The organism is Sinorhizobium numidicum (assembly GCF_029892045.1).
Classification (GTDB): Bacteria; Pseudomonadota; Alphaproteobacteria; order Rhizobiales; family Rhizobiaceae; genus Sinorhizobium; species Sinorhizobium numidicum.
On record NZ_CP120368.1, the window covers coordinates 3,142,117 to 3,198,846 of the forward strand.

Annotated in this window: 49 protein-coding genes, 1 other RNA gene and 2 pseudogenes (2 of these 52 cut by a window edge); 19 read left to right on the forward strand and 33 right to left on the reverse strand. The window is 61.8% G+C overall.

The annotated features are described in order from the left end of the window. From serA to tolQ, 13 genes are all read right to left on the reverse strand, one after another. On the reverse strand, positions 1-1,141 hold the 5' portion of the coding sequence (gene serA / locus PYH37_RS26415; RefSeq protein WP_280734419.1) for a phosphoglycerate dehydrogenase. It extends 455 nt beyond the left edge of the window; 1,141 of the gene's 1,596 nt are visible here — the first part of the coding sequence; it begins with the start codon at positions 1,139-1,141; its stop codon lies off the left edge, out of view. Between the two features lie 82 nt (positions 1,142-1,223). Further along, positions 1,224-2,402: a phosphoserine transaminase gene (locus PYH37_RS26420; RefSeq protein WP_280734421.1), complete on the reverse strand. Its 1,179-nt coding sequence runs from the start codon at positions 2,400-2,402 to the stop codon at positions 1,224-1,226. A 163-nt stretch (positions 2,403-2,565) separates the two neighbouring features. Next, positions 2,566-3,405: an outer membrane protein gene (locus tag PYH37_RS26425; RefSeq protein WP_280734423.1), complete on the reverse strand. Its 840-nt coding sequence runs from the start codon at positions 3,403-3,405 to the stop codon at positions 2,566-2,568. A gap of 560 nt (positions 3,406-3,965) precedes the next feature. After that, entirely contained in the window at positions 3,966-4,793 is an 828-nt protein-coding gene (locus PYH37_RS26430; protein ID WP_280734424.1) for an outer membrane protein, read from the reverse strand. Positions 4,794-5,079: 286 nt separating this feature from the next. Continuing rightward, positions 5,080-6,432 (reverse strand): phosphoglucosamine mutase, encoded by a 1,353-nt coding sequence (gene glmM, locus PYH37_RS26435; protein ID WP_280734425.1) that lies wholly within the window; start codon positions 6,430-6,432, stop codon positions 5,080-5,082. Between the two features lie 361 nt (positions 6,433-6,793). Continuing rightward, the gene (gene ftsH / locus PYH37_RS26440; protein ID WP_280734426.1) at positions 6,794-8,731 is read right to left on the reverse strand and encodes an ATP-dependent zinc metalloprotease FtsH; all 1,938 of its coding nucleotides are present in this window, start codon (positions 8,729-8,731) and stop codon (positions 6,794-6,796) included. Positions 8,732-8,831: 100 nt separating this feature from the next. Next, positions 8,832-10,178, reverse strand: a complete 1,347-nt coding sequence (gene tilS / locus PYH37_RS26445; protein ID WP_280734427.1) for a tRNA lysidine(34) synthetase TilS — start codon at positions 10,176-10,178, stop codon at positions 8,832-8,834. A gap of 11 nt (positions 10,179-10,189) precedes the next feature. After that, the gene (gene ybgF, locus PYH37_RS26450) at positions 10,190-11,206 is read right to left on the reverse strand and encodes a tol-pal system protein YbgF (protein ID WP_280734428.1); all 1,017 of its coding nucleotides are present in this window, start codon (positions 11,204-11,206) and stop codon (positions 10,190-10,192) included. Between the two features lie 194 nt (positions 11,207-11,400). Beyond that, positions 11,401-11,931, reverse strand: a complete 531-nt coding sequence (gene pal, locus PYH37_RS26455; protein WP_280734429.1) for a peptidoglycan-associated lipoprotein Pal — start codon at positions 11,929-11,931, stop codon at positions 11,401-11,403. Between the two features lie 184 nt (positions 11,932-12,115). Further along, entirely contained in the window at positions 12,116-13,426 is a 1,311-nt protein-coding gene (gene tolB / locus PYH37_RS26460) for a Tol-Pal system beta propeller repeat protein TolB (RefSeq protein WP_280734430.1), read from the reverse strand. 24 nt (positions 13,427-13,450) lie between these two features. Next, positions 13,451-14,521: a hypothetical protein gene (locus PYH37_RS26465; RefSeq protein WP_280734431.1), complete on the reverse strand. Its 1,071-nt coding sequence runs from the start codon at positions 14,519-14,521 to the stop codon at positions 13,451-13,453. An 8-nt stretch (positions 14,522-14,529) separates the two neighbouring features. Then, positions 14,530-14,982: a protein TolR gene (gene tolR / locus PYH37_RS26470; RefSeq protein WP_280734432.1), complete on the reverse strand. Its 453-nt coding sequence runs from the start codon at positions 14,980-14,982 to the stop codon at positions 14,530-14,532. A 23-nt stretch (positions 14,983-15,005) separates the two neighbouring features. Next, positions 15,006-15,725, reverse strand: a complete 720-nt coding sequence (gene tolQ / locus PYH37_RS26475; protein ID WP_280734433.1) for a protein TolQ — start codon at positions 15,723-15,725, stop codon at positions 15,006-15,008. A 291-nt stretch (positions 15,726-16,016) separates the two neighbouring features. Here tolQ and PYH37_RS26480 point away from each other — a divergent pair, with 291 nt between their 5' ends. Further along, positions 16,017-16,307, forward strand: a complete 291-nt coding sequence (locus PYH37_RS26480) for a hypothetical protein (RefSeq protein ID WP_280734434.1) — start codon at positions 16,017-16,019, stop codon at positions 16,305-16,307. Positions 16,308-16,322: 15 nt separating this feature from the next. Beyond that, complete coding sequence (gene ligD / locus PYH37_RS26485) at positions 16,323-18,920, forward strand: DNA ligase D (protein ID WP_280734435.1); 2,598 nt, start codon at positions 16,323-16,325, stop codon at positions 18,918-18,920. Positions 18,921-18,944: 24 nt separating this feature from the next. Here the strand turns inward: ligD and ybgC are convergent, their stop codons facing one another. After that, positions 18,945-19,400 carry a tol-pal system-associated acyl-CoA thioesterase gene (gene ybgC / locus PYH37_RS26490; protein WP_280734436.1) on the reverse strand — a complete coding sequence of 152 codons (456 nt, stop codon included), beginning with the start codon at positions 19,398-19,400 and terminating at the stop codon, positions 18,945-18,947. Positions 19,401-19,528: 128 nt separating this feature from the next. Here ybgC and PYH37_RS26495 point away from each other — a divergent pair, with 128 nt between their 5' ends. The 3 genes from PYH37_RS26495 to PYH37_RS26505 are packed head-to-tail and all read left to right on the forward strand — an operon-like array spanning position 19,529 to position 22,514. Further along, positions 19,529-20,749: an NAD-dependent epimerase/dehydratase family protein gene (locus tag PYH37_RS26495; RefSeq protein WP_280734437.1), complete on the forward strand. Its 1,221-nt coding sequence runs from the start codon at positions 19,529-19,531 to the stop codon at positions 20,747-20,749. After that, complete coding sequence (locus PYH37_RS26500) at positions 20,746-21,624, forward strand: glycosyltransferase (protein WP_280734438.1); 879 nt, start codon at positions 20,746-20,748, stop codon at positions 21,622-21,624. Before PYH37_RS26495 ends, PYH37_RS26500 begins: the two co-directional genes overlap by 4 nt. Next, positions 21,621-22,514 (forward strand): NAD-dependent epimerase/dehydratase family protein, encoded by an 894-nt coding sequence (locus PYH37_RS26505; protein WP_280734439.1) that lies wholly within the window; start codon positions 21,621-21,623, stop codon positions 22,512-22,514. Before PYH37_RS26500 ends, PYH37_RS26505 begins: the two co-directional genes overlap by 4 nt. Before the next feature lie 228 nt (positions 22,515-22,742). Here PYH37_RS26505 and PYH37_RS26510 read toward each other — a convergent pair whose 3' ends face one another. From PYH37_RS26510 to ruvC, 4 genes are all read right to left on the reverse strand, one after another. After that, positions 22,743-23,645 (reverse strand): metallophosphoesterase, encoded by a 903-nt coding sequence (locus PYH37_RS26510; RefSeq protein ID WP_280734440.1) that lies wholly within the window; start codon positions 23,643-23,645, stop codon positions 22,743-22,745. Beyond that, complete coding sequence (gene ruvB, locus PYH37_RS26515; RefSeq protein WP_280734441.1) at positions 23,646-24,686, reverse strand: Holliday junction branch migration DNA helicase RuvB; 1,041 nt, start codon at positions 24,684-24,686, stop codon at positions 23,646-23,648. It lies immediately after the preceding gene. A 176-nt stretch (positions 24,687-24,862) separates the two neighbouring features. Further along, a complete protein-coding gene (gene ruvA, locus PYH37_RS26520) occupies positions 24,863-25,480 on the reverse strand; it encodes a Holliday junction branch migration protein RuvA (RefSeq protein WP_280734442.1) in 618 nt (205 codons plus the stop codon). Positions 25,481-25,540: 60 nt separating this feature from the next. Continuing rightward, positions 25,541-26,053: a crossover junction endodeoxyribonuclease RuvC gene (gene ruvC, locus PYH37_RS26525; RefSeq protein WP_280734443.1), complete on the reverse strand. Its 513-nt coding sequence runs from the start codon at positions 26,051-26,053 to the stop codon at positions 25,541-25,543. A 168-nt stretch (positions 26,054-26,221) separates the two neighbouring features. Here ruvC and PYH37_RS26530 point away from each other — a divergent pair, with 168 nt between their 5' ends. Continuing rightward, positions 26,222-27,223, forward strand: coding sequence for an LLM class flavin-dependent oxidoreductase (locus tag PYH37_RS26530; protein ID WP_280734444.1), 1,002 nt, complete (start codon positions 26,222-26,224; stop codon positions 27,221-27,223). Positions 27,224-27,294: 71 nt separating this feature from the next. Here PYH37_RS26530 and PYH37_RS26535 read toward each other — a convergent pair whose 3' ends face one another. From PYH37_RS26535 to PYH37_RS26560, 6 genes are all read right to left on the reverse strand, one after another. Next, positions 27,295-28,041, reverse strand: a complete 747-nt coding sequence (locus tag PYH37_RS26535) for a YebC/PmpR family DNA-binding transcriptional regulator (RefSeq protein WP_280734445.1) — start codon at positions 28,039-28,041, stop codon at positions 27,295-27,297. Between the two features lie 129 nt (positions 28,042-28,170). Continuing rightward, the gene (locus tag PYH37_RS26540) at positions 28,171-29,007 is read right to left on the reverse strand and encodes an MBL fold metallo-hydrolase (RefSeq protein WP_280734446.1); all 837 of its coding nucleotides are present in this window, start codon (positions 29,005-29,007) and stop codon (positions 28,171-28,173) included. Between the two features lie 280 nt (positions 29,008-29,287). Continuing rightward, the gene (locus tag PYH37_RS26545; protein WP_280734447.1) at positions 29,288-32,464 is read right to left on the reverse strand and encodes an efflux RND transporter permease subunit; all 3,177 of its coding nucleotides are present in this window, start codon (positions 32,462-32,464) and stop codon (positions 29,288-29,290) included. Continuing rightward, positions 32,461-33,618: an efflux RND transporter periplasmic adaptor subunit gene (locus PYH37_RS26550; RefSeq protein ID WP_280734448.1), complete on the reverse strand. Its 1,158-nt coding sequence runs from the start codon at positions 33,616-33,618 to the stop codon at positions 32,461-32,463. The genes PYH37_RS26545 and PYH37_RS26550 overlap by 4 nt, the downstream gene beginning before the upstream one ends. A gap of 307 nt (positions 33,619-33,925) precedes the next feature. Then, positions 33,926-34,750 carry a TIGR00282 family metallophosphoesterase gene (locus PYH37_RS26555; RefSeq protein ID WP_280734449.1) on the reverse strand — a complete coding sequence of 275 codons (825 nt, stop codon included), beginning with the start codon at positions 34,748-34,750 and terminating at the stop codon, positions 33,926-33,928. A gap of 126 nt (positions 34,751-34,876) precedes the next feature. Continuing rightward, complete coding sequence (locus tag PYH37_RS26560) at positions 34,877-35,449, reverse strand: 5-formyltetrahydrofolate cyclo-ligase (RefSeq protein WP_280734451.1); 573 nt, start codon at positions 35,447-35,449, stop codon at positions 34,877-34,879. A 316-nt stretch (positions 35,450-35,765) separates the two neighbouring features. Here PYH37_RS26560 and PYH37_RS26565 point away from each other — a divergent pair, with 316 nt between their 5' ends. After that, positions 35,766-35,975 carry a helix-turn-helix domain-containing protein gene (locus tag PYH37_RS26565; RefSeq protein ID WP_280734452.1) on the forward strand — a complete coding sequence of 70 codons (210 nt, stop codon included), beginning with the start codon at positions 35,766-35,768 and terminating at the stop codon, positions 35,973-35,975. On the opposite strand, the gene PYH37_RS26570 is transcribed toward PYH37_RS26565, so the two are convergent. Continuing rightward, the gene (locus tag PYH37_RS26570; RefSeq protein ID WP_280734453.1) at positions 35,970-36,479 is read right to left on the reverse strand and encodes a hypothetical protein; all 510 of its coding nucleotides are present in this window, start codon (positions 36,477-36,479) and stop codon (positions 35,970-35,972) included. The two genes, PYH37_RS26565 and PYH37_RS26570, sit on opposite strands and share 6 nt — an antisense overlap. Here PYH37_RS26570 and PYH37_RS26575 point away from each other — a divergent pair. Further along, a pseudogene (locus tag PYH37_RS26575) lies at positions 36,360-37,106 on the forward strand (LysR family transcriptional regulator); the annotation flags it as partial. The gene PYH37_RS26570 and the pseudogene PYH37_RS26575 sit on opposite strands and share 120 nt — an antisense overlap. A 96-nt stretch (positions 37,107-37,202) precedes the next feature. Here PYH37_RS26575 and ssrS read toward each other — a convergent pair. The 3 genes from ssrS to PYH37_RS26590 form a co-directional block, all read right to left on the reverse strand. Beyond that, a non-coding RNA gene (gene ssrS / locus PYH37_RS26580) (6S RNA) lies at positions 37,203-37,361 on the reverse strand. 106 nt (positions 37,362-37,467) lie between these two features. After that, positions 37,468-37,845 (reverse strand): cell division protein ZapA, encoded by a 378-nt coding sequence (locus tag PYH37_RS26585; protein WP_280734454.1) that lies wholly within the window; start codon positions 37,843-37,845, stop codon positions 37,468-37,470. Positions 37,846-37,857: 12 nt separating this feature from the next. Continuing rightward, the gene (locus tag PYH37_RS26590; RefSeq protein WP_280734456.1) at positions 37,858-38,127 is read right to left on the reverse strand and encodes a DUF4164 domain-containing protein; all 270 of its coding nucleotides are present in this window, start codon (positions 38,125-38,127) and stop codon (positions 37,858-37,860) included. A 425-nt stretch (positions 38,128-38,552) separates the two neighbouring features. Here PYH37_RS26590 and tkt point away from each other — a divergent pair, with 425 nt between their 5' ends. The 6 genes from tkt to PYH37_RS26620 all read left to right on the forward strand — a co-directional run bounded on the left by tkt (position 38,553) and on the right by PYH37_RS26620 (position 45,774). Then, positions 38,553-40,535 carry a transketolase gene (tkt, locus tag PYH37_RS26595; RefSeq protein WP_280734457.1) on the forward strand — a complete coding sequence of 661 codons (1,983 nt, stop codon included), beginning with the start codon at positions 38,553-38,555 and terminating at the stop codon, positions 40,533-40,535. A gap of 67 nt (positions 40,536-40,602) precedes the next feature. Further along, positions 40,603-41,613: a type I glyceraldehyde-3-phosphate dehydrogenase gene (gene gap, locus PYH37_RS26600; RefSeq protein ID WP_280734458.1), complete on the forward strand. Its 1,011-nt coding sequence runs from the start codon at positions 40,603-40,605 to the stop codon at positions 41,611-41,613. Positions 41,614-41,618: 5 nt separating this feature from the next. Next, positions 41,619-42,206 (forward strand): putative glycolipid-binding domain-containing protein, encoded by a 588-nt coding sequence (locus PYH37_RS26605; RefSeq protein ID WP_280734460.1) that lies wholly within the window; start codon positions 41,619-41,621, stop codon positions 42,204-42,206. Continuing rightward, positions 42,206-43,405, forward strand: a complete 1,200-nt coding sequence (locus PYH37_RS26610) for a phosphoglycerate kinase (protein ID WP_280734461.1) — start codon at positions 42,206-42,208, stop codon at positions 43,403-43,405. Before PYH37_RS26605 ends, PYH37_RS26610 begins: the two co-directional genes overlap by 1 nt. A gap of 238 nt (positions 43,406-43,643) precedes the next feature. Further along, positions 43,644-44,669, forward strand: a complete 1,026-nt coding sequence (locus tag PYH37_RS26615) for a class I fructose-bisphosphate aldolase (protein ID WP_280734462.1) — start codon at positions 43,644-43,646, stop codon at positions 44,667-44,669. A gap of 187 nt (positions 44,670-44,856) precedes the next feature. Next, positions 44,857-45,774: a PhzF family phenazine biosynthesis protein gene (locus tag PYH37_RS26620; protein ID WP_280734463.1), complete on the forward strand. Its 918-nt coding sequence runs from the start codon at positions 44,857-44,859 to the stop codon at positions 45,772-45,774. Between the two features lie 25 nt (positions 45,775-45,799). On the opposite strand, the gene PYH37_RS26625 is transcribed toward PYH37_RS26620, so the two are convergent. Both PYH37_RS26625 and PYH37_RS26630 read right to left on the reverse strand, forming a co-directional pair. Continuing rightward, on the reverse strand, positions 45,800-47,683 hold the full coding sequence (locus tag PYH37_RS26625) for an adenylate/guanylate cyclase domain-containing protein (RefSeq protein WP_280734464.1): 1,884 nt from the start codon (positions 47,681-47,683) through the stop codon (positions 45,800-45,802). Between the two features lie 173 nt (positions 47,684-47,856). After that, positions 47,857-48,015 carry a hypothetical protein gene (locus PYH37_RS26630; protein ID WP_280734465.1) on the reverse strand — a complete coding sequence of 53 codons (159 nt, stop codon included), beginning with the start codon at positions 48,013-48,015 and terminating at the stop codon, positions 47,857-47,859. A 177-nt stretch (positions 48,016-48,192) separates the two neighbouring features. On the opposite strand from PYH37_RS26630, the gene PYH37_RS26635 reads away from it, so the two are divergent. The 3 genes from PYH37_RS26635 to rcdA all read left to right on the forward strand — a co-directional run bounded on the left by PYH37_RS26635 (position 48,193) and on the right by rcdA (position 50,566). After that, positions 48,193-49,500, forward strand: coding sequence for an MFS transporter (locus PYH37_RS26635; RefSeq protein WP_280734466.1), 1,308 nt, complete (start codon positions 48,193-48,195; stop codon positions 49,498-49,500). Beyond that, positions 49,481-49,669 carry a DUF1192 domain-containing protein gene (locus PYH37_RS26640; RefSeq protein WP_280734467.1) on the forward strand — a complete coding sequence of 63 codons (189 nt, stop codon included), beginning with the start codon at positions 49,481-49,483 and terminating at the stop codon, positions 49,667-49,669. The genes PYH37_RS26635 and PYH37_RS26640 overlap by 20 nt, the downstream gene beginning before the upstream one ends. Positions 49,670-50,047: 378 nt before the next feature. Beyond that, positions 50,048-50,566 (forward strand): protease adaptor protein RcdA, encoded by a 519-nt coding sequence (gene rcdA, locus PYH37_RS26645; protein ID WP_280734468.1) that lies wholly within the window; start codon positions 50,048-50,050, stop codon positions 50,564-50,566. Positions 50,567-50,812: 246 nt separating this feature from the next. Here rcdA and rpmE read toward each other — a convergent pair whose 3' ends face one another. Beyond that, positions 50,813-51,034: a 50S ribosomal protein L31 gene (gene rpmE, locus PYH37_RS26650; RefSeq protein ID WP_136508113.1), complete on the reverse strand. Its 222-nt coding sequence runs from the start codon at positions 51,032-51,034 to the stop codon at positions 50,813-50,815. 304 nt (positions 51,035-51,338) lie between these two features. Here rpmE and PYH37_RS26655 point away from each other — a divergent pair, with 304 nt between their 5' ends. Together PYH37_RS26655 and PYH37_RS26660 are read left to right on the forward strand one after the other, a co-directional pair. Then, positions 51,339-53,141 (forward strand): ABC transporter transmembrane domain-containing protein, encoded by a 1,803-nt coding sequence (locus tag PYH37_RS26655; protein ID WP_280734469.1) that lies wholly within the window; start codon positions 51,339-51,341, stop codon positions 53,139-53,141. Positions 53,142-53,377: 236 nt separating this feature from the next. Then, positions 53,378-54,370 (forward strand): Bug family tripartite tricarboxylate transporter substrate binding protein, encoded by a 993-nt coding sequence (locus tag PYH37_RS26660; protein WP_280734470.1) that lies wholly within the window; start codon positions 53,378-53,380, stop codon positions 54,368-54,370. A gap of 57 nt (positions 54,371-54,427) precedes the next feature. On the opposite strand, the pseudogene PYH37_RS26665 reads toward PYH37_RS26660, so the two are convergent. Together PYH37_RS26665 and PYH37_RS26670 are read right to left on the reverse strand one after the other, a co-directional pair. After that, positions 54,428-56,073, reverse strand: a pseudogene (locus tag PYH37_RS26665) (FAD-binding dehydrogenase). A 75-nt stretch (positions 56,074-56,148) separates the two neighbouring features. Further along, positions 56,149-56,730, reverse strand: the 3' portion of a protein-coding gene (locus PYH37_RS26670; RefSeq protein ID WP_280734471.1) for a peptidoglycan -binding protein. It continues 450 nt past the right edge of the window; the window shows 582 of its 1,032 coding nt (coding positions 451-1,032); its start codon lies off the right edge, out of view; the stop codon is at positions 56,149-56,151.

Here is a 56,730-nt window from a genome sequence, read left to right on the forward strand (position 1 = left end):
CCTGCGGGCGGATGAGACCGGCGAGCACCGCGCTCGTCAGTGCCTTGGTGTTCATCGCCGCCGTAGAGCCGTCATAGAGGATCTCGATTTCCTTGATCGCGCTTTCGGTCACCTGCCCGACAAAGGCGCCGAGGACGTCGGCGAGCCGGATGAAAGGCTTGAGGATCGGCGCCTCCTCGGCCGTGATCGATGGCATGTTGATGGCGTTGCTGACCGCACCCTTGACGAGATAGTCCGACATCTGCTCGGCGACCTGCAACGCCACGTTCTCCTGCGCCTCGGTGGTGGAAGCGCCGAGATGCGGGGTGCAGACGACGTTTGGCAGCCCGAAGAGCGGGCTCTCGGTGGCGGGTTCCACCTCGAAGACGTCGAAGCCGGCCCCGGCGACGTGACCTGACTTCAGCGCCTCGGCAAGCGCCTTTTCATCGACGAGCCCGCCGCGGGCGCAATTGATGATGCGGACGCCGGGCTTGGTCTTCGCAATCGCTTCCGCGTTCAGGATGTTGCGCGTCCTGTCCGTGAGCGGCACGTGCAGGGTGATGAAGTCCGCCTGTGCGAGCAGTTCGTCGAGCTCGACCTTGACGACGCCCATTTCCTCGGCCCGCTCTTTCGAGAGGAACGGATCGTAAGCGACCACATGCATCTTGAGGCCGATGGCGCGCGCGCAGACGATCGATCCGATATTGCCGGCGCCAATGACGCCGAGCACCTTGCCGGTGATCTCGACCCCCATGAATTTCGACTTTTCCCACTTGCCGGCCTGGGTGGACCCATCAGCGGCGGGAAGCTGACGCGCGACGGCGAACATCAGCGCAATGGCGTGCTCGGCCGTGGTGATCGAATTGCCGAAGGGCGTGTTCATCACAATGATGCCGCGGCGCGAGGCTGCCGGAATATCGACATTGTCGACGCCGATGCCGGCGCGGCCGACCACCTTGAGATTGGTGGCGGCGGCAATCAGCTTCTCCGTCACCTTGGTGGCGGAGCGGATGGCGAGCCCATCATAATTGCCGATGATCTCGGCGAGGTTTTCCTTGTCCTTGCCAAGCTTCGGCTGGAAATCCACTTCGACGCCGCGGTCGCGAAAGATCTGGACGGCGGTTTCCGACAGTTCGTCGGATACGAGAACGCGAGGTGCCATGAAGGCCTCCTTGAGGATCAGGTCTGAACGGAACAATGGGTTGGCTTCGCCCCCTAAGAAGAGCGAAGCGCATCGCACGGGATCAGGCGGCGGCCTGCGAAAGCGAGGCCTTCTGAGTTTCGAAGGCCCAGGTCAGCCACGGCATCAGCGCTTCCATGTCGGAAGTCTCGATCGTGGCGCCGGCCCAGATACGAAGGCCCGACGGCGCGTCGCGATAGTGGCCGACGTCGAAGGCGACGCCTTCCTTTTCGAGGAGCGTGACCACGCCCTTGGCAAAGGCGGCCTGAGCATCCGCGTCGAGTGCCGCCACCTCGCGATCGGCGATCTTCAGGCAGACGGAGGTATTGGAGCGGGTTTCCGGCTTGACTGCCAGGTTAGCGATCCAATCATTGGCGGCGACGAAACGATGGATGACGTCGGCGTTTGCGTCCGCGCGCGCCATGAGGCCCTTGAGTCCGCCCACCGACTTGGCCCAGAAAAGCGCGTCGATATAATCCTCGACGCAGAGCATGGAGGGCGTATTGATCGTCTCGCCGGTGAAGATGCCTTCGATCAGCTTGCCGCCCTTGGTCATGCGGAAGATCTTCGGCAGCGGCCAAGCCGGGACGTAGGTCTCCAGCCGCTCCACCGCGCGAGGGCTGAGGATCAACACGCCATGGGCACCCTCGCCGCCCAGAACCTTCTGCCAGGAGAAGGTGACGACGTCGAGCTTGGCGAAGTCGAGAGCCTGCGCGAAAGCAGCCGAGGTTGCATCGCAGATCGTCAATCCCTTGCGGTCCGCAGGGATGAAATCGGCATTCGGAACGCGAACGCCGGATGTGGTGCCGTTCCAGGTAAAAACGACATCGCGGTCGAAGTCGACTTTGGCGAGATCCGGCAATTCGCCGTAGGGAGCTTCGAACTTGCGGGCATCGGCGAGCTTCAGTTGCTTGACGACATCGGTGACCCAGCCGGCGCCGAAGCTTTCCCAAGCCAGCACGTCGACGCCGCGCGCGCCGAGAAGCGACCAGAGCGCCATTTCGACGGCACCGGTGTCGGAAGCGGGCACGATGCCGATGCGGTAGTCCGCCGGCACTTCGAGAATTTCACGGGTAAGATCGATGGCCTGCTTCAGCTTCGCCTTGCCGACCTTGGCGCGGTGCGAACGACCGAGCGGTGCATCGGAGAGAGCGTCGAGCGTCCAGCCGGGGCGCTTCGAGCAGGGGCCAGAAGAAAAATGAGTATTTGCCGGGCGCAGGGCCGGCTTGGCAGGCTTCGTCATAATGCTATCCTCTCAGATAGAAGCCCCTCGTTGGGGAGGGGTGTCCCGCCGCTGGGAATATTGTGGGCCGGAGAGGAAGTCAAGCGGCTCGCGTCGCTTTTAAAAAAATTTATGGCGCTGCGGGTACATCTGCCGAAGCCATAAGAGCGGGGCGGACCGATCTTTACCAGAGAGCGAAACGCAGACCGGCGCGAATTTCATGACGGGAAAGGCCGTCATCGTGCCCCTTGGCGCCGCTCGCGCCCGCCAGCGCCTCCGCCCCGAAACCGAACATGTCGCCGCCCGCAATGTGCGAGTAGCGGTAGCTGAGATCGAGTTTCAGCCGATCCGTCACGTCATAGGACACGCCGGCCATCAGCGCGTAGGTAAAGCGCCAGCTGTCCCGCCCTTCATAGGACGTTGCACCCGCCGCGCCAGAGCAGGCGCCGCCGCCCGCCACGCAGACTGAAGTTTCGCGAACCGTGTTCCAATTGATATTGGTCGCACCGATGCCGGCGCCGAGATAGGGCGTAAAGCCGGCAAGCGTCGCCAGATCGACATAACCGTTCGCCATCAGCCCAAGCGCCGAAAAATTAGCGCTGTGGGAAGAAGCGCAGGATGTTCCGGCCCCTTCGCCCGCACATGGAACCGCTGACAGCGACGAACCGTCGAAGCGGCCCTCGAAATATTCGGCCGTCAGATCGGCGCGAAAAACATCGGTAAATTGATGGCCGATGCCGATAGTCCCGGAAACGGGCTTGTCGAATCGGGCGCTATCGAAGGGAACGTTGCTGTAGTTGCCGGTTCCGCCGTCAAAAGTGCGATAGAAGGGATCGCCCTCGTCCCGCCAGCCCGCATAACCGATGTCGCCACGCAGATAGAGTTGGCCGCTGTCATTTGCCTCAGGCGAAATGGTTATCTCCGGCGCGTCGAGCAGATTTTCGTCATCAGCGGCCTGGGCGAGGCAGGGCAAGAACAGGCCGGCGCCCAGGACGATGCCGCAAATCCCGTTTCGCCAATTCATGTCCCGCGCCCTCGCCAGTCGTCAACGCCATCCGAAAGTCATGGTGGCAAGCTCGCGTTAACTATTGGCAGGGACAAGTTAACCGTCGGTTAAGCATATTGATTGGGAAAAATTTAATGAATCCGGCACGGGGTGCTGAACCGCCGTTCGCCGAGAATGACTTTTCGGAGGGTCTAGCAAGCCAGGCATGACCTCTCGGCCCATCATCGGCCACCGCCCGACATACGAGCATCCATATCCTTCGCGTAGGCATGAATGTCTGTGCGGCGAGACAGCGCTCGCACGAGCAGACCATTTTGGCCGACGATCGCCCTTGCCTCGGCGTACTTGCGTCCAGTGATTGCCTCAACCTCAGAGAAGGTCATTCCGATGTCAACATCGCTGCCAGGAAGGAATTTTTGGGCCGGAGCGTCGTCCGCGTCTGGCAAGGAAATCCTCGATGCCGGGGCAGTATGGGCGAGGGTGACGAATGAATAAATTATGCAGAAAGCGAGCTTTGCGCGTCTGACAAGACGCGCAAAGCTGTATGGCGGCCTCACGAAGCGTACAGCTCGTAGCCTTTACTTATAGACGATCTGCTCCGGCGGCGGCGCATAGGGCGCTTCGCAGACGTTGCCGAAGGAATAGCGTAGGCCGGCCCGTGCCTCGTGCACATAGATGTCCTTGTCATAGGCCGGACCACCGCCGAGATTATAGCCGAACATGTTGCCGCCGTTGATATGGCGGAAGCGGTATCCGACGTCAGCCTTGAGATTGCAGGTCAGGTCCACGGCGGTACCGGCCATCAGCGCATAGGTGAAGCGCCACTCGCTTCTACCGCGATGCTCGACCGTCGGATCGCAGTTCGTGGGATCGGTGACGTCGCAGCTCGTATTGCGCAGCGTGCCCCATTTCACGCGCGTGCCGCCGATACCGGCACCGACATAGGGTGTGAAGGCGCCGTAAGTGCCGATATCTACGTAGGCGTTGGCGAGCAGGCTCCAGGCTGACATCGACGCAACGTCGTTCGAGACGCAATTGACGGCGACACCGCAGCCGCCGCTGGTCGAGCCGTTGAAATCGGCCTTGCCGAGATAGTCGAGCGTGACGTCGGTGCGCAGGTAGTTGGTGATCTGGTAGCCGACACCGCCGCCGAGGACATAGGAGTCGTCCACATCGGCCCTGTCGAAGTCAACCAGGTTGCTGTTGGAGCCCTGGAAATAGTGCGCGCCGCGCAGGTCATTCCAGGCGTATCCGACATCGCCCCGCAAATACCAGCCGCTGGTCTGGACAACCTCCACCGGCTGCTCGACGAACGGCGCCTCGGCGGGCGCCTGATAGACATCCGCTGCGTAAACTGACGTGCCGCTGAGCAGAATTGCAGCCACGCCACCTAAAATCTTCTTCATGCCCCACCCCAATACATTAGAATATCCTTGCTCGGCTGACTCGCATACGGAGCGGTCAGACCAGATGCTTGGAGTGCACAATGCAGGGGAAAGGTTAAGCCGCGATTAACTACAAAAATTTACTCTGAATGTTAATACTTCTGAGTATTCGCCCATGGGCAGACTTGAGGGGGCGCGGAAGAGTATGAAGCGCGCGCCAGCCGGTTCAATAGATTGAGGCGCGGAGTGCGGGCGGAAGCCGCACATGTCGCGCCTCATCGGTTCTCTATTGGAGTAACAACTTTGATCAGGCGGCGCTGCGCACGCTGCCGATCACATTGACCAGTTGGTCGACGATGCGCTCGACTTGACGGCGGTCGTCGCCTTCCGCCATCACCCGGATCAATGGCTCGGTGCCGGAAGGACGGATCAGGAGACGGCCGCTCTTGGCAAGCTCCGCCTCGGCGTCGGCGATCGCCTGCTGCACGGTCGGATGCTCGAGGGGTTTGCCCGCCGAAATGCGTACATTCTTCAAGACTTGCGGCACCGCCTCGAAGCGATGGCAAACCTCGCTAACCGTTTTGCCCTGCCGCTTGACCACGGCAAGGATCTGCAATGCCGCCACCAGGCCGTCGCCCGTCGTGCCGAAGTCGGAGAGCACGATATGGCCCGACTGCTCGCCGCCGACGTTCAAACCATCCTGGCGCATCTGTTCGACGACATAGCGGTCGCCGACCTTGGTGCGGTGCAGCCCGATCCCGCGCTGCTGCAGGTAGCGCTCGAGGCCGAGATTCGACATCACGGTTGCCGCGATGCCGCCCCCCTTCAGCATGCCGTCGGCCGCCCAGCTATCGGCGATCACCGCCATGAGCTGATCTCCGTCGACCACCGTGCCGTTTTCATCGACGATCAGAACCCGATCGGCGTCCCCGTCGAGCGCGATGCCGATATCCGCCCTCACCTCGTGAACCTTCTTCTGCAAGGCGGCCGGGTGTGTCGAGCCGCATTCGAGGTTGATGTTGACGCCGTTCGGTTCGGTGCCGACGGTTACCACCTCGGCGCCGAGTTCCCAAAGGGCAGACGGGGCGACCTTGTAGGCGGCACCGTTGGCGCAATCGATGGCGATCCTCAGCCCCTTCAGCGTGACATCGCGCGGAAGCGTCCGCTTCGCCTGTTCGATATAGCGGTAGATGTCGCCGTCGACGCGCTTGGCACGGCCGATATCCTCGGGTTTGGCGAGCTGCCCAGACATGTCCTGATCGATGAGCCCCTCGATCTTCTCCTCGATGTCGTCGGAGAGCTTGTAGCCATCAGGGCCGAACAGCTTGATGCCGTTGTCACGGAAAGGATTGTGCGAGGCGGAGATCATCACGCCGATATCCGCACGCAGCGACCGCGTCAGCATGGCAACGCCCGGCGTCGGGATGGGGCCAAGCAGGAAAACATCGAGGCCGGCGGCCGTGAAGCCCGCAACCATGGCGTTCTCGAGCATATAGCCCGAAAGGCGCGTGTCCTTGCCGATCACCACGCGGTGGCGATGCGCGCCATTCCTGAAAATCGTTCCGACAGCAATGCCGACCCGCATGGCGAGGTCCGGCGTCATGGGAAAAATATTGGACTGCCCGCGAATGCCGTCGGTGCCGAAATATTTACGCTTCATAAGAACTCCATCGTCCTGCTTCGGCAGGATCTCTTTTGCCGGACGCATATGTCTGCGCGTTGCGCGACTGGTTTTCATGTTTCCGGGACCTCGCCTGCCGGCATAGCTCCAGAGCGGAATGAGGAAAAGTGTGAAGCGGTTTCCGCCCGCATTCCGCCCCAGGTTTATTAAAATATCCGCCCCAATCGAATCGAGAAATCGAGCGTGTTTTGCGCCATCTTTGGCACAAAGCGCAACAATCATATCATCAGAAATCATTACAGCGCGTTACCAAGCACGCAAGAATAGCTGATAACCGAAGCAAACAAAAAAGCCGCCGCTCTCAGGAGCGGCGGCTTCGATATTTGCAACTTGTTGCAAGCTATTGCGGCTGCGGCTCGAAGCCTCCTTCGGGCTCTTCGCCCTTGCTGCCGACGTCCTTCTTGGTCCCGGCGGAAGGAACGGCCGATCCGCGGTGCGGCGGCGTGTCGTCGCCGAGATCGCGCGCGGGCTTCTCGCCGCGAATGAGCGCCTTGATCTCGTCGCCGGTCAGCGTCTCGTATTCGAGCAGGCCTTCGGCAAGCGCCACGAATTCGTGGTTCTTTTCCGTCAGGATCCGGCGCGCCGTCTCGTAGGCGTCGTCGATCAGCCGGCGGATCTCGTTGTCGATCTTCTGAGCCGTCGCTTCCGAGACGTTCTTCTGCTGGGCAACGGAGTGACCCAGGAAGACCTCCTGCTGGTTTTCGCCATAGGAGACCTGTCCGAGCTGATCGGAGAAGCCCCACTGCGTCACCATCGCCCGGGCGAGCTTCGTCGCCTGCTCGATGTCAGATGAGGCGCCTGAAGTGATGTTCTCCTTGCCGAAGGTCAGCTCCTCGGCAACGCGTCCGCCCATCATGATGGCAAGGCGCGAGATCATCCACTTGTAGCTCATCGAATAGCGGTCGCCCTCGGGCAACTGCATGACCATGCCGAGCGCGCGGCCGCGGGGAATGATCGTCGCCTTGTGCAGCGGATCGGCGGAAGGAACATTGAGCGCGAGGATCGCGTGGCCCGCTTCATGATAGGCGGTCAGCTTCTTCTCTGCTTCCGTCATGGCGGACGAGCGGCGCTCCGCGCCCATCATGATCTTGTCCTTGGCGTCCTCGAATTCCTGCATGGTGACGAGACGCTTGTTGCGTCGCGCCGCCATCAGCGCGGCCTCGTTGACGAGGTTCATGAGATCGGCGCCGGAGAAGCCCGGCGTGCCGCGCGCCAGCACCTTGAGATCGACATTCGGCGCCAGCGGCACGTTGCGGACATGCACCTTCAGGATGCGTTCGCGGCCGTTGATGTCCGGGTTGGGCACGACGACCTGGCGGTCGAAGCGGCCCGGACGCAGGAGCGCCGGATCGAGCACGTCGGGGCGGTTCGTCGCGGCAATCAGGATGATGCCCTCATTGGCTTCGAAGCCGTCCATTTCGACGAGCAACTGGTTCAGCGTCTGTTCGCGCTCGTCATTGCCGCCGCCAAGGCCGGCGCCCCGGTGACGACCGACGGCGTCGATCTCATCGATGAAGATGATGCACGGCGCATTCTTCTTCGCCTGCTCGAACATGTCGCGTACACGCGACGCGCCGACGCCGACGAACATTTCGACGAAGTCGGAACCGGAAATGGTGAAGAAGGGTACGTTCGCCTCGCCCGCGACCGAGCGGGCCAGCAACGTCTTACCGGTGCCGGGCGGGCCGACGAGCAGCACGCCGCGCGGAATGCGTCCGCCGAGGCGCTGAAACTTCTGCGGATCGCGCAGGAATTCGACGATTTCCTCGAGGTCCTGCTTGGCCTCGTCGACGCCGGCGACGTCATCAAAGGTCACGCGGCCGTGGGCTTCTGTCAGAAGCTTGGCCTTGGACTTGCCAAAGCCCATCGCGCCGCGGGAGCCGCCTTGCATCTGCCGCATGAAGAACAGCCAGACGCCGAGGATCAGCAGCATCGGCAACAGCGTTCCAATATAGCTCAGGAAGCCCGAAGAACCATCGGTTTCGGGACGGACGGTAACCGTCACATCCTTGGCTTCCAGCCGCTCGGTCAAGGCCGTATCGACGGAAGGCGCATAGGTCTGGAAGGTCGCGCCGCTTTCGGAGTAGCTGCCGATCACCTTCGAACCGGTAATCACCACTTCCTTGACACGGCTGGCATCAACGTCCTTCAGGAACTGCGAGAAGGGAATTTCGCGCGAACCGGTGCGCTCGGTCGGCTGCTGAAACATGCTGAACAGCGCGATCAGGAGAAGCGCTATGATTGCCCAAAGGGCAAAATTACGAAAATTAGGGTTCATCGAACTCCCCGGAACCTGTGGCAGCCCGCGCGTTCGTCGGGCTACAGTCTTGTTCCTTAACATAGGGTTCCGCCGCCGCCTTGCCAAGGCAAACCGCCGGCTACCCCTCCATTTCTGTCAAAACATCGTGAACCGGCGGAGCAGGATATCGATCACGCCCGAACAACGCGGCGACCGCATCAGCCATGATCCTGTCGAAACCCGGCAAAAAGGTGTCGTAAAGGGCGATGCGGCACTCGACTTTCGCCGGAATGCTGTCTGGGCCAATGCTGTGTGGGCCGAGGCTCTCCGCTGGCCTGACACGCGGTGCCACTTGCGAGGCCCGTTTGGCAACCCCTTTCGGTACGCCTGCGTCAATAAGTCTCTGCTCACATAGCGCGCCCCTCATCTCCGGCGTAACGGTCAATGCGGGGCCCTCGCTTGTTACATTGAAGCGCCCGTCCCAGAGTGCGTGCCCGCCTCGAGCAATGGCGAGGACCGGTAGGTCACGCGGCTCTCGGTAGAGATAAAGGCCACTCCTGCGCCGGTCGAACACCACGCGTGCCGCCGTCATGCGGCCCGGCTCACCCGTTTTCAGAAAGGCCGAAAGGCGCTCGATCGTTGCGCGCGCCGGCAGGTGCTCGCGCCCGCCGAGCACGGCGGCGACCGACAGGAGCGCGCGGCGCCAGTCCCTATCGTCCATCTTGCCGGCCTGCGTGGCGGCGACCTCCGCCACCAAGGCTCGGTGCACCTGTATATGCCTGCCGATCAGCGCGGCTGCCCGCGCTGAGGAGGCGGCCCGCTGCAATCCGCTACCTGGAAGCACCGGGGCTTGGTCGGATACTGCCAGCCGCGCACGCACGCGGACGCGTTCGAACTGCGGATTGGCATTGCTCGGATCGTCGAGCCAGCCGACGCCGCGCGCCTGAAGAAAGCTTCGTATTTCCGCGCGGCTCAGATGGAGGAATGGTCTCAAGACCCAGATCCGGCGCTCAAAAAGCACCATGTCCGCCATGCCTGCCGCGCCCTGCCCCTCGCCGGTATCGCGTGTGCCCCGCATGGCGATCGTCTCGCGCTGATCATCGCGTGTATGTCCGGTGGCGATGCAATCGGCGCCCAATTCTGCGGCGGCTTCGGCCAGCAGTTCGTAGCGCTTCTCGCGCGCAGCCGCCTGAATACCGGTCAGGGGTTTGTCGCCGTGCCAACGGCGAATGCTGTGGGCAATGCCAAGCTGTGCGCAGAACGCCGCGACATCTTCGGCCTCCTTGGCAGAGTCCGGTCTCAGCGCGTGATCGACGGTGCAGGCGGCGAGCGAAAATCCGCTCTGACCTTCGCTCTCGATCACCGAATGCAGAGCGAGCAGCAGCCCCTTGGAATCGCTTCCGCCGGAGACGGCGACAAGAATCCGGCAAGGTTTGACGAAGAATTTGAGAAAACGTTTGGCCGTTTCGATGACGGCGTCAGGCATGTGGGCGGGCCTCAGCAGCCAAAACGGCTCTGCTCGCTCGTAACCTTCGCCTTCACGGCGGGCGATGCCTTGGGATAGCGTTTGTTCACCTCGCGCAATGTCGCGCAGGCAGTTTCCTTGTTGTCGAGGGCACCGAGCGACATACCGAGCTTCAACAGCATTTCCGGTGCTTTCGGCGACTTGCCGTGAGCCTGATGCGCGTTCAGAAAAGTCTTTGCGGCATCGCTGTATTTGCCTTGCGAATACTGTGCCTCACCCATCCAGAAGCTCGCGTCAGCCGCCTTATCGCCATTCGGGAAAGCTTCGAGATAGCCGCGGAACTCCTGCTCGGCCGTGCCGTAGTCGCCCGAGAGCACGTGTCCGTAGCCCGACTGGTAAAGATCGCCGGGATTGTCGAGAGAAGCCGTTTGCTGCTCGCTTCCCGGATTGCCATTGAGCCCGTCGCCCTGATTCACCGCGCCTGTATCCACGCCCGGCAGCGTGGCATTGACCCCCGGCGCCTCCGCTGTCGCCGAGACGGGGTTCCCGCTTTCGTCGAAAATGATCTGGCCGAGCGTCGTCGGCGGCGCGGCGCCTGTCGAATCTGGATTGGCGGGGGCCATGTCGCTGTCAGCGTCCGGAGCGGACATGGTCTGGCTATCCGTCACCTCTGGGGTGACGGACGCCTGATCGCTGGATTTCGGCGTTTCAAGTGCGCCGCTCTTCTTTGAGGAGGACTTGCCGCTTTCGAGATCCTGAAAACGGAATTCGTTGTCCTCCTGAAACTTCCTGATCTGTTCCTGCATCTGCAGCAGTTGGAAGCTCATTTCCTCGATACGCCCGTTGAGCGAGCGGATCTGTTCCTCGAGTTGGCCGACCCGTGCAATATCGGGTGATTGCACATTCACCACCGGCAGGTCACGTTTGCTGGCGGCATCGGTATGAGCCGCGCGGGCAAAGAGCCCGGAAAGTGGCATGGCATTCGCCGTTGAGCCGAGGGCCGAAAAGGCCACCAGGCTAACCAGTCCTGCCACGACAAATTGTTTCATTTCATTTGTCCTGTTCGAATACCGATTTCCCATCCCTACAATCGCGGTCCGCAATACATTCGCCGATTCCATGGGTGAGAGCCGCACAGTTTTCCAATTGCCGTGAAAAAGCAACGGAGTTCGGCCAAAGTGTGGTGAAAAAGAAAAGGCGGCCCGTGGCCGCCCCTTCAAATTCATTTTCAGCGACCGAATGATCAGCTTCCGGCGCCGCCAAGAACGGTGACGGCACGGCGGTTCTGCGACCAGCAGGAGATATCGTCGCAGACGGCGACCGGCTTTTCCTTGCCGTAGGAGATCGTGCGCATGCGGTTTGCGGGAACGCCGCGGCTGACGAGATAGTCGCGGGTCGCCGCAGCGCGGCGGGCACCGAGCGCCAGATTGTACTCGCGCGTACCGCGCTCGTCGGCATGGCCTTCGACCGTGATCGCATAATTCGGGTATCTCGCCAGCCATTGGGCCTGACGGTCGAGCGTTGCCTGGGCGTCGGCGCGAATGGAGGTCGAGTCCGTGTCGAAGAAGATGCGGTCGCCGACATTTACGGTGAAGTCCTGCTGCGAGCCCGGCGTTGCTGCACCTGCGCCCAGGCCGAGCCCGGCGGCATCGTTCGGCAGGTTCTTCTTCGAGGCGCAGCCAGCAAGGGCAAGCGTCATGAAGAGAGCGATCATGACCGGATTGCGGGCGATGGTCTGCATGCGGCTTGCTGCCGGGGTGTCAATTCGGCTCATGGGCCGGGTCTCCTTGAGAAGTGTCTGAATTCACGGTTGCCAGACTGTAACCGGAAGCGGTTAATTGCTTTTCAACAGATATGGTTAACAAATCGACAATCTGCGTACGGCGCCTGCTACACCAGCACTTTGCGGCGAGAAAGCGGCACATTCGCCACATTCCTCGGCGCAAAAGCTTTCGCCACTACTCCATCAGTGGCGACCAGGCGGGATCGGATGCAAAGCCTTGCGTCTGGATCAGTTGCTCGTTGTAGCCCGTCAGGTCGATGGAATAGAGCTGCGGACCGCCGGCGCCGGCGTTCTGGCGGAAGAACATCAGCACGCGGCCGTTCGGCGCCCAGGTGGGACCCTCATTGTGGAAGCCGGTGGTGAGGATGCGCTCGCCCGAACCGTCCGTTTTCATGACCCCGATCGAGAACTTGCCGCCCGACTGCTTGGTGAAAGCGATGAGATCGCCGCGCGGAGACCAGACCGGCGTCGAATAGGAGCCATCGCCGAAGGAAATGCGCGTCTGGCCGGAACCGTCGGCGCCCATGACATAGAGCTGCTGCTTGCCGCCGCGGTCGCTTTCGAAGACGATTCGGCTGCCGTCGGGCGAATAGGACGGCGACGTATCGATGGCCGCCGTGTTGGTCAGCCGTGTCGTGGTCCGCGAGCGCAGATCCATCGTGTAGATATTGGCGTTGCCTTCCTGCTGCAGGCTCATGATCACCCGCTGGCCGTCCGGCGAAAAGCGCGGCGCAAATGTCATGCCCGGAAAGTTGCCGACCACCTCGCGCTGCCCGGTTTCGAGCTGCAGCAGATAAACGCGCGGCTGCTCGTTCTCGAAGGACATATAGGTGATTTCTTGCCGGTTCGGAGAGAAGCGCGGCGTCAGCACCAGGTTGTTGTTGTTCGTGAGGGCGCGCGCATTGGCGCCGTCCTGATCCATGATCGCGAGCTGACGTTTGCGCGCATTCTTCGGGCCGCTTTCGGCAACATAGACGATGCGGGTGTCGAAATAGCCCTTTTCGCCGGTAATTCTCTCGTAGATCGCATCGGCGATGATGTGCGCCACGCGGCGCCAGTTTTCCGGCTGCGTGTAGAACTGCTGGCCCAGCATCTGCTGGCCGGCGAAGGTATCCCACAGGCGGAATTCCGCCTTCAGTCTGCCGTCGCCTTCCTGGGTGACGCGACCGGTGACCAGCGCCTGGGCGTTGATCACCTTCCAGTCTTCAAATCGCGGTGGCGCATCCGGGTTGGCAATCTTCTCGATGAAGGCCCCCTTGCCGATCGGGGCGAAGAGGCCGGAGCGCTTGAGATCCGCGGCGACGACATCGGAGATCTTCTGCCCGAGTTCGCCTTGCAGGAAATCGGTCACAGCGATCGGCAGCGGCTCGACGTTACCCTTGTTGATGTTGATCTCGACGAGCGCGTTCGCCGGCGAGGCAATGAGCCCGCAGCCTGCGAACAGCACCATCAGGAGGCGGAAAAAATTGCGTCTCAGCATTTCCATAAAGCCTTTCAGCCTTTCAGTTTCTCAGAGCATCGAGCTCGGGTCGAAATTGACGACCACCTCGCTCCACGAATCGTATTTTTCTGCCGGCAATCCCTTGAAGGGCGCGGATTTGAGGATCGCGCGGCGTGCACCGCCGGCAAGCGCGCGGCGCGCCGCATCGGAACCGCCAGTCGCTTCGACTTCGGGCTCGCCAACCAGCTCGCCGTTCGGATCAAGCCGCATCGTCACCTTGATGCGCACGTCCGTTGCATCCGCCATGCCCGGAATGATCGACCAGTTGTTCTGGATCTGGCCGCGCAGAGCGTCCATTTCGCTCTGCGAAAGCGTATTGCCCGTAGTCGTCTTCTTGCCGCCGAGCGCGGCTTCTTCGGTCGAGCGCTTGGCGCCGCCGCCCGATGATTCCTGCTTGTTGAGCAGCGCCGCGATCTCGTCGGCGTTGAAGTCGCTCTCCTTGGCGGAGGAAGCCTTCTTCTGCTCCTTCTTCGTCTCTTCCTTCTTGCGTTCCGGCGTCTTCGCCGTCTGCGCGGGCTTTTCGACCTTGGGCTTCGCCATTGGCGTCGGCACCTTGTCCGGCAGTGCTTCGGCCTCGGGATTTTCTGCCGGCTGTTCCTCGGCGGGCGCCGGTTCCGGCTTGGCGTCGGGTTTCACGTCCTGCTTCGGCTCAGGCAGTGCGGCCACTTCCGTTGCGGGCTCGGAGGCCGGCTTTTCCTCTTCGACCTTCTCGATTTCGTCCTTTACCGGATCGGGAGTCGGCAGTGCCTTCTCGGTCTTTTCCGGCGCCGCGGCCGATTCATTCTTGACCGGCTTCACGTTGGGTGTCGGGGGCGTCTTGAGGTCGATATCGTTATCGCCGACGTTTTCGGCATCTTCCACAGGGGTCGGCTTTTTGGTCGGAACGGGCGAGGCCTTTTCCTTGGCCGGCGCCTTCTTGTCGCCCTGCTGGATCTGTGTGATCGATTCGATCGGCACGATATCGACCGGCAACGCCTCGACATCCGCGACCTCGAAATCGGCCGGGCTGCCAAGCGACACCAGCGCCCAGGTCAGAACCAGGGCGTGGAGGACAGCAGATGTAGCGAGACTGCCCTTCATTCCGAGGATCACTTTTCCTGTTCTTGAAGGGTTACGAGGCCGAGATTCTTGAAGCCTGCCGCTGAAATCCGCGCCATGACCTTCATCACGGTGCCGTAATCGGCATTGGTGTCGCCGCGAACATAGATGCGCTCGTTATAGCCGGTGGTAGCGATCGCTTCGAGCTTCGGAACGACTTCATCGATCGCGATCGGCGTTTCCTGAAGGAAGATCTCGCCGGCCGGATTGACCGAGACGGTGATCGGCTGGGTATCGGAATTGAGCGCCTTGGCCTGCGTTTCCGGCAGGTCGATCGGCACGCCCACCGTCATCATCGGCGCCGCCACCATGAAGATGATCAAGAGCACCAGCATCACGTCCACGAAGGGCGTGACGTTGATTTCGCTCATGATCGCCTTCTTGCCGTTGCGGCGACGACGTCCGCCGCCCGAACCCTTGGCTCCGCCAACTGCAATACCCATCAGCGTGGTCTCCGTGAAGGTCGTTATTGCGCGGCCTGGCGCGAAGGCTGCAGCTTTTCGTCGATCTGCCGCGACAGGATAGCGGAGAACTCGTCGGCGAAGGCTTCCATGCGTGCAGTCAGCTTGCCGGCGTCGGCGGAAAACTTGTTATAGGCGATAACCGCCGGAATAGCGGCGAGCAGACCGATAGCGGTCGCGAGAAGCGCCTCGGCAATGCCGGGAGCGACGACGGCGAGGTTGGTCGACTTCGAACCGGCGATCGCCTGGAACGAGGTCATGATGCCGACGACGGTGCCGAAAAGGCCGATGAAGGGGGCTGCCGAGCCGATGGTCGCGAGCGAGCCGAGCCTTGCTTCGAGTGCTTCGGATTCCCGCGCGAGCGTTACGTCCATCGCGCGATCGATGCGCATCTGCAGCCCGATCGGCGAGCGGGCGCCGCGTTCGAAGCTCTTCTTCCATTCGCGCATTGCCGAAACGAAGATCGCACCCATGCCGGCCGTCTGCCGATCTGAAAGCGTTCGATAGAGCTCCTCGAGCGACTGGCCGGACCAGAACACCTGCTCGAAGCTATCGAGCTGGCGACGAACGCGCCCGTAGTTCAAGATCTTGTCGACGACGATGCCCCAGGTCCAGACCGAAGCCCCGATGAGTCCCAGCATAACCAGCTTCACGACGAAGCCCGCTTCCATGAAGAGCGACCAGAGGGTCACATCGCTCGTCGCGGCCAATCCAACCTGTTCCATCGATTTCAGTCCCCGAATCCAAACACCCGGCAAGAGCGGCTCACGCTCATGACCGGGTCGCCCAAACGTCCTGTTGCAAAGAATGCCCCGGCACCACCAGATCGCGGCATTGCGATCTATTTGCTTCAGCCTGCCTTCTTGCCGTCAATTTTGGTCAAAGGATGACGTGCACTGCACAAATCCTATTACACGGATTAAGACACCATTATGGTTAAGGGAGTGTTACCGGACGGGCACGCCGCTCATCGGCGTTCTCCGGAACTTCACCCAAGCCTTGGACGTTTCCGCTGCATGAGTGTCCAGACGCCCAAGCAAATCGACAGGGATTCAAGGCCTTTCGACCGTCGCGACCGGCTGATCCTCGCGCTTTATGCGCAACTGAAGGCTGAGCGGGAGACTCGCGCGGCGTTTGAAGAGGCCATCGCAAACGGCGTGCTTTCGCGCGAGGTGCTGCAGGCGCTCGTCTCGGACCCGATCCCCGTAATCACCGGCGAAGATATCGTCATGATCGAGCAGCTCCTCGCCCGCGACAAGCATCAAAACGGCGAGCAAACCAAGCCCCGCCGCAAAGCCACTTCTTGATTCAAGAGGTGCGGGATGCCCACTCCTCACGACCCGCTATCGGAATACAATCGGCGCCGTGATTTCACCAAGACGAGCGAGCCGAAGGGAAAGGCCGCGGCGGCGCGCAAGGGCCGAAAGCTCTTCCTTGTTCAGAAGCATGACGCGACGCGACTTCATTATGATTTCCGCCTAGAATGGAAACGCGTCCTCAAGAGTTGGGCCGTGACCCGCGGGCCGAGCCTCAATCCGCGAGACAAGCGGCTCGCGGTGCGAACGGAAGATCACCCCATGGCCTATGGCGACTTCGAGGGCACGATTCCGGAAAACCAGTACGGCGGCGGCACGGTCATGCTTTGGGACACCGGCTGGTGGGAGCCGGAAGGAGACCCCGATGAAGGATTGAAGAAGGGCAAGCTCACGTTCCAGTTGCATGGCAGCCGAATGCATGGCGGCTGGGCGCTGGTCCGCATGCGACCGCGCCATGGCGAGAAACGCGAAAACTGGCTGCTGGTCAAGGAAACGGACGAGGCTGCCTCCGAGGACGGCGAGAGCCTGATAAACGAGAACATCACCAGCGTCCGCACCGGCCGCACCATGGAGGAAATCGCCGAGGGCAAGGGCGAAAGAGCGGCGCGTGTCTGGCATTCGAACAAGAGCGCGGCCGCGAACGTCAAGGCAGGCGCAGTTGCACGCGGTCGTCACACCGGTAAGCAGCCGCGCCGAATATCGTCGGCCAAACTGCCCGCCTTCCGCGAACCGCAGCTCGCGACGCTCGTAAAGGAGGCCCCGAGTGGAGACGACTGGCTGTACGAAGTGAAGTTCGACGGCTATCGGCTGATGGCAGCGATCGGCGGCGGCACCGTGCGCTGTTATACCCGCAAGGGCCTCGACTGGACCGCCAAATTTCCGGCGATCGCATCAACGCTCGCGGAACTTCATTGCGAGTCCGCGCTGATCGACGGCGAGGCCGTGGCGACATCCGGTGAAGGCTCGAAGTTTTCAGCGCTTCAGAAAGCCTGGCGGACCGGCGCCGGAACCCGCTTCTATGTCTTCGATCTTATCGAGCTCGACGGCAAGGACTTGAGCGGCAAGCCGCTCGTCGAGCGCAAGAGACGGCTGAAAACGCTGATCGAGAGCGGTGGACCTACGAACCCCGTGCAATATAGCGCACATGTGCGCGGCAATGGGGAGCAGATCCTGGCTGCCATGTGCAAGGCCGGGCAGGAAGGCATCATCGCCAAGGAGGCAAGTGCCTCATATCGCAGCCATCGCACCGGAAGCTGGCTGAAGATCAAGTGCACGAAACGCCAGGAATTCGTCATCGGCGGCTACTCCCCTTCCTCGAAGCCGAGACGCGCGTTCGCCTCGCTTCTCGTCGGTACCTTCGAGTACGGCAAACTGGTCTATCGGGGGCGTGTGGGAACCGGCTTCGACGAGGAGACCATGCAAGTACTCGCCGCGGCATTTGCCAGGCGCAAACGCGAGACGCCGCCGTTCGAGGCGGTACCGCCGCGCATAAGACGCCAAGCCGTTTGGCTGCAGCCGGATCTTGTCGCGGAGGTGGACTTCACGGAATTCACCGATGATGGGCATATTCGTCACGGTGCGTTCGAGGGACTGCGCGAGGACAAGGAGGCCAAGGCCGTGAAACTGGAGACGCCGAAATCAGCAGACGCAAATGCCGGCAGCGGCAAGAGCAAACCCACTTCTAAAGGCCGCGCCGCATCGAGATCGCACGGAGACAAAGATATTCTCGGCGTTCGGATATCGCATCCCGACCGCATCCTCTTCGAAGGCCAGGGGATCACCAAGATCGATCTCGCCCACTACTATGCCGTCGTAGCGGACAGAATGCTTCGCTTCGCGGCCGATCATCCCGTGTCACTCGTGCGCTGCCCGCAGGGTCGACAACGGCAATGTTTCTACCAGAAACATGCGAGCGACGGCTTCCCGGGCGAGATCAGGGAAGTGCCGATCGAGGAATCGTCCGGTGGCACCGAGAACTACATGTATGTTCATGATGCGAAGGGTCTCGTCGCCGCCGTCCAGATGGGCACAATGGAGTTTCACATCTGGGGTGCCAGAATCAACAGGCTGGAGACGCCCGACCGACTTGTGTTCGACCTCGATCCCGATCCAAGCGTCGACTTTGCCACCGTGAAGCGAGCCGCCGTCGCGCTGCGCGACGAGCTCGCCGACATAGGCCTCAAGACCTTTCCCATGGTGACCGGCGGCAAGGGCGTCCACGTCATCGCGCCTCTTGTCCCACGCGCCTCCTGGGACGAGGCCAAGCCTTTCGCCAAGAAGATCGCGCAGTCCTTCGCCAATCGCGATCCCGACCATTTCATCGCGACAATGTCCAAGGCAAAGCGAAAGGGACGCATCTTCATCGACTGGCTGAGAAACGAGCGTGGCGCCACCGCTATTTGCCCCTATTCCAGCCGAGCCCGCGAAGGTGGACCGATCGCCACGCCGGTCGGCTGGGATGAACTCGAGCATCTGGGCGCCGCCAACACCTTCCATATTGCCGATATCCTCGAGCGCACCGAGGCTGGCGCTGATCCCTGGCCGGAATTCGCCAAGACCAAACAATCGCTTACGAAGAAAATACTAAACTCGATTGCTGAGTGAACCGCGGCCCGAGCCCAAAATCGCTCAGGCCGGGAGTTTCTGTCTTGCCAGGAACTTCGTTGCGAGCGCTTCCGGCAAGCGCCTTGGCCGGCCCTGGCCGTTGATGACGGCGATGATGACCTTGGCGGCAATCAGCAGTGTGCCCGCGCGGCGAATTTCCTGCTGCAGCACCATCTTGGCGCCGCCGGCCTTTTCGGTCGTTGTTTCGATGGTCAGGATGTCGTCCATGCGCGCAGGCGATTTGAAGTCGATCTCCATCCGGTGCACGACGAACATCAGGCCCTCCGTGTCGCCCTCGATAGCAAGCGACGCCTGTTCGACACCGAGCAGGCGCAGATAGTCTGTCCTCGCCCGCTCCATGAAATGCAAGTAACGCGCATGGTAGACCACGCCGGAGAAATCAGTGTCCTCGTAATAGACCCGCTGCACCAGCCGATGGCCGTTTTCGGTCAGCTCGCCTGCGAGCGAAATTACTGGCATTGTCTCATTCTCCGGGAGGATTTCTCTTTTTCTGTGCAGGAACAAAAAGACATTTGCAAGCATTGCAGCTTTGTCACAATCCTATCCTATCAGGTCCTGTCTCTTCTTCCCGATCAGGAGAACCGTGCATGAAGATTGCAATCCTCGGCGGTGATGGTTTCGTCGGCTGGCCCACCGCTCTGCATTTATCCGATGCGGGCCACGACATCCACATTCTCGACAATCTCTCCCGCCGATGGATCGACACCGAGCTCGGTGTCCAGTCGCTGACCCCGATGGACTCCATCCAGGAGCGCACCCGCATCTGGCACGCGGAAACCGGTCGGCGCATCCACTTCAACCTGATCGATCTCGCCCGCGACTACGAGCTTCTGAAGAACTGGCTCGCCGAACATCGACCCGATGCAATCGTCCATTTCGCCGAGCAGCGTGCCGCTCCCTATTCGATGAAGAGCGACCGGCACAAGAACTATACGGTCAACAACAACGTCAACGCGACGCACAACCTGTTGAATGCACTGGTTGAACTAGGCCTCGACGCCCATCTCGTGCACCTCGGAACGATGGGCGTCTACGGGTATTCGACCATCGGTGCGGCAATCCCCGAAGGCTATCTGCCGGTCGGCATCGAAACGATGGGCGGCGAGACCGTCAGCCAGGAAATTCTCTACCCGTCCAATCCTGGCTCGATCTATCACATGACCAAGTGTCTCGATCAGTTGCTCTTTCAGTTCTACGCCAGGAACGACGGCCTCAGGATTACCGACCTGCACCAGGGCATTGTCTGGGGGACGCACACGGAGCAGACGCGCCGGCACGCGCAACTGATCAACCGCTTCGATTACGACGGCGACTACGGCACCGTCCTGAACCGCTTCCTGATTCAGGCGGCGATCGGCTATCCGCTGACGGTTCACGGGACAGGCGGCCAGACGCGCGCCTTCATCCATATTCAGGATTCCGTCCGCTGCATCGAGCTCGCCCTGAAAAGCCCTCCGGGACACGGCAGCCGTGTCGAGATCTTCAACCAGATGACCGAGACGCATCGCGTTCGCGACCTCGCCGAAATGATCGCCGGCATCACGGGTTCGAAAATTGCGTGGCTTCCCAACCCGCGCAAGGAAGCGGCCGAAAACGAGTTGGTCGTTCGGAACGAAAAGTTCCTGTCGCTGGGCCTCGATCCGATCCGTCTTGAGGATGGATTGCTTTCGGAAATCGTCGACGTCGCGAAGAAATTCGCCTACCGCGTCGACCGCTCGCGGGTGCCGGCCGTCTCGGCCTGGACGAAGGAGATCGCGCCGCTGATCAATCACGACCCCGAAGGCAAGCGTCTGAAATCCGTTTCATGAGCCTCTCGATCACCGATCCGGAGGGGCTCAGCCCCTCCTCGCCACCCGGTAGCCGCCACGCCTTCGCGACGCTCGTCACCAATGCCGACTACGCGCTCGGCGCGCGGGCACTCGCTCGCTCCATCCGCCTCTCGGGAACCATGGCGGATATCGTCGTGCTTCATACCGGCGGGGTGGAGGCCGCTGCCCTCGAGCCGCTCGATGAATTCGGCTGCCGCCTCGTCGAAACGGAGCTCCTGCCTCTGTCGGACGAATTCAATGCCCGACATGCGCGCCGCAATGTTCATGAGAAGGCGCCCTTCACCAAGGGCCGCAAACCCGACTTCCACTCGCCGCTCGACAATTTCTGCAAGCTCAGGCTCTGGCAGCTCGTAGAGTACGAGCGCTGCGTCTTCATCGATGCCGACGCGATCGTTCTGCGCAACATCGACAAGCTCTTCCGGTATCCGGAGTTTTCCGCCGCGCCGAATGTCTATGAAAGCCTCGCCGATTTTCACCGGCTGAACTCCGGTGTCTTCGTCGCGGAACCGTCGCTTGCAACATTTGAAAGAATGCTGGCGGCGCTCGATCGGCCGGGGGCCTTCTGGCCGCGCACCGACCAGACCTTCCTGCAGGCTTTCTTTCCCGACTGGCACGGTCTGCCTGTGACGATGAACATGCTGCAATATGTCTGGTTCAACCTGCCGGGCCTCTGGGATTGGCGTTCGATCGGCGTGCTTCACTACCAGTACGAAAAACCGTGGGAAAAGGATCATCCGCGCGCGGATGTTCTCTCGCCGCTGATCGAGCTCTGGCATGCCTATCTGACCGGCGAAAATATCCCCGACCTCGCCTCCCTTAAGAATCCGGTGCAAGCCGGCGTTGTATCGCCATGACTCGCGTCCTGGTTTCCGGCGGCACGGGCTTCGTGGGCCGTTTTATCGTCGAGCATCTGCTGGCAAACGGCTACAAGGTTACGGTCGGCGCCCGCACACGGCCGGGAGACAGCTTCTTTTCGCAGCCGGTTTCCTACTTGCCGCTTCGCCTTGATCCGGAAGCCGACCAGATCGCCGCCTTCGATAACATCTACTATTTCGTTCATGCCGCCTTCGAGCATGTCGAGGGCAAGTATCGGGGCGGCGAAGGCAATGACCCCGCAAGCTTCCGCCGCGTCAATATCGACGGCTCGATCCGCCTCTTCGAAGAGGCGCGCGCCGCCGGCGTGCGCCGCTGTATCTTTCTGTCGAGCCGTGCCGTCTATGGCGAAACGCCCGCGCTTGCTGTCGATGAAACGTCTCCCGTCGAGCCGGACACGCTCTATGGTGTGGTGAAGCTTGCGGCCGAAGACGCCTTGAAGTCGATGGCTGGCCACGACTTCGTCACCGCGAGCCTTCGCCTTACCGGCGTCTATGGACCAGCCGGCCCCGGTCGGAAGCATAAATGGAGCGGTCTTTTCCACGACTATCTCGCCGGCAGGCCCATTCCATCGCGTGCCGGTACGGAAGTTCACGGCGATGATGTAGCCCAGGCGGTATTGCTGATGCTGAAGGCAGAGGCCGGCAAGGTTTCCGGCCAGACCTTCAACGTCTCGGACGTGCTAACCGGCAACCGCGAGATCCTCGCCGTGCTTCAATCCGCAAGCGGCTGTCCTCATCCCCTGCCGCCGACGGCGGATGCGACCGCATTCAGGGTGATGTCGACCGACAAACTGCGCGCGCTCGGCTGGACGCCCGGCGGCGCTGAGAGGCTGGCGGCGACGATCCGGGAAATGGCGCCGGACGTCTAAGATCATGAGGGAGTTCTGCGTTACTGCGCTCGGCGCCGGCGCGAGTCCCTTCTCCCAATCAAAATGGAGAGAAGGTGGCCGACAGGCCGGATGAGAGGCGAATCCGGGGCGACGACCGGCACTACAGCACCGTGCGTCTTTTCAGACGCACAAAGGTCGCTGTAGCACTTTGAATTGCTGCATGTTTTATCCTTAAATCGGCTCCGATTTAAGGAAACATGCAGTAGGCTACCCCAGGTCGATGACGACGATTTCGGGCGGAACGCCGAAACGGATCGGCGCGATCGAACAACCGAGCCCTCCCGAAACGATCAGATTGCGATCGTCCTCGACGATGTGCCCATAGGCATAACGATCACCGAAGCGGGAGGGCACGACGGGCGAACGGCCGATGAGCCGAACCTGGCCCCCATGCGTGTGGCCGCAGAGCGTCAGCGACACCCGCTGCGGCACTTTCGCAAAGATATCGGGCTCGTGTGCAAGCAGGATGACCGGTGCCTCGTCGCTCACCTGCGTCAGCGTGCCGTCGAGATCGTCGAGGCCCTGCATCGAGCCGCGGTTCCATTTCTTCCCCGGCAGCAGCGCGAGCTGGTCCTCAAGCCCGGCCAGCCAAAAGCCAAACCCGTCCTTTTCCAGGCGGATGGCGCGATTGGCATGGACCGGTATGCCAACTTCCGCCAGCGCCCGGTGCCCGAAGGTCCCGCCGCCGCCGTTCTGTTGGGCGGTCCTGTCTTCCCACCAGTCGTGATTGCCCATGATCGCGTGCACGCCGAGCGGCGCTCTCAAGGTGGCAAGAGCCTTGGACCACTCGCTGGAATGCACGTAACGCGTCACCAGGTTCATCCCCGATGTATAATCCCCGAGAAGAACGGTGATGTCGCCGCCGAGGTCGTTGGCGCGGGCACATATGGAGGCGATGCGGTTCGCAGACATCCACGGCTCGCAGGCATGGAGATCGGCAAGCGCTACCACCCGAAGTTTGAGGCCGGGCGTCCAGCCGGGAGGTGTCAGTTCGTAACGCGTCACCTTGAGGCGCGCGAGCGGTTCGACGGCAAAGGCATATCCACCTAACGCCATGGCGCTGGCGAAACCGCCGCCGAGAACCTGCATGAAACCGCGCCGAGTGATCATTCAGTCGTCCTCGAGCGTCAGCCGGAACTGTGACGCTTCGACGTCCTTCGGCGGATTGAGACCAAGATGTTTCCAGGCGTTCGCCGTCAGCACCCGGCCGCGCGGCGTGCGCTGGATGAAGCCCTGCTGGATCAGATAGGGCTCGATAATGTCCTCGATCGCGTCGCGCGGTTCGGAAAGCCCGGCGGCGATCGTCTCGATGCCGACGGGCCCGCCGCCGAAATTGTGGGCGATCATCGTCAGATAGCGACGATCGAGCTGGTCGAGACCCATACTGTCGACCAATAACCGCGTCAGCGCCTCGTCGGCGATCTGCCGCGTCACGGCCTCGGCGCGCGCCACTTCCGCAAAGTCGCGGACCCGCCGCAGGAGACGGCCGGCGATGCGCGGCGTGCCGCGGGCCCGGCGGGCGATTTCGCGCGCGCCTTCGTCGGTCATACCAAGCCCCATCAGCCGCGCGCCGCGCCGGACGATCAGTTCCAGCTCCTCGACCGTGTAAAAATTGAGCCGCACCGGAATGCCGAAACGGTCGCGCAAGGGCGTCGTCAACAGGCCAAGGCGGGTGGTCGCGGCGACCAGCGTGAACTTCGAGAGGTCGATCTTCACGGAGCGCGCTGCCGGCCCCTCGCCGATGATGAGATCAAGCTGAAAATCCTCCATCGCCGGATAGAGGATCTCCTCGACCGCCGGGTTCAAGCGATGGATCTCGTCGATGAACAGCACATCGCGCTCTTCGAGATTGGTGAGGAGCGCTGCGAGATCGCCGGCCTTGGCGATGACTGGCCCGGAGGTCGAGCGGAAATTGACGCCGAGTTCCTTGGCCATGATCTGCGCTAGCGTCGTCTTGCCGAGACCGGGCGGACCAACGAAGAGGACGTGATCGAGCGCCTCGCCGCGATTGCGTGCCGCTTCGATGAAGATCTTGAGATTGGCGCGCGCCTCGGCCTGACCGGTAAACTCATCCAGCGACTGCGGACGCAGCGTCGCGTCGAGGTCCTCGCCTCGCTTTTCCGGCGCAATCAAGCGTGCGGCTTCACTCATCCTAAAAACTTCCATTTCGGGCTGCATCGCGCCCTTGCGCGATATGCTGATCGTAGACACTCATCGTGCCGCTTCCCCGGCGCCAACATAGTGTCATCGCATCGTCCGATCCAGCGCGTATCGCTTCGCAGGATCGCTTCATTCCAATGCTTTGTGGCCGCAGAATGGCTTGCCCCTCACCGCGCCAGTTCCTTCAGTCCGAGACGGATCAGCTTGGCGCTGTCTGCTCCGTCCCCGCCATTCTTCAACGCAGCGGCAACCGCATTGGCCGCCTGGTCACGCGAATAGCCTAGATTGGTCAAGGCCGAAACCGCATCCGCAACCGGCGCGGAGGCGACGCCCTCGCCCAGCTCCTGCTTGAGGCTGATCGCGGCCGACATCTCGCCGGCGAAAGCCGGAGCCTTGTTCTTGAGTTCAGTGACGATGCGCACCGCTACCTTTGGGCCGACACCGGGAGCGCGCGCCACGGACGTCTTGTCCTGCAGCGCAATGGCATTGGCGAGTTCTCCGGGCGTCAGCGTCGAGAGCAGCGCCAGCGCCACCTTGGAGCCGACTCCCTGGACGCTCTGAAGCAGGCGGAACCACTCGCGCTCGAGCGCGGTCAGGAAACCGAAGAGTTTTAGCTGATCCTCCCGCACATAGGTCTCGATGAAGAGTACGGCCGCCTCTCCTGCCGATCCGAGCTTGGCAAGCGTGCGCGCCGAGCAATGAGCGACGTATCCGACGCCATGCACGTCGAGAACCACGTGATCCTCGCCGATCTCGTCTATGGTGCCCTTGAGTTTGCCGATCATCTGGCTTCGTCTTTCTGGATGCTCTTTTACCTTGAGGTTGAAGGAAATTCTGAAGGCCGGCTAGCCGGCAAGCGCCGCAAGACGGCTGGTGATCGCCTGCCTGTTGTGCGCATGGCAAATGGCAATGGCAAGCGCGTCGGCGGCATCATTGCCTTTGAACTGCACCTTCGGCATCAGCACCTTCAGCATCATGTGGATCTGCTGCTTCTCGCCATGGCCGACGCCGATGACGGCTTTCTTGACCGCATTCGGCGCATATTCGGCAACCCTGAGACCCGCGCGCGCCGGAACCAACATGGCGATGCCGCGCGCCTGACCGAGCTTCAGCGTCGCGGTTGCGTCCTTGTTGACGAAGGTCTGCTCCACGGCGGCCTCATCGGGCCGATAGCCATGCACGACCTCGGCAAGGCCGTCGTGCAACTGGCAAAGGCGCGACGCGAGATCCATCTCGCCATCGGAAGTCACCGTGCCGGAGGCGACGAACCGCAGCGAATTGCCGAGGGTCTCGATAATGCCCCAACCCGTGCGCCTCAATCCCGGATCGATGCCGATGATGCGAATCGTATTCTGCATGGCTCACCCTATGTCGACCGGCAGAACGCTGCCAGCAAAAAGTGAACAAAACAAAAACATTGTACAGAAACAGCCTCGCTCCGCAGAAAACCTCCGGCATGCTCTTGGCCTCAGGAATCTTGAACCTACATTGCGATCGATCAAATTCTCTTAATTGAAGGCGTTGCCATGATCCCTTTCTCCATTCTCGACCTTTCGCCTATCACCGACGGCGGCAGCGTCGCCCAGTCGCTTGAAAACTCGCGCCGGTTCGCGATCGCGGCGGAGGAGAACGCTTACAAACGGTTCTGGCTGGCCGAGCACCACGGCATGAAAGGCATCGCCAGCGCCGCGACGTCGCTCGTCATCTCTCATGTGGCTTCGGCAACGAAAAATATTCGCGTCGGTTCGGGCGGCATCATGCTGCCCAACCATTCGCCGCTCGTCATTGCCGAGCAGTTCGGCACGCTGGCGGCGCTTTATCCCGGCCGCATCGATCTCGGCCTCGGCCGCGCGCCTGGTACCGACATGAGGACGGCGCAGGCACTTCGACGCAACATGGAGGCGAGCGCCAACAATTTTCCGAATGATGTCGTGGAACTGCAGGCTCTTCTCGGTCCGGCCAGCGAAGAGCAAAAAATCATCGCCGTACCGGGCGCCGATTCGAACGTGCCGATCTGGCTGCTCGGTTCCAGTCATTTCAGCGCCCACCTGGCCGGCATGCTCGGGCTTCCTTTCGCCTTCGCCTCGCATTTCGCGCCGGACATGCTGCTCTCCGCGCTCGAAATCTACCGCGAACGCTTCACGCCGTCGCCGCAGCTCGACAGGCCGCATGTGATGGTTGGCGTGATGGGCGTTGCCGCCGATACGGACGAGGAGGCGAACTATCTCTTCACCTCCATGCAGCAATCCTTCGTCGCGCTCCGCCGCAACGCGCGCGGCCGCTTCCCGCCGCCGGTCAAATCGATGGAGGGGCGATGGACCACTGACGAGAAGATCTTCGTCGATCATGCGATGACCTATGCGGTCGTCGGCGGACTGGAAACCATCCACCGGAAGACCGCGACGTTCCTCGAGCAGACCAAAGCCGACGAGCTGATCATCTCGATGCCGATTTTCGACATGGAGGCGCGGCTCCGCTCGCTTACGCTTTTCGCCGAAGCGCAACGGGATCTGGCGACGACGGTTTGATCACTAGCTAAAAAAGCAATCGACCTGCGGTTCCTGTCGCCGGTCGATTGCGTCAGAGAAACGAAGCTGCGTCAGGCCGAAAGCCTAGCCAGGACCTCGTCCGAAACCTCGAAGTTGGAGTAGACGTTCTGAACGTCATCGTCGTCTTCGAGATTATCGATCAGCCTCATCAGCGACTGCGCCTTTTCCTCGTCCACCGGCACGGTATTCTGCGGCTGCCAAATCGCCTTGACGGTTTCCGCCTCCCCCAGCACCTCTTCCAAAGCCTTCGAGACTTCGCCGATGTTTTCGAAGCTGCAGACGATCGTGTGGCCATCCTCGTCGCTCGTTACGTCGTCGGCGCCCGCCTCGATCGCCGCTTCCATGACCTTGTCGGCATCGCCGACGGTGGCCTTGTAGGTGATTTCGCCGACCCGATCGAAGGAGAAGGAGACCGAACCGGTTTCACCAAGTGCGCCGCCGGCCTTGGTGAAGATCGAGCGGACGTTGGAAGCAGTGCGGTTGCGGTTGTCGGTGAGCGCCTCGACGATGACGGCGACGCCGCCCGGTCCGTAGCCCTCGTAGCGGACTTCCTCATAGCTCTCGGCATCGCCGCCCGCAGCCTTCTTGATCGCCCGCTCGATATTGTCCTTCGGCATCGACTGCGCCTTGGCGTTCTGAATGGCCAGGCGCAGGCGCGGGTTCATGGTGGCGTCAGGCAGGCCGGTCTTTGCGGCGACAGTGATTTCGCGCGCAAGCTTGGAAAACATTTTCGAGCGCACCGCATCCTGACGGCCCTTGCGGTGCATGATGTTCTTGAACTGTGAATGGCCAGCCATGGCGCCCTCTGCATGCATGAATTATTGGAATGGGGCGCCTTATAGTTTCATTGCCGCTTCCCGTCCAGCAGGGGCTGTTTTTTCAAGACGCAGAAATCCGCGCCGAACGTCCCCCCGTACGGCGGCGCTTCAAACGCCCTGGAGAACATAGATCAGCGGTTTGCTCGGCAGCGTCCGGAGCGAAATCTTCACGCTCGGTCCGGCGGCAAAGCTCTTGTCGTAGTCATCGCCGAACATGTCGAGGAAGTCGTTGATCGGCGGCCCTCGCCGATGCATCGGCAGGATGAGCGCCGCGCGCAGGCGCGACGCCACACGGCTCATGCTTTCAGCGCCCATCGTCAAACCGCCGTCAACCGGCACCATCAGGATGTCGAGCCGGCCGATTTGGCGGTAGTGGCTGTCGTCGAGCTCATGATGCAGATGGCCGAGATGGCCGATGCAAAGCCCCGCAACCTCGAAGATGAAGATCGAATTGCCGTTCGGCTCCATGCCCTCGAAGCCGGAGCGTATATCGGTCGTCACGTTGCGGATATAAGTGTCGCCAACGACGAGGTCATGATCTGCGGGCTCCCCGTCATCGCCCCAGCCGTGCAGAACATGGCGGATGGCGGGGTCCGGCGTCAGCGTGTAGTGGGTGGAATGGGCCTTGTTCATCGTCACGACAGTAGGAGGGGCTGCAGTTCGGAACCAGCCGTTGTAATCCGTGGCGATCGAAGTGCCGCCCGGCGTTTCGATCAGGAAGGTCGAGTGGCCGAGATAGGTGATGGTCACCTCGCCGTCAGTCGCTGCAGCGAGGGTGGCCTGCGGCGCCGCGAAGCTGACAAAGGTCGCCGCCGGAGTGGCTTCCGCAATCGCCTGACATTGGCTGACGGGAGCCGGAGACTGCTGTGCGCGGGCGGGCTCCGGCCAGAGCGTATGGATGAGCCAGATGACGGCCAGGGTGTAGGCAAGGTATCGGAGCAGCATCCTTCACCTCTCACACGCGTTCTTAGATCACGATGATTTTAGGTCGGGTCGACCTAAAATCATGAACGTGATCGATTCTAATAAGTTAGCGCGGGATGCGGGCGGAAAACCGCGCACACTTTTCCTCACCCCGCGCTAGCGCCGGGCAGGATCATTCAACGCCGCTCTTCCGTCCAGCATCAAACAGCGTGTGAACGCTCACAATCGCGTCATTTGCTAGCAGAGCACAGGTGCTTGGGGCGGTGTGAACGGAGCGCCCGCAATCACTCCGCTCCCGCCACTACTCCGCCGGTGCGGTCGCTTCGCCTGCCACCGGTGCCCGCTTCCTGCGGAAAGACCGCAGCGTCACGTAGAAGACCGGTGTCAGGAACAGGCCGAGGAAGGTGACCCCCAGCATGCCGGAGAAGACCGCGGTGCCGAGCGACTGGCGCATCTCGGCCCCAGGCCCGGTCGCGATCACCAGTGGCACGACGCCGAGGATGAAGGCGAAGGCGGTCATCAGGATCGGGCGAAGCCGCAGCCGGCTTGCCTCGATCGCCGCCTCGACCGGCGTCTTGCCCTCCTCCTCGCCCTGACGCGCGAATTCGACGATCAGGATGGCGTTTTTCGCCGCAAGGCCGATCAGCACGATAAGGCCGATCTGCGTCAGCACGTTGTTGTCGAAGCCCCGGATCGAGACGCCGACAAGGGCGGCGAGAACGGCAAGCGGTACGATCAGGATGATCGCCAGCGGCAGCACCCAACTCTCATATTGCGCGGCAAGCGCCAGGAAGACGAAGATCACCGAAAGCGCGAAGATGAAGACGGCGGTATTGCCGGTCTGGCGCTCCTGGAAAGCAAGCTCGGTCCATTCGAAAGTCGTGCCCTGCGGCAGGATCTGGCCGGCAAGCGCCTCCATCTTGTCGAGCGCACTGCCGGTCGAGACACCCGGCGCCGGATTGCCTTGGACCGGCACCGAGACATACATGTTGTAGCGCTGGACGAGCGCCGGCCCGCTCGTGTCGCGGATCTCGACGAGCGTTCCGAGCGGCACCAGCGCGCCGGAGGCAGACCGCACCTTCAAGGCAAGGATATCGTCCCGTTCCACGCGATATTGCTGGTCGGCCTGGGCACGCACCTGGTAGACACGACCGAAAGCATTGAAGTCGTTGACATAGGATGCCCCGAGATTGATCGAGAGCGTCTCGAAGATATTCGGGATCGGCACGTTCAGCGCCCGTGCCTTGTCACGGTCGATCGCCAGGAAGAATTGCGGGCTGGTGGCCGAGAAGGTTGTGAAGACGCCGGTCAGCCCCTCGGTCTGGTTGGCCACACCCATCATCTGATGGGCGAGCCCGAGGGCGCGTCGCATGTCCGGGCTCTGGCGGTCCATGATCTGCATCTTGAAGCCGCCGGAATTGCCGATGCCTCGCACCGAAGGCGGCGGCACGGCGATGATGAAGGCCTCCTGCAGACTCTGCATCGCACCGAAGATCTGGCCGATGATCTGCTCGGCGCTCTGCCTGTTTTCGAGACGCTCCTCGAAACTGTCAAAGGGTGTGAAAATCACGCCGGAATTCGACGCGTTGGTGAAGGTCGCACCGTTGAAGCCGGCAAAGGCGACCGCATCCTTCACGCCCGGGACCTCCCGGACCATCGCCGATGCGCGCTGGACGACGGCATCGGTTCGCTCGAGCGACGCTCCATCGGGAAGCTGGATGACGACGATGGCATAGCCCTGGTCCATCTGCGGCACAAAGCCCCGCGGCACGATCTGTGTCATATACCAGGTGGCGCCGAGCAGCCCGACGAAAACGAGAAGCGCGGCGGCAAGCGCGACCCGGGTCTGCACCAGCCGGCGCACCACCCATCCATAGCCATCGGCCATGCGGTCGAAACCCGTGTTGAAGCCGTTGGCGAGCCCCCGGCCGAACCGCGTCAGCGGATTGCGACTCTCATGCTCGTGATTTTCGTGCGGACGCAGGAGAATCGCGGCGAGCGCCGGCGACAGGGTCAGCGAATTGATCGCGGAGATCACCGTCGCGACCGAGATCGTCACGGCGAACTGCAGGTAGAACTGGCCGGCAATGCCCGGAATGAAGGCGGTCGGCACGAACACCGCGGTCAGCACGAGCGAGATCGCCACGACCGCAGCACCCACCTCGTCCATTGTCACATGCGCCGCCTCTCGCGGCGTCATGCCTCGCGCGAGATTGCGCTCAACATTCTCGACGACGACGATCGCATCATCGACCACGATGCCGATTGCGAGCACCAGCCCGAAGAGCGTCAACATGTTCAAGGAAAAGCCGAAGGCGAAGAGCAGTGCGAAAGTGCCGATCAGCGAGACGGGGATGGCGACGATCGGAATGATCGCGGTGCGCCAGGACTGCAGAAAGATGATGACGACCAGCGCGACGAGGATCGCCGCCTCGGCGATTGTCTTGTACACCTCGTCGATCGATTCCGAGATGAACTCCGTCGGGTTGTAGATGATCCTGTATTCGAGCCCCTCCGGAAAGTCCCTTGAAAGATCGGCCATCGTCGCCTGGATCGATTCCGCCGCGGCAAGCGCATTGGTGCCCGGGCGCGAGAAAATGCCGAGGGCGACGGCGGGACTGCCGTTCAGATAGCTGTTGGTGACATATTCGCGCGCTCCGAGCTCGACGCGGGCGACATCCTGCAACTGCACCAGCCGGCCGTCCTCGGTGGCCTTGACGATCACATAACGGAACTGCCTTGCGTCGCTGAAGCGCCCATCAGTCGTCACCGTATACTGGAAGGCATTGTCGCCGGAAATCGGCGGGCCGCCGATGGACCCACCCGAGACCTGGACATTCTGCTCGCGCAGCGCTTCAACGACGTCGCCAGCGGTCATCCCATAGGCGGAGAGCTTTTGCGGATCGAGCCAGACGCGCAGCGCATATTCGCGCTCGCCGAACAGGGTGACGTCGCCGACGCCATCCAGCCGAACGAGGATGTCGCGAATGCGCGTACGGGCATAGTTGGAGACATAGAGCTGGTCGTAGCGATCGCTCGGCGAAAGCAGATGAACGACCATCATCAGGTCCGGCGAGCTTTTCGTCGTGGTGACGCCAATGCGCCGGACATCCTCCGGCAGCCGCGGCTCGGCGATCGAAACGCGGTTCTGTACGAGCACCTGCGCCTGATCGAGATCCGTGCCGAGCTTGAAGGTGATCGTCAGCGACATCGAGCCGTCGGCGGTCGAATAGGAGGACATGTAGAGCATGTTCTCGACGCCGTTGATCTCCTGCTCGAGCGGCGTTGCGACCGTATTGGCAACGGTTTCCGCGTCCGCCCCCGGATAGGAGGCGCGGACGACGATGGTGGGCGGCGCGATTTCCGGATACTGCGCCACCGGCAACTGGAAATAGGCGATGCCGCCAACGATCAGCAGCACGATCGAGAGCACCGAGGCGAAGATCGGCCTGTCGACGAAGAAATGCGCAAATCTCATTGGGCGTTCTCCGCCGACTGTGCTGCTTCCTGGGGCAGCACGACGAGTTCGGGCTTTACCTTCACGCCGGGTCTGGCGCGCATGAGACCATTGACGATGATCGTCTCGTCGCCGGTCATGCCGCTGCGGATGACGCGGTAGCCGTGCAGTCGCGGTCCGAGGCGCACTGGCTTGGCCATGACGCTGCCGTCCTGGCTGACTTCGTAAACGATCCGTTCGTTCTGGTCGGCGCCGATCGCCTCGTCCGGCACGAGGACCGCCCTATAGATATTCGAACCCTCGACCTCCACCCGCCCGAAGAGGCCGGGCTGCAGAATGAAATTGGGATTGGGGAAACGGGCGCGCACGCGCATCGTGCCCGTCTGATTGTCCACCCGGTTCTCCGCAAAATCGAGCTTGCCTTCGAATGGCGCCTCGTTGGCGTCGGCAATCGTCACCAGGACGCTGAGCGCCCCTGCGCCCTCCTGCAATGCGCTGCCCCGCTCGCGCGCCGTGCGCGCATAGGAAAGCAGCCGGCGCTCGTCGACGTCGAAATAGAAGTCGATCGGATCGAGCGTAACGATTGTCGTCAGCACCGTTTGGTCCGCCTGGACAAGGTTGCCCGGCGAGAGAAGCCGTCGGTCGACGCGGCCGCTGAGCGGCGCGGTAATCGTCGTGTATTCGAGGTCGAGCTTGGCGCGCTCCACCGCGGCCTCGGCGCCGCGCACGCCAGCCTGTGCCGCGAGCAGTGCACGGCGATCGTCGTCGAGCCTCGATACCGAAAGCGTGCCTGTGCCGGCCAGCGACTCCGTTCGCTTGAACGTCGTTTCGGCGAAGGCAAGCGTCGACTGTGCTGACGCCAGCGACGCTTCCGCCTGGGCGAGTGCCGTGCGGAACGGCCGCTGGTCGATGACGAAGAGCTTGTCACCCTTTTTCACCAGCGCACCATCGGTGAAGAGGACCTCGTCAAGATAACCGCCGACACGGGAGCGGACGGAAACCTCGTCGACGGCCTCGAAGCGGCCGATGAATTCGTCGGCGTCGATGACATCGCGCACCACCGGCTTGGCGACGGTTACCGTAGGCAGTTGCGCATCCTGCGCATCCGCCGGCACCGATATGAGAAGGAAGGTCGAAACGCCGAGAATCGCCGGCAGACGCCAGTTTCGCAACATGAACGCTCTCCAAAGCACTTGAACACCAATATCGCCGGCGCGGCTTGGGTCGTCCGGTTGCCGTGGCGACATTTCGAGCCCGGAGCGCTCCGCTCCAGGGTGGCACTACGTCATGGAAACCTGCGAGTAGCGGCCGCATCCCTGCGGCTCTGATTTTGGAGCTAACCTGCCACCATTTGGAAAGACTGTCACCCTGAAAAAAGGCAATGCCGCAAGGGTGATGCGCCACAAGGGAGGCGCGCCATTTCCGATGCGCAGGTGCAAAGCCGTGAATGCAAATGGCAACGCGGCCAGAAGTCTATCTGGCCTACAACCAAAATTCCGGAATCGTCTCGCCGAGCCGCGGACCCATCCGGAGGGGTGCGATCTTCTCGGCAAGACCCGTGCGGTCGGAAATCTCGACCCCGACTCCGCAGATGGTGGCGGGGCCGGAGGCCGCCTCGAAGCGGCCCTTGGGCATCTTCGAGATGAACCGGTTCAGCGGCTCCTCCTTGTCCATCCCGAGCGAAGAATCGTAGTCGCCGCACATGCCGGCATCACTGATATAGCCGGTGCCGCCATTGAGGATCTGATGATCCGCGGTCGGTACATGCGTATGGGTGCCGACCACCAGGCTGGCGCGGCCATCGACAAAATGGCCGAAGCATTGTTTCTCGCTCGTCGCCTCGGCGTGGAAATCGAAGACGATCGCGTCAGCCTGCTCGCCCAATGGGCAGGCGTCGAGGATGATCTCGGCCGCTTTGAAAGGGTCGTCGAGCTCCGGATGCATGAAGACCCGGCCCATGATATTGGCGACGAGCACACGGGAGCCATTGCGGGCGAAGAAGAGATTGGCGCCACGTCCCGGTGTTCCGGCGGGATAGTTGGCCGGGCGCAAGAACTGATCGTGCCGTTCGCAGAAGACCACCGCCTCCTTCTGGTCCCAGACATGGTTGCCGGTCGTCACCACATCGGCGCCGGCGTTGATCGTTTCCAGAAAAATGTCCTCGGTGATGCCAAAGCCGCCGGCAGCGTTCTCGCCGTTGACGATAACAAAGTCGAGCTTGAAGTCGCTCACCAATCCTGGAAGACGCTCCCAGACCGCCGTGCGGCCTGTCTTGCCAACCATATCTCCCAGAAACAGAAGTCGCATGCCGTTCAATCCCGTTTAGATCACGATGATTTGGGTCAAATCGACCCAACTGATTAAACGTGATCGATTCTAATCAGTTGGAGCGGGATGCGGACGGAAAAGCGCGCGCACTTTTCTCATCCCGCTCTAAAAATGCCGAAAACCGCTCTCCGTCAAAATGGCGTCCAGCGCCACGTCGTGCGGTTCAGCCGGCACTGATGCCACTTCCTGGCAATCGAATGCAATCCCGATCAGCCGAGGCATGTGGCCTTTGTTGCGCAAGCGATCGATCGCCCGGTCGTAGTAGCCGGCGCCGTAGCCGATTCGATGGCCAACGGAGTCGAAAGCCGAAAGCGGAACGAGCATGATGTCCGGATCGAGCTCCGGAGCTTCCGCTCCCGGACCGGTCGTGCCAAAACCGGTCTCGACCACCGCCACGCCGTCGAGGAGTTCGCGAAACACGATCGTCTTCTTGTCCATGATGACCGGCAGGCAGAGCCGCGCGCCGCGGTCCCGGAGCCGCACCATCAGCGGGCGGATGTCCACTTCCGAACGGATCGGCCAGAAGCCGGAAACGATATGGCCCGGATCGAGCGCGATAATGTCGCCGGCATGGTCCGCCATCGTCAGGCTCGCCTCGATTCGCACTTCGGCCGGCATAGCGTCGCGCAAGGCCAGACACTCCTTCCTCAGCGCCGCCTTCAAATCCTTCGGTGACATCGAACGTCCTTTCCCGCGGGCGAAAGTCCCGCCTGCTGCATATCGGGCGCAGCTTCGCCGCGCATGGCGTAGCGCAAAATGCCAGTTAGCTGGAACCATGTCGCCGCCGCTTTTGCAACACTTCGCGACAGTGTTTCCGTGTCGATCCATATAGGCACGGCCTTGGCATTGCGTTCATCATCAGCCGTGGTGCCGCTTCGCAGGCCGCGCCAGAAATGAAAATTGTCTCGTGATTTCAAATAATTAGCGCGACCTAATACCCGTTTTTCACGCGGTAGCAAGGTCTTGCAGGCAGAAATGAAATAAGCCGCAGTCCATGTCGGAGAGGATCAATGAACTCGACCCGCTCGAATTGCGTTGCCTTACTCTTGCGGCTCACGGCCGGACACGGGAGGACATGACGCGCGAGACCGACATTCCGATGGCACGGATCGATGGGGCGCTTGAGGACGCGATGCGGAAGCTCCAGGCGAGCAACCTCGCGGAAGCCGTCTTCCGTGCCGCCCGGCTAGATCTGATCTCATAACATCCAGTGCGAACGGTAAACTGCCGCGGTCATCCGCAGCCGCTCGCAGCCGAGCGGCTCGACTATGTCCGTCAGGCCGGCGTCCGCCAATAGGCGCGGATCGCCTCGGCGCAGGAGCGCGGCGGATTGCTCGCGGATCGCAAGTGATAGGCGCCAGGGCGCGAGCCTTGACTGCAGCAGCGAAGCGCCATCGGCAATAGCGAATCCGGTCGCGAACAAGACAATCATGGCAGAGGACCTCGGGAGAGACGCGCAACGAGGCCAATCTTCGAGCATTCGTTGACATGCAGCAAACGAATTGCAAACATAGCTGTCATTAGATTTTCTGATGGTGACCCTATGTCGCTTCCACTCGACAGCGACTTGCTGCGGACCTTCCTGGCGGTGGCCGATGCCGGCAATCTCACGCATGCAGCCGATACCGTCCGACGTACGCAGTCGGCCGTCAGCATGCAGATCAAGAGGCTCGAGGATCTGCTCGGCTTCGCGCTTTTCGAGCGCCATTCGCGCGGCGTGATCCTCACGGCTGAGGGCCGCCGGCTCGTCGACAATGCGCGGCGCATCGTCGCCCTCCTCGATGATACGGCGGCATCCATGCGCCTGCCTGCGCTCGACGGTTCGGTCAGGATCGGAATTTCGGAGGAGTACATCAACTCCGCCCTGCCGAAGGCCTTAGGCGCCTTCGCCGCAATTCATCCCGGCGTCGAGGTGACAGTGCAGCAGGGCACCTCGATGTCCAACCTCGCGGCCCTCGAAGCCGGAGAGATCGACCTCGCGGTCGTCTTCGAGCCCGGCGGCCGGACCCGGAACGAGGTTCTCATGGTGGACCCCACCGTCTGGGTGACCTCCGATCAACACGGCACGCATGAACGACAGCCTCTGCCGATAGCCGCCTACACCTATGTCGAAGGCGGTTGGTGCGATGACCTGGCCCTGCGGAGCCTGAAGAAACGCGGTATCGGCAGTCGTGTTGCCTATATCAGCCGCACGAGCAGCGGGCTGATTGCCGCGGTTGTTTCAGGTCTCGCCATCGCGCCGCTGTCGCGCAGCGCCATACCTCCCGGCTGCCGGGAACTCACCGAGGACGACGGATTCGGCATCATCGACATGTCGAACGTTGTCTTACGCACAAGGCCGGAAAACCGATCGCAGACCGTCGATGCGATGGCCGACGCCATCCGCCGCGCCTTTCGGGCGTCCGTCGATGTTGTCGGGGAAAAGGAAGGAGTGCGATCCACGACGACCGGTGGAGAGTTTACGATCCCGGGTACCTACTAGGTAGGTGGGCGCCGTATGTCCGAACCCACGAGTTCGGCCAGGGACAGCTCCCTTGAGATCGTGTATGGCCCCGGGGATTGTGGTTCCTGTCGGGAAGCGCAGACCGCGTCGCAGATATAGAACGTCTCGACGGCTTTCGCCAGAGCGTATGCGGGAGCCGCTCAGATTTAAATTCAGAAATCCAAGTCGCCGGCGAGCGGTCTTGCCGAAACCGTCAGTTCGTGGGCGTGCTCGCGCGGCCGTTGAGCCTGGCAGCGATGCCGTGGATCTGTGCCGTCACCTCGGTCAGCGCGGAAGCGAGCGCCTCCTCGTTCTTGGCCTGATCGGACAGCGCCACGTCGCGGCCTTGCTTCAGATTTTCGAGTTCCGTCTCGAGGTTCTTCAGCCGGCGATCGACTTCGCTGAGTTCGTCCATGACCATGATGCCCGCCATCACGGTCAGCCGCAGATCGCCGATTTCGCCGAACTGCGCCTTGAGATGGCCGACATATTGATCGAATCTCGTGGCGAGGTTGCTGAGGTGATCCTCCTGCCCCTCCTCGCAGGCCATGCGGTAGGCCTTTCCGTCGATCGTCACTGTCACCTGTGCCATGCTTCAAGAACCTCAGCGATCCAGTACCGCCCGAATGGTTTCCATAGCCGTAACCAGGCGACGGGAAACCTCGCGATTGACCTCTTCCAGCCGATTGGCCCGAAACTGCGACTGATCGAGTTCCTGAGCCAGCCGCGCCCGGTCCATATTGACCCGCCGCACTTCGCCTTCGAACTCGCTCACGTCCTTTTCCTTGTCAAAGCGGCCGTCGATCGCGATTTCAAGAGACTGAACCGCGCTGCGCAACTCCTCGATCGCCGCCTTGACCGTCTTTGCCGGCATGTCTTTCCGATACCTTTCTAGAGCGGGATGAGGAAAACGCGAACCGGCTTCCGCACTGCCCTAAAACAAAGTGCCGGAGCCTCGTGCGTGTTCGCGTGAACGCGCCGCGCTCCAGAGAGGCCGAATCGCCAGTATCCTGTGCGCTTCGGCTCGCTCCTTTTTAAACCCATTACGCAAGTCTCAACAATGCCAACCGCAACGATCGCCAGCGGAAGCTGTGGATCGTCGATTCCGCCGGTGGACCGCGCCGGCCGCGAGGCCATGTTGCAGCGCCGGAAACAGCACGAAAATGCCGGCGCCATTTGGTCGCGGAGGGCCCGTATTTATTGACTCGCTCGGCGCACCTGCTATGTGTCAGCCGCTTCTCATACGGTCTTTGGAGGATAGAGACCGTCCCCTGACCACCGAACTCAAACGGAACAGTCATGATCTCTCGCGAAAAACACGACCGGATGGCAAATGCAATCCGTTTCCTCTCCATGGACGCCGTCGAGAAAGCAAATTCCGGCCACCCAGGTCTCCCGATGGGTGCTGCCGACATAGCAACGGTTCTCTTCACCCGCTATCTGAGCTTCGATCCCAAGAACCCCTCCTGGCCGAACCGCGACCGCTTCGTGCTGTCCGCCGGCCATGGCTCGATGCTGCTCTATTCGCTGCTCTACCTGACCGGCTATGAAGACATCACCATCGACCAGATCAAGAATTTCCGCCAGCTCGGCTCGCGTACCGCCGGCCACCCGGAATATGGCCACGCCGCCGGCATCGAGACGACCACCGGCCCGCTCGGTCAGGGCCTCGCCAATTCGGTCGGCATGGCGATTGCCGAACGCAAGCTGCGCCAAGAGTTCGGCAGCGAATTGATGGAGCACTATACCTACGTGCTCGCCGGCGACGGCTGCCTGATGGAGGGCATCAGCCAGGAAGCGATTGCGCTTGCCGGCCATCTTAAACTCAACAAGCTGATCGTCTTCTGGGACGACAACAACATCTCGATCGACGGCCCGATCTCGATCGCCGACTCGACCGATCAGCACGCTCGCTTCCGCGCCTGCAAGTGGAACACGATCGCCGTCGACGGCCATGATCCGGATGCGATCGCCGCCGCAATCGAAGAGGCCCAGAAGTCCGATAAGCCGACGATGATCGCCTGCAAGACCGTCATCGGCTTCGGCGCGCCGAACAAGGCCGGCACCCATAAAGTCCATGGTTCGCCGCTCGGCGCCGAGGAAATCGCCGCGACGCGCAAGGCGCTCGGCTGGGAAGCCGAAGCCTTCACCGTTCCCTCCGATGTGCTCGATGCCTGGCGCCTCGCCGGCCTGCGCTCCACCAAGGCGCGCAAAGAATGGGAAGAGCGGCTCGACAGGACTGAGACCGAAAAGAGGGCGCAGTTCATCCGTCGCTTCTCCGGCGAGCTGGAAGGCAGCCTCGCCTCCGCGATCAGCACCTACAAGCAGAAGCTCGCGGAAACGAAGCCCTCACCTGCAACCCGCAAGGCTTCCGAGGATGCGCTGGAAGTCATCAACGGCGTGCTTGCCGAAACGGTCGGCGGTTCGGCCGACCTGACCGGCTCCAACAACACCAAGACGAGCCAGACGCATTCGATCACTCCGGACGATTTCTCCGGTCGCTACATCCATTACGGCGTGCGCGAGCACGGCATGGCCGCGGCGATGAACGGCATCGCGCTGCATGGCGGCCTCATTCCCTATTCCGGTGGCTTCCTGATCTTCTCGGACTATTGCCGTCCGTCGATCCGCCTTGCCGCGCTGATGGGCATCCGCGTCATCCACGTGCTGACCCATGATTCCATCGGTCTCGGCGAAGACGGCCCGACCCACCAGCCGGTCGAGCACATGGCAGCGCTTCGCGCCATTCCGAACCTGTTGATGTTCCGTCCGGCGGATGCAACGGAAACCGCGGAGTGCTGGCAGCTCGCCCTCGAAAGCCACAACCGTCCTTCCGGCATGGCGCTTACGCGCCAGAACCTGATGGCCGTGCGCACCGAATACGAGGAAGAGAACCTCTGCGCCCGCGGCGCCTATGATCTCATCTCTGCAAGCGATGCCCAGGTGACGATCTTCGCCACCGGCTCGGAAGTCGAGATCGCCGTCAAGGCGTGCCAGGCGCTGACGGCAAAGGGCCTTTCGACGCGCGTCGTTTCCGTTCCCTGCTTCGAGCTCTTTGCCGAACAGAGCGAGGATTACCAGCAGGCGATCATCGGCAATTCGCCGGTCAAGATCGCGGTTGAGGCTGGTGTCCGCCAGGGCTGGGATCACTTCATCGGTAGCGACGGCACCTTCATCGGCATGTCCAGCTTCGGCGCTTCCGGTCCTTACAAGGATCTTTACAAGCACTTCGGCATTACACCGGAAGCTGTGATTGCAGCCGCGGAAGCCAAACTGTCCTGATCAAGCCGGAAGCGTCCCCGCGGCGCCTTCCATACGTACACGCCATTCTGATAGGGAGAGACCCGATATGACAGTGAAAGTCGCCATCAACGGTTTTGGCCGCATCGGCCGCAACGTGCTCCGCGCCATCGTCGAATCCGGCCGCACCGACATCGAAGTCGTCGCCATCAATGACCTCGGCCCGGTCGAAACCAACGCCCACCTGCTGCGCTTCGATTCGATCCACGGCCGCTTTCCGGCCGACGTGAAGGTCGAGGGCGATGCCATCGTCATCAACAACGGCAAGCCTATCAAGGTGACCGCCGTCCGCAATCCGGCCGAGCTGCCGCACAAGGACCTCGGCGTCGACATCGCGATGGAATGCACCGGCATCTTCACCGCCCGCGACAAGGCCGCAGCCCATCTCGAGGCCGGCGCCAAGCGCGTCATCGTCTCGGCGCCCGCCGACGGCGCGGACCTGACCGTCGTCTACGGCGTCAACCATGACAAGCTGACGAAAGACCATCTCGTCATCTCCAACGCATCCTGCACGACCAACTGCCTGGTGCCGGTCGCCAAGGTGCTGAACGACGCCATCGGCATCGACCACGGCATGATGACGACGATCCACTCCTACACCAACGACCAGCCTTCGCTCGACCAGATGCACAAGGATCTTTACCGTGCGCGTGCGGCCGCCCTGTCGATGATCCCGACCTCCACGGGTGCTGCCAAGGCCGTCGGCCTCGTGCTGCCGGAACTGAAAGGCAAGCTTGACGGTGTCTCCATGCGTGTCCCGACCCCGAACGTCTCGGTCGTCGACCTCAAGTTCGTCGCCAAGCGCGAGACGACCAAGGAAGAGATCAACGCCGCCATCAAAGCTGCCGCCGAAGGCCCGCTCAAGGGCATCCTCGGCTATACGCTGCAGCCGAACGTCTCGGTCGACTTCAACCATGACCCGCATTCCTCGGTCTTCCATATGGACCAGACCAAGGTGATGGAAGGCAAGTTCGTCTCGATCCTGTCCTGGTACGACAACGAGTGGGGCTTCTCTAACCGCATGGCGGATACGGCGGTCGCTCTCGGCAAGCTGCTCTAAGTCCGATGTTCCGGGCCCTTTCCTCAACGACGGTGCGCTGGCGCCCGCTCGAAGGGGAAGGACTCGAACATCTGACGCTCAGACCTTTGAACGCATCTTTCGGCGCGGCCATCCGCGCCGAAAGCGTTCTTATCGGCGAGCGCGGCGCCGCCGCCTATGGCCTGCACTATCGCATCGACTGCGACGCCTGGCGCGTCACCTCCTTCACCATAGACACGACGGACGGACGCAGTCTTCATCTGCTGTCCGATGGCAACGGCCATTGGCGCAAAGCCGACGGAACGCCCCTGCCACTCTTCGACGGCTGCATTGACATCGACCTCGCCGGAACGCCGTTTACCAATACCCTCCCGATCCGGCGCTTGAACCTTGTCCGCCAATCCGGCACCGCAAAGCTCAAAATGCTCTATGTGCCGTTCGACAGCTTCGAACCGACAGTCGACGGCCAGCACTACACCTGCATCGATGACGGCAAACTCTACCATTACGAAGCCGAAGACCGCAGCTTTGCGGCCGACCTGCCCGTGGACGAGGATGGCCTCGTCGTCGACTACCCCACCCTTTTCCAAAGACTATCACCGGAGACCATCTGATGACTTTCAAGACCCTCGACGATCTGACCGACATCGGCGGCAAGCGCGTGCTGGTGCGCGTCGACCTCAACGTTCCGGTCAAGGACGGACAGGTGACCGACACCACCCGCATCGAGCGCGTGGCGCCGACCATCCGCGAGCTTTCCGAAAAGGGGGCAAAGGTCATCCTGCTTGCCCATTTCGGCCGTCCGAAGGGTGAACCCGTCGCCGATATGTCGCTGAAGACGATCGCTCCCGCGGTCGAGGAAATCCTCGACCAACGCGTCTACTTCGCCGCCGACTGCATCGGCGACAAGGCGGCCAACGCCATTGCCGAAATGAATGACGGCGATGTGCTGCTGCTCGAAAACACCCGTTTCCACAAGGGCGAGGAAAAGAACGATCCGGCCTTCGTTGCGGCGCTGGCCGCCAACGGCGACATCTACGTCAACGACGCCTTCTCCGCAGCCCATCGGGCCCATGCTTCGACCGAGGGCCTGGCGCACCATCTCCCGGCCTATGCCGGCCGAACCATGCAGGCCGAGCTCGAAGCGCTCGAAAAGGGCCTCGGCAATCCGAAACGCCCGGTCGTCGCAATCGTCGGCGGCGCGAAGGTCTCGACCAAGATCGACCTCCTGCAGAACCTCGTGAAAAAGGTCGACGCTCTGGTTATTGGCGGCGGTATGGCCAACACCTTCCTTGCGGCACAAGGCGTCAACGTCGGCAAATCGCTCTGCGAGCATGATCTTGCGGAAACCGCCAAGTCGATCGTCGCCGCCGCATCGGCGGCCGGATGCGCGATCGTCCTGCCGGACGACGGCGTCATTGCCCGCGAGTTCAAGGCAGGCGCCGACAATGAGGTCGTCGACGTCAAGGCGATCCCGGCCGACGCCATGGTGCTCGACGTCGGCCCGAAATCGGTCGCTGCCGTCAACGACTGGATCTCGCGTGCCGAAACGCTCGTCTGGAACGGCCCGCTCGGCGCCTTCGAAATCACACCCTTCGACAAGGCCACAGTCGCCGCCGCCAAGCACGCGGCTGCCCGGACCCGCCAGGGCTCGCTCGTCTCGGTCGCCGGCGGCGGTGATACGGTCGCGGCGCTCAACCACGCCGAAGTCGCGGACGATTTCACCTATGTATCGACCGCCGGTGGCGCCTTCCTCGAATGGATGGAAGGCAAGCCCCTGCCGGGCGTCGATATCCTCCGCCAGCAGAAGTGAACAAACGTTCCACCCGGGCACCTCAAGCAGGGCCCGGGTGGGGTCGCAAAAAAAATTCTAATATTTCAAACGATTAAAATTATTTAAATCGTTTTAGGCGATTTTACTGCCATTTTCCCGCACATTATCTTCTGTTATCGCGCCTATGTTCGGGGACGCGATTGAACGCTTTTCGCGCCTTCAGAGACTGTATCATCCGCTGCTCCATTGGTGATCGGCGCTGTGTAGGGAGATGAATATGAGCGAAAGACTGGAAGATATTGCGGTTGCTATGGTCGCCAACGGCCGGGGCCTGCTCGCTGCCGACGAGTCGACCGCAACGATCAAGAAGCGCTTCGACAGCATTGGCCTGGAGTCCACCGAGACCTCGCGCCGCGACTACCGCGAGGTGCTTCTGCGTTCGGACGAGGCGATGCGCAACTATATCTCCGGCGTCATTCTCTACGAGGAAACACTGTTCCAGAAGGCGGCCGACGGCACGCCGCTCGCCGAACTCATCCGCAACGCGGGCTCGATCCCTGGCATCAAGGTGGATACGGGCGCAAAGCCGATGCCCCATTTCCCCAACGAGACGATCACGGAAGGTCTTGACGGCCTCGCCGCCCGCCTCGCCAAATACTACGAGGCCGGCGCCCGCTTCGCCAAATGGCGCGGCGTCATCGCCATCTCCGACACTCTTCCGACCTGGGGCGCGGTTAAGGCCAATGCGCATGCGCTGGCGCGTTATGCCGCCCTCTGCCAGGAAGCGAAGATCGTGCCGATCGTCGAGCCGGAGGTGCTGATGGACGGCGCACCTGGCAACCATTCGATCGAGCGCTCGGAAGAGGTGACCGAATGGGTACTTCGCACCGTTTTCGAGGAGCTCGGCGATGCGCGCGTCAAACTCGAGGGCATGATCTTGAAGCCGAGCATGGTGATCGACGGCAAGAAGGCCCGCAAGGCCTCCGTCAGTGAAGTTGCCGAACGCACGGTCAAGGTTCTGAAGCGCACCGTTCCCGCCGCTGTTCCCGGCATCGCCTTTCTTTCCGGCGGCCAGTCTACGGAAGAGGCGACCGCGCATCTTTCCGCTATTAACTCGACCCGTGATCTGCCCTGGAAGCTGACCTTCTCCTACGGTCGGGCGCTGCAGCAGGAGGCTCTTACCGCGTGGAACGGCAAGGCGGAAAACGTTGCCGCCGGCCAGCGCGCCTTCTCCCACCGCGCGAAGATGTGCAGTCTCGCCGCCAAGGGCAGTTGGAAAAAGGACCTCGAACAGGCCGCCTGAACGGCGCAAAGTTACAAGGGGAGCGAGGAGAAAGCCCGGCGACGGCAATGTCGCCGGGCTTTGCATTCGCCGCCTTAAGCATTTGCGTCCTGGCGCGGCAATTCAATTGTCAGGGAGACACATTCACTGTTTCGGACGGCCCGGTAGTGGCTCTACATCTGTCATCCGGTCGAGCCAGGAGCCTTCAATGAACACCGTCCCCTTCGTCACCGTTGATGTTTTCACCACCGAACGTTTTGCCGGCAACCAGCTCGCCGTCATCCCGGACGCACGCGGCCTCAGCGACACCGAGATGCAGGCGATCGCCACGGAATTCGGCTATTCCGAGGTCACCTTCGTGCTTCCGCCCACGGACCCCGCCAACACGGCTCGCGTGCGCATCTTCACGCCGACGACCGAAGTGCCCTTTGCCGGTCATCCGAATGTCGGCACCGCCTTCGTGCTCGGCCAGCAGCAGGAAATCTTCGGCAAGAAGCCGGACAGCAACCTGCGTTTCGAGGAGAAGGCTGGGTTGGTAGAGGTCGTGCTCCGTCACCAGGACGGAATCGTAACGGGGGCGCGGATCGTCGCTCCGCAGGCACTCGCGATCGGCCCGGCGATCGAGGTGGCGACGATCGCCGCCTGCGCCTCTCTTGGACCGGAAGCTCTAAACGGGCAGAACCACAGTCCGGTGCGGATTTCCGTCGGCCTCCCCTTCGCCGTCGCCGAAGTCAACGACGTCGAGACGCTGTCGAAAGCGCGACCGAACGTCAGTGCCTTCGACGAGGCGAATGCCTGCTACCCGCTTGAGGAAGATAGTTTCAGCCTTTTCCTCTACACCCGAACGCGCGAGCGCCCCTGGCAGATAAGGGCGCGCATGTTCGCGCCGCTCGACAATGTGATCGAGGATCCGGCGACCGGCAGTGCCTCGGCAGCACTCGGCGCCTATCTCGTCTCCCTTCTTCCCGACGCCGATGCCGACGTCGAGCTCGTCATCGAACAGGGCGCGGACATGGGGCGACGGAGCCTCATAACGATCGGCGTGAGCAAGAAGGATGGCGCGGTCCGGGAAGTCGCCATCGCGGGCGACTGCGTGACGGCCATGCGCGGATCGATCGAGCTCTGACGTCGATGTCGGCGCACCGCAAGGATCAGCACTGGCAGTCGGCTATCGCGTCGAGAAGCGCTCGGAAGCGGGAATGGTCGCGAATGGCGTCGAGGTCGGAATCCTGTTTGAACCAGAGGAGATGGTAGCTGGAGCTCTGCGGCACGACGGCCTCGAGAAGGTCCAGGGCCCGCTCGCCCTCGCCGACAAGCGAGTAGACGCAGGCAGTGTTGTATTGCGCGACGACATCGTCCGGATCGATCGCCAGCGCCCGCGCGGCCCATTCCTTCGCGCGTTCCGTTTCGCCGAGATGCGCAAGCGCAAGGGCGCCGCGATGGGCGGGGCCTGAATTCTCTGGGTGCCGTTCGAGCGCGTGCTCCGCCCGCTCGATGCCGATCTTCGCCCAGCGCTGCCGCTCGGATTCCACGCCGAGCGAGCGATAGGAACTCATCAGGTGGATCGGCGAAAGATAATCGTCCGGCCGGATTTCGGCGGCGCGCTTGAAGAATTGCACCGCCTCATCGAAACGGCCCTGCATGAACAGGTAACGGCCGTAGTGGAAATTCGCCTCATAGAGCGATGGATCGAGCGCCAGCGCCTGCCGGAACTCGCGGCCGGCCTCCTCCGACTGCCCGTCCTGATGCAGTGCCAGCCCCCGCGACGCATGCGCTTCCGCGAGATTGGGATCGAGCGCCAGCGCCCGGGCGCTCATCTCGAGAATACTCGAGAGCGGGAAGTCCTTCTCATGCCAGTCCCTGATCGCGCATTCGCAATCGGCAATGCCCGCATAGGCCCGGGCGTAATTCGGATCCAGTTCGACCGCCTTTAGGAACATTCGGCGCGCAAGCAGCATGTAGGCTCGCGTCCAGGAATGCGAGAACTGCCGGCCCCTCAGGTAATAGGTATAGGCCTCGACAGAGGTCGTGGGATCACTCTCGATCGCCTTCTTCTCTTCCGGCAGCAGCTTTATCTTCAACTGGTCGACGATCGCGTGGGTGATCTCGTCCTGGATCGCAAAAATATCCGTCAGATCGCGATCATACCGGTCGGCCCACAGGTGTCCGCCGGTTTGCGCATCGATGAGCTGACCGGTGATCCGTACGCGCTCGCCCACCTTGCGGACGCTGCCTTCCAGAATGAACCGAACGCCGAGTTCATGGGCGACCTGCTTTATCTTGACCGCCTTGCCCTTGTAGGTGAAGACGGTGTTGCGCGCGACGACGTGCAGGCGCGAAATCTTCGACAGATCGGTGATGATGTCCTCGGTGATGCCGTCGGAGAAATACTCCTGCTCGGGATCCTGGCTCATGTTGGTGAAGGGTAGGACAGCGATCGACAGCTCGTAGCCGGGGTCAGGTGTCACCCCAGATGGCTCGGCCTGCTTCCGCACTGAAGCATCGCCAAGGGAAACAGTATAGACGCGGACGCTCGGCGCGATGTTCTTCAAGCTGTACTCGCCCTTGTCGACGAAACCGAGATTCAGTCTCGATCCAACGTGGTCGCGCACCGAAGCGGATACCGCTATGCCGGCAGGATCGGCGAGCCCTTCAAGTCGTGCCGCCACGTTGACACCCTCGCCAAAGATGTCGCCGTCCTCGACGATGACGTCGCCGAGATGGATGCCGATTCGCAGGTCGATGCGCTGGGTTCTCGGCAGGCCTTCGTTTCGTGCGAGCATGCCGCGCTGAATTTCGGCTGCGCAAGCAACGGCATTCACGACGCTCGAAAATTCGACCAGCATGCCGTCGCCGGCGAGCTTGACGACACGTCCCTTGTGGTCCGCAATCTTCGGTTCCAGAAATTCCCGCCGATGCCTCTTGAGCGCCGCCAGCGTGCCCGCTTCATCGGTCCCCATGAGACGGCTGTAACCCACGACATTGGCAGCGAGAATGGCGGTCAGGCGGCGTTCCAAGAGACCCTCAATTTTCATCTTGTGGCCGAGCACGGTAATCTAACCTTTTCTTGACGACATGTCGTGCGGAGACTTCAGCACTGTGACCGCAACCATAGCCCGGCCTCACGGAGCGCGCTGTTTCTAAAGGAACGTCACGGTCTGGGCGGGGGGTGAGGTGTTTCCGCTTGCGTCCGTCCCGATCTCTCGCCTTACGGCCGGACCAGCACCATGATCATCATCACCAAAAAACCGGCGGCAGGAATTTTCCAGAAGTCACGGCGTTGCCGCAGGCCCGGATATCCAAGCGGCTTGATCAGTTGGACACACATGGCCAGCAGGCAGAGAACCGTCAGGAGTTTCGTGCTCATTTCCGGAGCGTTCCAATCGCCGTGTGTGGGCGGCGTCATACCGCCGTCACTTTTAGTCGCATAGAGGGCTATTGTTTTCGTCGCCGATTTGCAATGACCGGTGGTGTGGAAATCCGGGCTGGCAAAGCGGCCGCCCCGCCCTAACTTGCCGACGGCATAACCGATTTCGGATTGACGATGAGAAAAAACCTGATTCCTGTCGCCGCCCTCCTGCTTGGTACTCTGTTCCTCTTTCTTGGAAACGGTCTGCAGGGCCTGCTCCTGCCCGTGCGCGGCACCTCGGAAGGCTACCCGACAACCATTCTCGGTCTCCTCGGCACGTGCTGGGCCGGCGGCTTCGTGCTGGGCTGCTTCTTCGCGCCCAATGTCGTCAAACGCATCGGCCATGTGCGCGCCTTCAGCGTCTTCACTGCTCTGATCGCTATCGTTTCTCTTTTGACGGGTATTCTGATCGACCCTTTTTGGTGGCTGGCTCTGAGGGCGGTGACGGGCTTCTCCACCGCCGGCACGTCGATGATCATCGAAAGCTGGTTGAACGAGCGCGCGACCAATGAGAGTCGTGGCGTCATCTTTTCGCTCTATATCGCCATCACTCTTTTCGGCATCGTCGGCGGTCAGCTCATGATTCCGCTCGGCGAGACCTCGACCACCTTCTTCTTTATGATTTGCGGCATTCTCTATTGCGTGGCGATGCTGCCGACGCTGCTGTCGAGGGCTGCCTCGCCGCAGCCATTGAAGCAGGTCCGCCTCGACCTTCGCGGCCTCTACAAGAATTCCCCCGTCTCCTTTCTCGGCATCCTGCTGGTTGGCATCGCCAATGGCGCCTTCGGTACGCTCGGGGCCGTTTTCGGCAGCCAGGCCGGCCTTTCCGACGGCACCGTCGCCATGATGATGAGCGTCGCCATCTTCGCCGGAGCGGTGATGCAACTGCCGGCCGGCCGGATCTCCGACCGCATCGACCGCCGCTATGTTCTCTCCATACTCGCCGGCGTCGGAGCGCTGGCTGGCCTCTTGATCTTCCTTGTCGAGCCGAGTCAGGTCTGGATCGTGCTGACGTTGATCGCCGTTTATGGCGGCGCGGCCAACGCGCTCTATCCGATCGCCGTCTCGCATGCCAACGACTTTGCCATGCCCGAGGATTTCGTAAAGGTCTCGGGGGGGCTGTTGCTGCTCTACGGCATCGGCACGATCATTGGTCCGACGATCGGCGGACCGGTAATGACCGCGACAGGTCCCTATGGCCTCTTCATGATCACCGCTTGCGCGCATATGCTGATTACCGCCTATGCGATCGTCCGCAGCCGCCGGCGCGCGCCGGTGCCCGTCGCCGAACGCGACGCCTTCTCGCCGGTCAATGCCGGCGCGCCGACGACGCCGGAGAGCCTGCAGCTCTCGCCGCGCGCGGCACCGTTGGACGAACCGCGGGAGGATGTTGTCGATGATCCTGAGGAAGAGGAGGTATCGCATGAGTCTGTTCGACGATGACCAGCCACGTAAGAAGACGACCCACGAAATCGGCAGCGACCTGTCGCTGCTCTCGGTGGATGAACTGACCGCTCGCATCGCGCTCTTGACCGAGGAAATCGCGAGACTGGAGGAGGAACGCGCCCGCAAATCGGCCAGCCGCTCGGCCGCCGAAAATCTCTTTCGTTAGCGACGGATAGAGCCGCCTCACTTCGGCGTGCGGCGTGTGTATCGCGCCCCGCAATGACCCGGCCTTAACGGCAAATTAAGCATTTTCTGCGATTGTCCGATCATCCGGCCTCGTCCGGACTCAGACAATTTCACCGACTGGCGAATGGGTCTGATTTTCTCCCTGTTTTACCTTGAGAGCCGCTCCGCGCGGCTCTTTTTTTGTTTCGTCACAGGTGCTTTCAAAGAATTGTGGAGATTAACCCTTTCTTAAGAATACCCTTGCGCGGAATACGGTATGGGATCATTCTTCGAGCATAGAGGCAGGCAAGGAAACTTTTCCCAAAGCCGCCCGTTACCTGACTGTCGTGATGCGTTTGAACCAGGGAAAAAACAGGCCATGTCCGAGAGAGGATTGAATACCGTCAGTTTCGCGGGGCATGCTGCGTCCTCGACGCAGTTCAAGGCGCTCTATGCGGAAGGCATGGGCCTGGTCGAGGAAACGGCGAGCTATCTCGACGGCCCGGGCCGTGCGGCCTCGAAGGTTCTGCCGCGGATGGCCTCTGTGCTTTATGCGGCCGAGTCGATGCGCCTCACCACGCGACTGATGCAGATGGCCTCCTGGCTGCTTCTCCAACGCGCGGTCAACAACGGCGAAATGAGCCGCGATCAGGTCCTGTCGGAGAAGAGCAAGGTTCGCCTCGACAGCTTCAATGTCGATCGCACCGCTCCCGGCTGGGATGCTCTCCCGGAAGCGTTTCGGGATCTGATCGAACGTTCTCTTCGCCTGCAAAACCGCGTCGCCCTGCTCGATCGGGAGATTTACCGGCCGCAGGAAGCAACGGCCTTCGTCCCGGATAACCAGAATGGCGTCAAGGCCCAGATCAAGCTGCTGCAGACCGCCTTTGGCGCCAACTGACGTCAAGCGACTTTTAAAATCGCCATCGCTATCGAAACCCGGCCCGCGCCGGGTTTTTTATGCCGGGCATACGCTCCAACGCCCGCGCGTCTTTTCACACGCACAAGGTTGCTGCAAGACTTTGAATGCTGCGGATAGGCAACAAAAAAGCCCGGCAATGCCGGGCTTTTGGAAACACCCCACAGCGCCGTGCGTCTTTTCAGACCGCAAAAGTCGCTGCAAGGAGTTATTCAGTATAGCATTTGATCAGAGGCCGAGACCTTCGAAACGCTTCTTGAACTTGGAAACGCGGCCGCCGCGGTCGACGAGCTGCTGGTTGCCGCCAGTCCAGGCCGGATGCGACTTGGGATCGATTTCCAGGTTCATCGTAGCGCCTTCCGAACCCCAGGTCGAACGGGTTTCGTATTCGGTGCCGTCTGTCATGACCACCTTGATCATGTGGTAGTCGGGATGGATGTCTGCCTTCATAACAATCTTCCTAGAGTTCCAGGGTCCAATTGTCGCAAGGCATTGCGACTTTGGGACCGAACACGTAAATGAAGCCGCGGACCGCCACTGGTCACGGCTTCCCAATTCGATGCCGTGCCTATACATGAAGGTCTGCGGGATAACAAGTGCCGCGCGGAAGACTTATGGCCTCCTGCATGGTTGGTTAAATCGACGTCGATTTAAGAACAAAACCATGTAGCTGTTCAAAGTGGCACAGCGACCTTCATGCGTGAAAATACGCATGGCGCTGTGTGCCCCTCCGTGACTGGCGATGGGGGGTCACGTGCCGAGACAAGAGAACCAACCGCCAGCGCGCAAATCCATTCGCCCGCTTGCATCCGTGCTGCCCTATCTGGCGCGATACCGCCACCTGGCGATTGGCGCCGCGATCTCACTGACGGTTGCGGCAGTCACGACGCTGACGCTGCCGATGGCGGTGCGCCGGATGATCGACCATGGCTTCTCCAATTCCGATTCCGGCTTCATCAACACCTACTTCTCCATGCTGATGGTCCTGGCGATCGTTCTCGCGCTTGCCAGCGCCGCCCGCTACTTTTTCGTCATCTCGCTCGGCGAGCGCATCGTCGCCGATCTCCGGCGCGACGTCTTCGCTCACGTCACACGGCTTTCCGCCTCCTTCTTCGACGTCAACCAGTCCGGCGAGATCGTCTCGCGGCTTACCGCCGATACGACGCAGATCAAATCGGCGGTCGGAGCGACCGCGTCGGTGGCTTTGCGCAATATAATCCTCTGTCTCGGCGCGATCGGGATGATGGTCTATACCAGCCCGAAACTCTCGAGCCTGGTGCTCGCCGCCATCCCGCTCATCGTCTTTCCGCTCGTAGGCTTCGGCCGTTCGGTGCGCCGGCGCTCCCGTGAGGCCCAGGATACGCTCGCCGCCGCGTCTGCCTATGCGGGCGAGGCGATCGCAGCCTCCCGCACGGTGCAGGCTTTCAATGGCGAGGAAATTGCCAACGCGCGTTTCGGCAAGGCGGTCGAGAGTGCCTACAGCGCCGCGCGCGCCGCGACCAAGGCACGGTCGGTTCTGACCGGTTTCGCCATCACCATGGTCTTCGGCAGCGTCGTCGCCGTGCTCTGGTTCGGCGCGCGGGATGTGCTCTCCGGAACGCTGTCCGCGGGCACGCTCAGCCAGTTCCTGCTTTATTCGGTCTTTGCCGCCGGCAGCCTCGGAGCGCTCTCGGAAGTCTGGGGCGAGCTCTCGCAGGCAGCAGGTGCCGCCGAACGCCTGAACGAATTGCTGACCGAAGTCCCGCACATACAGGCACCCGCGCATCCTCTCGCCATGCCCGTGCCGGCCCGGGGCGCGATCGAGTTTGCCGACGTCCATTTCGCCTATCCCGCCCGTCCGGACTATAAGAGCCTCAAGGGCCTGAGCTTTGCGATCAAGCCCGGGGAGACCGTCGCGATCGTCGGCCCTTCCGGTGCTGGAAAGAGCACCGTCTTTTCGATGCTCGTGCGCTACTATGATCCGATGAAGGGTGTCGTCACGGTTGACGGAATGGACGCCCGCTCTGTCGATCCCAAGGATCTGCGCGACCGCATAGCCATCGTGCCGCAGGACGTAACCATCTTTGCCGCTTCCGTCCACGAAAACATCGCCTTCGGCGCACCGCAGGCAAGCCGCGAATCCGTGGGCGCAGCCGCCGTTGCCGCGCAAGCCGCGGAATTCATCGCGAAGCTGCACCGGGGCTACGATACCTTGGTCGGCGAGCGCGGCGTGACGCTTTCCGGCGGCCAGCGACAGCGCATCGCAATTGCGCGGGCGATCCTGAAAGACGCTCCGATCCTGCTTCTTGACGAGGCGACATCGGCTCTCGACGCCGAGAGCGAGACACTGGTGCAGACAGCGCTGGACGGGTTGATGCGGGAGCGAACCACGCTGGTCATTGCCCATCGACTTGCGACCGTGCTCAAGGCGGACCGAATTCTGGTGATGGATCATGGCCGCATTGTCGAAGAAGGGACCCACGCTTCGCTGATACGGCAGGGCGGTCTTTACGCAAGACTCGCCCGGCTGCAGTTCGATCACGGTGCCGAAGCGCTGTTCGTCGCCTCCCGAACATAGGTGATAGCCTTACTGCATGTTTCCTTAATCGGAGCCGATTTAAGGATAAAAACATGCAGCAATTCAAAGTGCTACAGCGACCTTTGTGCGTCTGAAAAGACGCACGGCGCTGTAGACTTTCGTCTGCCATCCACCATTACTTTCCTCCCGCCATTGCCACGGAGGAGCGTGGCACTATTGTTAGGAGGCCGGCCCAGGACCGGCCGCATGTTTTGACGCAATCGGGAGGATTCTGCATGCCGTTTCTGAGCTTGACCCGCCGTGCCGCCATCGCCTTCGGCTTCGCCGCACTCTCCGCACTGACCGCTGGGGCGCCGGTACAGGCGCAAGCCTTCCCGGACCGGACGATAACGCTGGTCGTCCCCTTCGCTGCCGGCGGCTCGACCGACGTCGTAGCCAGGATCATCGCGCAGAAGATGTCCGAAGATCTCGGGCAGCAAGTCATCGTCCAGAATGTCGCCGGTGCCGGCGGAAATCTTGGCGCGGCCAATGTCGCGCGTGCCGACCCGGATGGCTATACGATCCTCATGGCTACGGTCGCGACGCACGCGCTCAATCCGCTGATCCTGAAGACCAAGCCCTATGACCCCGAGAAGGATTTCGCGCCCATATCGCTTCTCGTCATCGTTCCGAACGTGCTCGTCGTCAACCCGGAGCTGCCTGCCAAGAACGTGGGAGAATTGCTGGCACTGCTGAAGGCAGCGCCAGACCAGTACAGCTACGCCTCGTCCGGCAACGGAACGCCGCTCCACCTTTCCGGCGAGCTCTTCAAGAAAATGGCTGGCGTCGAAATGCAGCACATTCCCTATAAGGGTTCCGGCCCGGCGCTGAACGACGTCATCGGCAATCAGGTGCCGATCATGTTCGACAACCTGCCCTCCTCATCGGGGCATATCAAGGCCGGCACCCTCAGGGCGCTCGCCGTTACGACCGCAGAACGTGCTCCCTCCTTCCCCGACGTGCCGACCATCGCCGAGTCGGGCATTCCCGGCTATGAGACCTATACCTGGAACGCGCTTTTCGCCCCAGCCAATACGCCTCAGCCGGTGATCGCCCGGCTGAACGAAGCCGCAAAGAAGGCGCTTGCCGATCCTGCGGTGCAAAAGCGGATGGACGAATTCAGCGCCAAGATCGTCGGCTCGACGCCCGAGGAGCTCGCCGCCCACGTGAAGGCGGAACTTGCGAAATGGACCCCGGTCGTGCGTGACGCGAACGTCCAAATGGACTGACGAGTCTGGTGATGGGGACGCGACCGGGCCGATAGGCCCGGCCACTCGCGTAAAGCTTCAGACGTCCGAGGCCCCGCGCCCCGCAGCGCGGCCGGAGAAGATGCAGCCGCCGAGGAATGTTCCTTCGAGCGCATTGTAACCATGCATGCCGCCTCCGCCGAATCCGGCGACCTCGCCGGCCGCATAAAGTCCCTGAACCCTTTCGCCGGAAAGCTCGAGCACCTGGCCGGAGAGATTGGTCTGCAGCCCACCGAGCGTCTTGCGCGTCAGGATATGCAGCCGAACGGCGATCAGCGGTGCCGCCTTCGGATCGAGAAGACGATGCGGTTTTGCCGTCCGGAGCAGGCGATCACCGCGATAAGTGCGCGCGCCACGTATGGCGGTGACCTGGGCATCCTTGGAAAAAGGGTTGGTGATCTCGCGATCGCGTGCCTCGATCTGCGCTCTCAGATGGGGCGCAGAAAGCCGGCTTTCGCCGGAAAGCGCGTTCATCGCCTCGACGAGATCCTCCAGCTTGTCGCGGACGATAAAATCCTCACCCTTTTCGATGAAGGCCTGAACCGGTCCCGGCGGGTTCTTACCGAGCCGTTTCAACAGAAGTGCGACGCTCTTGCCGGTGAGATCGGGATTCTGCTCGGATCCCGAAAGAGCAAACTCCTTCTTGATGATCGCTCGCGTCAGAATGAACCAGCTATAGTCGTCGCCGCCACGGCGGATCGCCTCCAGTGTCGCGAGCGTATCGAAACCGGGCATCGCCGGCGCTGAAAAGCGGTTGCCGTCAGCATCGCACCAGAACGAAGACGGCCCCGGCAGAATCCGGATGCCGTGATCCGGCCAGATCGGATCGAAGTTCCTGACGCCCTCGGTATAGTGCCACATGCGGTCGGCATTGATGACGGACCCGCGCGCTCGGGCCGCGATCTCGAGCATCCGACCGTCGACGTGATGCGGCACGCCGCTGACCATGAACGCTGGCGGCTGGCCCAAGCGTTCACGCGGCCAGCTCCGATGCACGAGTTCATGATTGCCGCCTATGCCGCCGGAACTCACGACAACGGCACCGGCCGAGATTTCGAAATCACCCGCCGCGTCGCGCGAGCTGCGCTCGCCGCGGGCGACCGCATCCACCTTGAGGATTGCACCGCGCGCGCCCGTGACCGCACCATCGGTCGTCACGAGCTCGTCGACCCTGTGACGAAACCGGAATCGGACGAGGCCACGGCTTTCCGCTTGCCGTACCAGGCGAATGAACGGTTCGAGCACGGCCGGGCCCGTGCCCCAGGTGACATGGAAACGAGGGACGGAATTGCCGTGGCCATGGGCGAGGCCGCCGCCACGCTCGGCCCAGCCGACAACCGGAAACCAGCGCATGCCAAGCGCATGAAGCCAGCGCCGCTTCTCGCCGGCCGCAAAGTCGAGATAGGCATCGGCCCAAAGCCGCGGCCAATGGTCTTCCGGCCGGTCGAATTGCGAGGATCCCATCCAGTCCTGGTGCGCGAGCTCGCGGCTGTCGCGAATGCCCATGCGCCGCTGCTCCGGACTGTCGACAAAGAAGAGACCGCCAAGTGACCAGTAAGCCTGACCGCCGAGGTTCTGCTCACCCTCCTGATCGAGAAGATCACCTTGCGGCCACGCGCCGCCGCCTCGGACGCCGCTACCAGCCCGGCGAGGCCGGCGCCGATGACCAGCACATCACAGTCCATAAAAGGCGCTCTCCCCTGTCTCCCCGACCCAACTGTTACGCGTACGTCAAGGTCAATTCAAGGACGCTGAAACGCCTATTTCTCCGTAAGTTTGAGCTCGATGCGGCGGTTCTGAGCGCGAGCCTCCAGGCTCTCCCCCTCGGCAATGGCCTGATACTCCCCAAAGCCTGCCGCCACCAGGCGATCGGCCGGAACGCCCTTGGACATCAGGAACTTGACGACCGATGTGGCGCGGGCCGAAGACAGTTCCCAGTTATCTTTAAAGCGCCCGGCTCCGGAGAGCGGCACGTTGTCCGTGTGGCCGTCGACGCGCAGCACCCAGTTGATTTCGGCGGGGATTTCCTTGGCGAGGTCGAGAAGCGCGGCGGCGAGTTTCGTCATTTCCGCCTGTCCTTCGGGATTGAGATCACTGCTGCCCGAAGAAAAGAGCACTTCCGACTGGAAGACGAAACGATCGCCGACGATACGGATGTTTTCGCGATCCGAGAGGATTTCTCTCAGCCGCCCGAAGAAGTCGGAACGGTAACGGTTGAGTTCCTGCACGCGTTGGGCGAGCGCTACGTTCAGGCGCCGACCGAGATCGGCAATCTTGGCCTGCGAGGCCTCGTCCTTGGCCTCCGAAGCCTGAAGTGCACCCTCGATGGCCGCGATCTGGCT

What these genes read in the sequence shown, in the direction of transcription:
- PYH37_RS26535 (WP_280734445.1), bottom strand. Translation starts at nt 28,041, where the DNA reads ATGGCTGGCCATTCACAGTTCAAGAACATCATGCACCGCAAGGGCCGT.
- ftsH (WP_280734426.1), bottom strand. Translation starts at nt 8,731, where the DNA reads ATGAACCCTAATTTTCGTAATTTTGCCCTTTGGGCAATCATAGCGCTT.
- PYH37_RS26545 (WP_280734447.1), bottom strand. Translation starts at nt 32,464, where the DNA reads ATGAGATTTGCGCATTTCTTCGTCGACAGGCCGATCTTCGCCTCGGTG.
- PYH37_RS26625 (WP_280734464.1), bottom strand. Translation starts at nt 47,683, where the DNA reads ATGAAAATTGAGGGTCTCTTGGAACGCCGCCTGACCGCCATTCTCGCT.
- tkt (WP_280734457.1), top strand. Translation starts at nt 38,553, where the DNA reads ATGATCTCTCGCGAAAAACACGACCGGATGGCAAATGCAATCCGTTTC.
- PYH37_RS26640 (WP_280734467.1), top strand. Translation starts at nt 49,481, where the DNA reads ATGAGTCTGTTCGACGATGACCAGCCACGTAAGAAGACGACCCACGAA.
- PYH37_RS26560 (WP_280734451.1), bottom strand. Translation starts at nt 35,449, where the DNA reads ATGTCACCGAAGGATTTGAAGGCGGCGCTGAGGAAGGAGTGTCTGGCC.
- PYH37_RS26570 (WP_280734453.1), bottom strand. Translation starts at nt 36,479, where the DNA reads ATGGCGCTCGAAAAGCGCGAAGCCGAGCAGATCCTCGAGCCTCTTGAT.
- PYH37_RS26505 (WP_280734439.1), top strand. Translation starts at nt 21,621, where the DNA reads ATGACTCGCGTCCTGGTTTCCGGCGGCACGGGCTTCGTGGGCCGTTTT.
- tilS (WP_280734427.1), bottom strand. Translation starts at nt 10,178, where the DNA reads ATGCCTGACGCCGTCATCGAAACGGCCAAACGTTTTCTCAAATTCTTC.
- PYH37_RS26540 (WP_280734446.1), bottom strand. Translation starts at nt 29,007, where the DNA reads ATGCTGCTCCGATACCTTGCCTACACCCTGGCCGTCATCTGGCTCATC.
- pal (WP_280734429.1), bottom strand. Translation starts at nt 11,931, where the DNA reads ATGAGCCGAATTGACACCCCGGCAGCAAGCCGCATGCAGACCATCGCC.
- PYH37_RS26430 (WP_280734424.1), bottom strand. Translation starts at nt 4,793, where the DNA reads ATGAAGAAGATTTTAGGTGGCGTGGCTGCAATTCTGCTCAGCGGCACG.
- ruvA (WP_280734442.1), bottom strand. Translation starts at nt 25,480, where the DNA reads ATGATCGGCAAACTCAAGGGCACCATAGACGAGATCGGCGAGGATCAC.
- PYH37_RS26425 (WP_280734423.1), bottom strand. Translation starts at nt 3,405, where the DNA reads ATGAATTGGCGAAACGGGATTTGCGGCATCGTCCTGGGCGCCGGCCTG.
- PYH37_RS26590 (WP_280734456.1), bottom strand. Translation starts at nt 38,127, where the DNA reads ATGCCGGCAAAGACGGTCAAGGCGGCGATCGAGGAGTTGCGCAGCGCG.
- glmM (WP_280734425.1), bottom strand. Translation starts at nt 6,432, where the DNA reads ATGAAGCGTAAATATTTCGGCACCGACGGCATTCGCGGGCAGTCCAAT.
- tolB (WP_280734430.1), bottom strand. Translation starts at nt 13,426, where the DNA reads ATGGAAATGCTGAGACGCAATTTTTTCCGCCTCCTGATGGTGCTGTTC.
- PYH37_RS26635 (WP_280734466.1), top strand. Translation starts at nt 48,193, where the DNA reads ATGAGAAAAAACCTGATTCCTGTCGCCGCCCTCCTGCTTGGTACTCTG.
- PYH37_RS26465 (WP_280734431.1), bottom strand. Translation starts at nt 14,521, where the DNA reads ATGAAGGGCAGTCTCGCTACATCTGCTGTCCTCCACGCCCTGGTTCTG.
- PYH37_RS26510 (WP_280734440.1), bottom strand. Translation starts at nt 23,645, where the DNA reads ATGATCACTCGGCGCGGTTTCATGCAGGTTCTCGGCGGCGGTTTCGCC.
- ruvB (WP_280734441.1), bottom strand. Translation starts at nt 24,686, where the DNA reads ATGAGTGAAGCCGCACGCTTGATTGCGCCGGAAAAGCGAGGCGAGGAC.
- PYH37_RS26630 (WP_280734465.1), bottom strand. Translation starts at nt 48,015, where the DNA reads ATGAGCACGAAACTCCTGACGGTTCTCTGCCTGCTGGCCATGTGTGTC.
- gap (WP_280734458.1), top strand. Translation starts at nt 40,603, where the DNA reads ATGACAGTGAAAGTCGCCATCAACGGTTTTGGCCGCATCGGCCGCAAC.
- PYH37_RS26565 (WP_280734452.1), top strand. Translation starts at nt 35,766, where the DNA reads ATGTCGGAGAGGATCAATGAACTCGACCCGCTCGAATTGCGTTGCCTT.
- PYH37_RS26585 (WP_280734454.1), bottom strand. Translation starts at nt 37,845, where the DNA reads ATGGCACAGGTGACAGTGACGATCGACGGAAAGGCCTACCGCATGGCC.
- rpmE (WP_136508113.1), bottom strand. Translation starts at nt 51,034, where the DNA reads ATGAAGGCAGACATCCATCCCGACTACCACATGATCAAGGTGGTCATG.
- PYH37_RS26555 (WP_280734449.1), bottom strand. Translation starts at nt 34,750, where the DNA reads ATGCGACTTCTGTTTCTGGGAGATATGGTTGGCAAGACAGGCCGCACG.
- PYH37_RS26660 (WP_280734470.1), top strand. Translation starts at nt 53,378, where the DNA reads ATGCCGTTTCTGAGCTTGACCCGCCGTGCCGCCATCGCCTTCGGCTTC.
- PYH37_RS26615 (WP_280734462.1), top strand. Translation starts at nt 43,644, where the DNA reads ATGAGCGAAAGACTGGAAGATATTGCGGTTGCTATGGTCGCCAACGGC.
- PYH37_RS26610 (WP_280734461.1), top strand. Translation starts at nt 42,206, where the DNA reads ATGACTTTCAAGACCCTCGACGATCTGACCGACATCGGCGGCAAGCGC.
- PYH37_RS26530 (WP_280734444.1), top strand. Translation starts at nt 26,222, where the DNA reads ATGATCCCTTTCTCCATTCTCGACCTTTCGCCTATCACCGACGGCGGC.
- ruvC (WP_280734443.1), bottom strand. Translation starts at nt 26,053, where the DNA reads ATGCAGAATACGATTCGCATCATCGGCATCGATCCGGGATTGAGGCGC.
- ybgF (WP_280734428.1), bottom strand. Translation starts at nt 11,206, where the DNA reads ATGAAACAATTTGTCGTGGCAGGACTGGTTAGCCTGGTGGCCTTTTCG.
- PYH37_RS26495 (WP_280734437.1), top strand. Translation starts at nt 19,529, where the DNA reads ATGAAGATTGCAATCCTCGGCGGTGATGGTTTCGTCGGCTGGCCCACC.
- tolQ (WP_280734433.1), bottom strand. Translation starts at nt 15,725, where the DNA reads ATGGAACAGGTTGGATTGGCCGCGACGAGCGATGTGACCCTCTGGTCG.
- ligD (WP_280734435.1), top strand. Translation starts at nt 16,323, where the DNA reads ATGCCCACTCCTCACGACCCGCTATCGGAATACAATCGGCGCCGTGAT.
- tolR (WP_280734432.1), bottom strand. Translation starts at nt 14,982, where the DNA reads ATGGGTATTGCAGTTGGCGGAGCCAAGGGTTCGGGCGGCGGACGTCGT.
- rcdA (WP_280734468.1), top strand. Translation starts at nt 50,048, where the DNA reads ATGTCCGAGAGAGGATTGAATACCGTCAGTTTCGCGGGGCATGCTGCG.
- PYH37_RS26550 (WP_280734448.1), bottom strand. Translation starts at nt 33,618, where the DNA reads ATGTTGCGAAACTGGCGTCTGCCGGCGATTCTCGGCGTTTCGACCTTC.
- PYH37_RS26605 (WP_280734460.1), top strand. Translation starts at nt 41,619, where the DNA reads ATGTTCCGGGCCCTTTCCTCAACGACGGTGCGCTGGCGCCCGCTCGAA.
- PYH37_RS26480 (WP_280734434.1), top strand. Translation starts at nt 16,017, where the DNA reads ATGAGTGTCCAGACGCCCAAGCAAATCGACAGGGATTCAAGGCCTTTC.
- PYH37_RS26500 (WP_280734438.1), top strand. Translation starts at nt 20,746, where the DNA reads ATGAGCCTCTCGATCACCGATCCGGAGGGGCTCAGCCCCTCCTCGCCA.
- PYH37_RS26420 (WP_280734421.1), bottom strand. Translation starts at nt 2,402, where the DNA reads ATGACGAAGCCTGCCAAGCCGGCCCTGCGCCCGGCAAATACTCATTTT.
- ybgC (WP_280734436.1), bottom strand. Translation starts at nt 19,400, where the DNA reads ATGCCAGTAATTTCGCTCGCAGGCGAGCTGACCGAAAACGGCCATCGG.
- PYH37_RS26620 (WP_280734463.1), top strand. Translation starts at nt 44,857, where the DNA reads ATGAACACCGTCCCCTTCGTCACCGTTGATGTTTTCACCACCGAACGT.